The organism is Stenotrophomonas maltophilia complex sp. Om-AH-Sm3 (genome assembly GCF_059337855.1).
In genome coordinates, this window is sequence record NZ_JBYBLQ010000020.1 from 1 (window position 1) to 57,671 (window position 57,671).

General features: G+C 66.3%; 46 protein-coding genes (1 of these 46 running past the window's edge). 23 read left to right on the top strand and 23 right to left on the bottom strand.

Going from position 1 to position 57,671, the window contains the following annotated elements; translation table 11 throughout:
- Positions 1–246: 246 nt before the first annotated feature.
- The 8 genes from AC10QF_RS17965 to ligA all read right to left on the bottom strand — a co-directional run bounded on the left by AC10QF_RS17965 (position 247) and on the right by ligA (position 12,695).
- Positions 247–753 (bottom strand): REP-associated tyrosine transposase, encoded by a 507-nt coding sequence (locus AC10QF_RS17965; protein WP_111176132.1) that lies wholly within the window; start codon positions 751–753, stop codon positions 247–249.
- Positions 754–945: 192 nt separating this feature from the next.
- A complete protein-coding gene (locus AC10QF_RS17970) occupies positions 946–3,474 on the bottom strand; it encodes a membrane-bound PQQ-dependent dehydrogenase, glucose/quinate/shikimate family (protein WP_494542620.1) in 2,529 nt (842 codons plus the stop codon).
- 351 nt (positions 3,475–3,825) lie between these two features.
- A complete protein-coding gene (gene gyrA / locus AC10QF_RS17975; protein ID WP_494542621.1) occupies positions 3,826–6,540 on the bottom strand; it encodes a DNA gyrase subunit A in 2,715 nt (904 codons plus the stop codon).
- A gap of 176 nt (positions 6,541–6,716) precedes the next feature.
- Entirely contained in the window at positions 6,717–7,820 is a 1,104-nt protein-coding gene (gene mtnA, locus AC10QF_RS17980; RefSeq protein ID WP_494542622.1) for an S-methyl-5-thioribose-1-phosphate isomerase, read from the bottom strand.
- A gap of 47 nt (positions 7,821–7,867) precedes the next feature.
- Entirely contained in the window at positions 7,868–8,596 is a 729-nt protein-coding gene (locus AC10QF_RS17985) for a DUF3011 domain-containing protein (protein WP_053497330.1), read from the bottom strand.
- Positions 8,597–8,734: 138 nt separating this feature from the next.
- Positions 8,735–9,691, bottom strand: coding sequence for an EF-P lysine aminoacylase EpmA (epmA, locus tag AC10QF_RS17990; protein ID WP_494542623.1), 957 nt, complete (start codon positions 9,689–9,691; stop codon positions 8,735–8,737).
- Positions 9,688–10,173: a GNAT family N-acetyltransferase gene (locus tag AC10QF_RS17995; RefSeq protein ID WP_069139720.1), complete on the bottom strand. Its 486-nt coding sequence runs from the start codon at positions 10,171–10,173 to the stop codon at positions 9,688–9,690. Before AC10QF_RS17995 ends, epmA begins: the two co-directional genes overlap by 4 nt.
- Positions 10,174–10,223: 50 nt before the next feature.
- Positions 10,224–12,695: an NAD-dependent DNA ligase LigA gene (gene ligA, locus AC10QF_RS18000; protein ID WP_494542634.1), complete on the bottom strand. Its 2,472-nt coding sequence runs from the start codon at positions 12,693–12,695 to the stop codon at positions 10,224–10,226.
- 259 nt (positions 12,696–12,954) lie between these two features.
- Here ligA and AC10QF_RS18005 point away from each other — a divergent pair, with 259 nt between their 5' ends.
- Positions 12,955–14,079, top strand: a complete 1,125-nt coding sequence (locus AC10QF_RS18005; RefSeq protein ID WP_065178621.1) for a pyridoxal phosphate-dependent aminotransferase — start codon at positions 12,955–12,957, stop codon at positions 14,077–14,079.
- Between the two features lie 186 nt (positions 14,080–14,265).
- Here AC10QF_RS18005 and zipA read toward each other — a convergent pair whose 3' ends face one another.
- Both zipA and smc read right to left on the bottom strand, forming a co-directional pair.
- On the bottom strand, positions 14,266–15,006 hold the full coding sequence (zipA, locus tag AC10QF_RS18010; RefSeq protein ID WP_005417392.1) for a cell division protein ZipA: 741 nt from the start codon (positions 15,004–15,006) through the stop codon (positions 14,266–14,268).
- 46 nt (positions 15,007–15,052) lie between these two features.
- The gene (gene smc, locus AC10QF_RS18015; protein WP_375366998.1) at positions 15,053–18,556 is read right to left on the bottom strand and encodes a chromosome segregation protein SMC; all 3,504 of its coding nucleotides are present in this window, start codon (positions 18,554–18,556) and stop codon (positions 15,053–15,055) included.
- Between the two features lie 173 nt (positions 18,557–18,729).
- Here smc and AC10QF_RS18020 point away from each other — a divergent pair, with 173 nt between their 5' ends.
- The 3 genes from AC10QF_RS18020 to AC10QF_RS18030 all read left to right on the top strand — a co-directional run bounded on the left by AC10QF_RS18020 (position 18,730) and on the right by AC10QF_RS18030 (position 20,591).
- Entirely contained in the window at positions 18,730–19,455 is a 726-nt protein-coding gene (locus AC10QF_RS18020) for a DUF1963 domain-containing protein (protein ID WP_494542624.1), read from the top strand.
- Positions 19,456–19,559: 104 nt separating this feature from the next.
- Positions 19,560–20,147 (top strand): DUF1963 domain-containing protein, encoded by a 588-nt coding sequence (locus tag AC10QF_RS18025; RefSeq protein ID WP_494542625.1) that lies wholly within the window; start codon positions 19,560–19,562, stop codon positions 20,145–20,147.
- A gap of 9 nt (positions 20,148–20,156) precedes the next feature.
- Positions 20,157–20,591 (top strand): hypothetical protein, encoded by a 435-nt coding sequence (locus AC10QF_RS18030; protein ID WP_494542626.1) that lies wholly within the window; start codon positions 20,157–20,159, stop codon positions 20,589–20,591.
- Between the two features lie 130 nt (positions 20,592–20,721).
- Here the strand turns inward: AC10QF_RS18030 and rplI are convergent, their stop codons facing one another.
- The 4 genes from rplI to AC10QF_RS18050 all read right to left on the bottom strand — a co-directional run bounded on the left by rplI (position 20,722) and on the right by AC10QF_RS18050 (position 22,538).
- Positions 20,722–21,171, bottom strand: coding sequence for a 50S ribosomal protein L9 (rplI, locus tag AC10QF_RS18035; protein WP_494542627.1), 450 nt, complete (start codon positions 21,169–21,171; stop codon positions 20,722–20,724).
- Positions 21,172–21,276: 105 nt separating this feature from the next.
- Positions 21,277–21,507 carry a 30S ribosomal protein S18 gene (gene rpsR / locus AC10QF_RS18040; RefSeq protein WP_002804494.1) on the bottom strand — a complete coding sequence of 77 codons (231 nt, stop codon included), beginning with the start codon at positions 21,505–21,507 and terminating at the stop codon, positions 21,277–21,279.
- An 11-nt stretch (positions 21,508–21,518) separates the two neighbouring features.
- Positions 21,519–21,956, bottom strand: a complete 438-nt coding sequence (gene rpsF, locus AC10QF_RS18045) for a 30S ribosomal protein S6 (protein WP_006452997.1) — start codon at positions 21,954–21,956, stop codon at positions 21,519–21,521.
- A 243-nt stretch (positions 21,957–22,199) separates the two neighbouring features.
- Positions 22,200–22,538, bottom strand: coding sequence for a HesB/IscA family protein (locus tag AC10QF_RS18050; RefSeq protein WP_005417401.1), 339 nt, complete (start codon positions 22,536–22,538; stop codon positions 22,200–22,202).
- Between the two features lie 128 nt (positions 22,539–22,666).
- Between AC10QF_RS18050 and asnS the strand changes: the two genes are divergently transcribed.
- The 12 genes from asnS to AC10QF_RS18110 all read left to right on the top strand — a co-directional run bounded on the left by asnS (position 22,667) and on the right by AC10QF_RS18110 (position 33,154).
- Positions 22,667–24,061 carry an asparagine--tRNA ligase gene (asnS, locus tag AC10QF_RS18055; RefSeq protein WP_494542628.1) on the top strand — a complete coding sequence of 465 codons (1,395 nt, stop codon included), beginning with the start codon at positions 22,667–22,669 and terminating at the stop codon, positions 24,059–24,061.
- Between the two features lie 30 nt (positions 24,062–24,091).
- On the top strand, positions 24,092–24,391 hold the full coding sequence (locus AC10QF_RS18060; protein ID WP_005417403.1) for a hypothetical protein: 300 nt from the start codon (positions 24,092–24,094) through the stop codon (positions 24,389–24,391).
- Between the two features lie 5 nt (positions 24,392–24,396).
- Positions 24,397–24,711 carry a hypothetical protein gene (locus AC10QF_RS18065; RefSeq protein WP_005417404.1) on the top strand — a complete coding sequence of 105 codons (315 nt, stop codon included), beginning with the start codon at positions 24,397–24,399 and terminating at the stop codon, positions 24,709–24,711.
- A 7-nt stretch (positions 24,712–24,718) separates the two neighbouring features.
- Complete coding sequence (locus tag AC10QF_RS18070) at positions 24,719–25,357, top strand: FMN-binding negative transcriptional regulator (RefSeq protein ID WP_252744954.1); 639 nt, start codon at positions 24,719–24,721, stop codon at positions 25,355–25,357.
- A 72-nt stretch (positions 25,358–25,429) separates the two neighbouring features.
- Positions 25,430–26,092: a carbonate dehydratase gene (can, locus tag AC10QF_RS18075; protein WP_005417406.1), complete on the top strand. Its 663-nt coding sequence runs from the start codon at positions 25,430–25,432 to the stop codon at positions 26,090–26,092.
- 20 nt (positions 26,093–26,112) lie between these two features.
- A complete protein-coding gene (locus AC10QF_RS18080; RefSeq protein ID WP_049439577.1) occupies positions 26,113–26,634 on the top strand; it encodes a 3-hydroxyanthranilate 3,4-dioxygenase in 522 nt (173 codons plus the stop codon).
- Positions 26,635–26,772: 138 nt separating this feature from the next.
- A complete protein-coding gene (gene kynU, locus AC10QF_RS18085) occupies positions 26,773–28,047 on the top strand; it encodes a kynureninase (RefSeq protein ID WP_111176106.1) in 1,275 nt (424 codons plus the stop codon).
- A 31-nt stretch (positions 28,048–28,078) separates the two neighbouring features.
- Positions 28,079–29,446 carry an FAD-dependent oxidoreductase gene (locus tag AC10QF_RS18090; RefSeq protein WP_053500712.1) on the top strand — a complete coding sequence of 456 codons (1,368 nt, stop codon included), beginning with the start codon at positions 28,079–28,081 and terminating at the stop codon, positions 29,444–29,446.
- Positions 29,446–30,885 carry an exodeoxyribonuclease I gene (sbcB, locus tag AC10QF_RS18095; RefSeq protein ID WP_005417410.1) on the top strand — a complete coding sequence of 480 codons (1,440 nt, stop codon included), beginning with the start codon at positions 29,446–29,448 and terminating at the stop codon, positions 30,883–30,885. Before AC10QF_RS18090 ends, sbcB begins: the two co-directional genes overlap by 1 nt.
- Positions 30,882–31,568 carry a DUF2461 domain-containing protein gene (locus AC10QF_RS18100; protein ID WP_053500718.1) on the top strand — a complete coding sequence of 229 codons (687 nt, stop codon included), beginning with the start codon at positions 30,882–30,884 and terminating at the stop codon, positions 31,566–31,568. The genes sbcB and AC10QF_RS18100 overlap by 4 nt, the downstream gene beginning before the upstream one ends.
- Complete coding sequence (locus tag AC10QF_RS18105; protein ID WP_171957309.1) at positions 31,568–32,560, top strand: aldo/keto reductase; 993 nt, start codon at positions 31,568–31,570, stop codon at positions 32,558–32,560. Before AC10QF_RS18100 ends, AC10QF_RS18105 begins: the two co-directional genes overlap by 1 nt.
- Positions 32,561–32,602: 42 nt before the next feature.
- Positions 32,603–33,154, top strand: coding sequence for a DUF2939 domain-containing protein (locus AC10QF_RS18110; RefSeq protein ID WP_171957308.1), 552 nt, complete (start codon positions 32,603–32,605; stop codon positions 33,152–33,154).
- Between the two features lie 60 nt (positions 33,155–33,214).
- On the opposite strand, the gene AC10QF_RS18115 is transcribed toward AC10QF_RS18110, so the two are convergent.
- From AC10QF_RS18115 to AC10QF_RS18125, 3 genes are all read right to left on the bottom strand, one after another.
- A complete protein-coding gene (locus AC10QF_RS18115) occupies positions 33,215–34,159 on the bottom strand; it encodes a 5'-nucleotidase (protein WP_005417414.1) in 945 nt (314 codons plus the stop codon).
- 47 nt (positions 34,160–34,206) lie between these two features.
- Positions 34,207–34,980 carry an NAD kinase gene (locus tag AC10QF_RS18120; RefSeq protein WP_069139728.1) on the bottom strand — a complete coding sequence of 258 codons (774 nt, stop codon included), beginning with the start codon at positions 34,978–34,980 and terminating at the stop codon, positions 34,207–34,209.
- 281 nt (positions 34,981–35,261) lie between these two features.
- Positions 35,262–40,238: an NAD-glutamate dehydrogenase gene (locus AC10QF_RS18125; RefSeq protein ID WP_494542629.1), complete on the bottom strand. Its 4,977-nt coding sequence runs from the start codon at positions 40,236–40,238 to the stop codon at positions 35,262–35,264.
- A 250-nt stretch (positions 40,239–40,488) separates the two neighbouring features.
- Between AC10QF_RS18125 and AC10QF_RS18130 the strand changes: the two genes are divergently transcribed.
- The 3 genes from AC10QF_RS18130 to AC10QF_RS18140 are packed head-to-tail and all read left to right on the top strand — an operon-like array spanning position 40,489 to position 45,602.
- Complete coding sequence (locus AC10QF_RS18130) at positions 40,489–41,145, top strand: TetR/AcrR family transcriptional regulator (RefSeq protein ID WP_005417420.1); 657 nt, start codon at positions 40,489–40,491, stop codon at positions 41,143–41,145.
- Positions 41,145–42,413 carry an efflux RND transporter periplasmic adaptor subunit gene (locus AC10QF_RS18135; protein WP_069139730.1) on the top strand — a complete coding sequence of 423 codons (1,269 nt, stop codon included), beginning with the start codon at positions 41,145–41,147 and terminating at the stop codon, positions 42,411–42,413. The genes AC10QF_RS18130 and AC10QF_RS18135 overlap by 1 nt, the downstream gene beginning before the upstream one ends.
- A 15-nt stretch (positions 42,414–42,428) precedes the next feature.
- Positions 42,429–45,602: a multidrug efflux RND transporter permease subunit gene (locus AC10QF_RS18140; protein ID WP_005417430.1), complete on the top strand. Its 3,174-nt coding sequence runs from the start codon at positions 42,429–42,431 to the stop codon at positions 45,600–45,602.
- A 152-nt stretch (positions 45,603–45,754) separates the two neighbouring features.
- On the opposite strand, the gene AC10QF_RS18145 is transcribed toward AC10QF_RS18140, so the two are convergent.
- Together AC10QF_RS18145 and AC10QF_RS18150 are read right to left on the bottom strand one after the other, a co-directional pair.
- Entirely contained in the window at positions 45,755–46,018 is a 264-nt protein-coding gene (locus tag AC10QF_RS18145) for a hypothetical protein (protein WP_494542635.1), read from the bottom strand.
- A 168-nt stretch (positions 46,019–46,186) separates the two neighbouring features.
- Positions 46,187–47,335 (bottom strand): acyl-CoA dehydrogenase family protein, encoded by a 1,149-nt coding sequence (locus AC10QF_RS18150; protein ID WP_021202719.1) that lies wholly within the window; start codon positions 47,333–47,335, stop codon positions 46,187–46,189.
- Positions 47,336–47,488: 153 nt separating this feature from the next.
- Between AC10QF_RS18150 and AC10QF_RS18155 the strand changes: the two genes are divergently transcribed.
- The 4 genes from AC10QF_RS18155 to AC10QF_RS18170 all read left to right on the top strand — a co-directional run bounded on the left by AC10QF_RS18155 (position 47,489) and on the right by AC10QF_RS18170 (position 53,535).
- The gene (locus AC10QF_RS18155; protein WP_019660391.1) at positions 47,489–48,418 is read left to right on the top strand and encodes an ArsR/SmtB family transcription factor; all 930 of its coding nucleotides are present in this window, start codon (positions 47,489–47,491) and stop codon (positions 48,416–48,418) included.
- Positions 48,419–48,431: 13 nt separating this feature from the next.
- On the top strand, positions 48,432–49,523 hold the full coding sequence (locus tag AC10QF_RS18160) for a homocysteine S-methyltransferase family protein (RefSeq protein WP_494542630.1): 1,092 nt from the start codon (positions 48,432–48,434) through the stop codon (positions 49,521–49,523).
- Positions 49,524–49,580: 57 nt separating this feature from the next.
- On the top strand, positions 49,581–52,265 hold the full coding sequence (metH, locus tag AC10QF_RS18165; RefSeq protein ID WP_494542631.1) for a methionine synthase: 2,685 nt from the start codon (positions 49,581–49,583) through the stop codon (positions 52,263–52,265).
- A gap of 85 nt (positions 52,266–52,350) precedes the next feature.
- On the top strand, positions 52,351–53,535 hold the full coding sequence (locus tag AC10QF_RS18170; RefSeq protein WP_111176092.1) for an MFS transporter: 1,185 nt from the start codon (positions 52,351–52,353) through the stop codon (positions 53,533–53,535).
- A 12-nt stretch (positions 53,536–53,547) separates the two neighbouring features.
- Here the strand turns inward: AC10QF_RS18170 and AC10QF_RS18175 are convergent, their stop codons facing one another.
- The 4 genes in view from AC10QF_RS18175 to AC10QF_RS18190 are tightly spaced (at most 48 nt apart) and all read right to left on the bottom strand, a layout consistent with a single transcriptional unit that may run on beyond the window.
- Positions 53,548–55,620 (bottom strand): acyltransferase family protein, encoded by a 2,073-nt coding sequence (locus tag AC10QF_RS18175; RefSeq protein WP_494542632.1) that lies wholly within the window; start codon positions 55,618–55,620, stop codon positions 53,548–53,550.
- A 48-nt stretch (positions 55,621–55,668) separates the two neighbouring features.
- Positions 55,669–56,349, bottom strand: a complete 681-nt coding sequence (locus AC10QF_RS18180; protein WP_005417446.1) for a DUF2058 domain-containing protein — start codon at positions 56,347–56,349, stop codon at positions 55,669–55,671.
- Between the two features lie 10 nt (positions 56,350–56,359).
- Positions 56,360–56,602: a SlyX family protein gene (locus tag AC10QF_RS18185; RefSeq protein WP_005410256.1), complete on the bottom strand. Its 243-nt coding sequence runs from the start codon at positions 56,600–56,602 to the stop codon at positions 56,360–56,362.
- Positions 56,595–57,671 carry the 3' portion of a UDP-glucose dehydrogenase family protein gene (locus tag AC10QF_RS18190; protein ID WP_053499456.1) on the bottom strand. Its footprint extends 273 nt past the window's final position, so the window shows 1,077 of its 1,350 coding nt (coding positions 274–1,350); its start codon lies beyond the right edge, outside the window; its stop codon occupies positions 56,595–56,597. The genes AC10QF_RS18185 and AC10QF_RS18190 overlap by 8 nt, the downstream gene beginning before the upstream one ends.

Consider the following 57,671-nt stretch of genomic DNA (forward strand, 5'->3'; position numbering starts at 1 on the left):
CTCGACTAAACGGCGTCAAACGGGCATTTTTATGATGGTTCATCCGGGCTCTTTGGGGACTGGATAGGTGTGGTAACCACCATTTTCCAAAGATGCCCCGGATGAACAACCTACCGAGAGATCACAGTTAGTCGACTAACGCGCGCAGCGTGGGCTCTTTGGCTGTGGTTGAGAAAGGCAGTCGACTCTACCCAGTCGACTCTACCCGGTAGACGCCACCCGGTAGACGCCACCCGGCCGGTGCCATCACCATTCGCGCTCGCCTGCCGGCTCAAGCTCGCTCAACGGCCAGCGGCACCATCCATACGGATGGTCACCGATCTGCGCGGCAAGACCGGCTCGAACGGGATTTGCCAGAATGTAGCAAGCGTGCCTGTGCAGCGATGCATCACTGCGGATTGCATGATCGTAGTAGCCTGCCTGCCAGATTGCACCCCGGCTCCCTCGCCGTCGGTTTATTAAAAAGCTGCTGCGTGCCTTGAAACGCTGCACGCAGTAGCCCAGCGGATGACTTCGAAGTTGAGCCAGCCAGTGAATGTGATCCGGCATGATGATCCAGGCAAGTGATGCAGTCAGGCCTTCCCGATCCATCGATCCGAGGAGCTGCATGGCAAGGTGGGCATTGGCAGGGCAATCGAATACGCGATAGCGATTCCGGCACACCATGGTGATGGTGTAGACATTACCGGCGATGGATCGCCGCCCGGAAAGCAGTTGGGGACTTGGCATGAGTTCGAGAATGCCCGCCCGCATGGATTTCCGGCATCGGTTCACTACCAATGCCAGAATCAGGGATCATCCCGATACAGCGTCCGGGGATGTGGAGTGGACTGGGTAGAGTCGACTGTTAATCGACTGCTCTTCTCTCCCACGCTGGAAAGCCCGCGCTTCGCGCGATAGTCGACTAACAGTCGACTCTACCCAGCCGGTTGTACCCTGTCGGCCCTATCTGGGCAGGGCGAAGGCCATCACGTAATCGCCGTTCGGGGTTTCCATGAAATGGTGGCCGCCGGCCATGATCACCACGAACTGGCGTCCGTCCTGTTCATACACCATCGGCGTAGCCTGCCCGCCCGCGGGCAGCGCCGCGTGCCACAGCTCCTTGCCGGTCTTCAGGTCGATGGCGCGCAGCAGGTCATCGGTGGCGGCCGCGATGAAGATCAGCCCGCTGGCGGTCACCACCGAACCGCCGTTGTTCGGCGTGCCGATCTCGATCGGCAGGCCGGAACGGATGCCGAACGGCCCATTGCCGCGCGCACTGCCAAATGGACGATCCCACAACAGCTTGCCGGTGCGCAGGTCGATGGCACGGATGCCGCCGTAGGGAGGCTGCTTGCACAGCAGACCCGTGAACGGCAACCGCCAGCCAGCGTTGACCTGGATGCCATACGGCGTTCCCAACTGCGGATCGCCGGCCCCCTCGCCACCGCCCCTGTCGGCACGGATCTTCTCGCGCGGCAGCCAGCCCAGGCGGTCGGCTTCGGCACGTGGCACCAGCCGGTTGTAGTTGGGCATATCGTTGTAGTTGGCCACGATCACGCCGCGGCGCGTATCGATGGAAACACTGCCCCAGTCCGAACCGCCGTTGTAGCCGGGGTATTCGATGGAATGGCGATCACTGCTCGGCGGCGTGTAGAAGCCTTCGTAATAGGCCTTGCGGAACTGGATGCGGCAGATCAGCTGGTCGATCGGGGTGATGCCCCACATGTCGCGCTCGGTCAGGTCATGCTCGCGGCGCAGCGTGTGGTACAGCGAGAACAGCTGCGTGGGTGAGCGCTGTTCCGGTTCGACACCGCCGACCGTCACCTTGCGCTCTTCGGCAGCGGTCAGCAGCTGGCCGTTGCGGCGGTCGAGGATGTAGAGATCACCCTGCTTGGTCGGCAGCAGGAGTGCCGGCACCTTGCCTGCCGCCGTCGGGTAATCGATCAGGCTGGCCTGCGAACCCAGGTCGTAGTCCCACACGTCCTTGCGCACGGCCTGGAAATGCCAGGCCGGCTTGCCGGTGGCCACATCGATCGCCACCAGCGACGTCGCATAGCGGTTCTGGTTTTCCGTACGCGAGCCACTCCAGTAGTCGCCCGCAGAATTGCCCAGCGGCAGATAGACCAGCCCCAGCGCCTCATCACCGGTCGCGGTGGTCCACATGTTCGGCGTGCCGCGCGTGTAGGTCTGCCCATGCGGCGGCAGGCCGCTGCGCTCGGGCTGGTCCATGTCCCACGCCCAGCGCAGCTTGCCGGTGATCGCGTCGTAGGCCTGGATCACGCCCGATGGCGCGTCGCGGCGCTGACCATCCAGCACCTGGTGGCCGGTGACGATCACGCCGCGCACGATGGCCGGGGGCGAGGTGATCGACACATAGCCGGGTGGCACCTCACCCATGCCGAGGGTGATGTCGACCTGGCCGTTGTTGCCGAAATTCGCGCAGGGACGGCCGCTATCTGCATCCACTGCAATGATGCGCCCGTCCAGCGTGCCTTCGATGATGCGCGCCCAGCACGCCGGACGACTGCCCGGTGCAGCGCTGCGGCTCACGCTGGGCGGCGGTTCGGGCAACGCCAGATCAGCCGCGGCATCGGCCAGGGTGGCATCGGCCAGGATCGGCGTTGCCGGTTGCTCGTAGTAGCTCACACCACGGCAGGCCGCGGTGTACGGGATCGAGGCGTCCTTCACCTTCGGATCGAAGCGCCACACTTCCTTGCCACTGGCGGCGTCGAGCGCTATCAGGCGGTTACGGGCAGTGCACAGGTACAGACGGTCGCCGATCTTCAGCGGCGTGGTTTCCGCACCCCAGCGCTTCTTCGGCAGGTCACCGGTGCGGAACTGCCAGGCCAGCTGCAACGTGGCCACGTTGGCCGGGGTGATCTGCTGCAGCGGCGAATAGCGGGTGGCGGCATTGCTGCGCCCCCACGCCGGCCAGTCCCCCTCGGCAGGCTGGTCGGCCGGTTGCAGGCCGGTGGTATCCCGCGTGGGTTCCAGTCCGGCGCTGGCCGCGCCTTCCGGGAACGGCTGGTGCCCGTCCACTTCACCATGCGGTGCGAACGCCAACCCGAAGGCAGCGACGAACACCAGCATCAGGACGCCCGCCACGCTGCGCGACAGGCGCTTTGAAACCGGTTCGCGAAGGGTCGGCGCGAGCAGCGCCAGCACGATGCCCAGGGCCGTAACCAGGCCCAGGCGCGGCACCCAGCGCCAGTAGTCGCTGCCCGATTCCCACCAGGTCCACAGGAGTGTGCCGACGAACACCAGCGCGTACAGCAGCGCGCCGCTGCGACGGTTGCCGAACAGCAGGATGCCGCTGGCCAGCAGGCCGAATCCTGCGATGGCGTAGTACGCCGACCCCCCAAGGCTGAGCAGCCATGCGCCGAGACCGCCGATGACCAGGCCGAGCACGACCAGCAACAGCGACAGCACAGCCACCAGCGGATGGCGCGGGGTGCGGACAGGAGCAGGATCGGACTGCGGCGTGGCGGACATCGTCGATCTCCGGGGCAGCATGCGCCCTTATCCCACCGCACATGTGAAGCGCGCGCGTATTTTCTGGGTGGACCTGACGGGGTGAGCGTCGGCTGGGTAGAGTCGACTGTTAGTCGACTATCGCGCGCAGCGCGGGCTTTTCATCGCCGTGCGCAGAGCAGTCGACTAACAGTCGACTCTACCGCAGCAATCGGATGGTCCGCAGCAATCGGATGGTCCGCAGCAATCGGATGGTCCGCAGCGATCAGATAGTCCGCAGCGATCAGAGAATCCACCACGACCGGAAGATCCGCAGAAATGACGACGCCGGCACAGGGCCGGCGTCGTCGGGTACGTCTCATCGCGGCGGGATCACTCCTGCGCGGCGTCCTCGCTGCTGGCCGCAGCCGGGGCGCTGTCGGTCGTGGCCGGGGCGGCGACTGCCACCTCGTCCTCGTCCTCGTCGATCGAGGCATCCATGCGCTCCACCGCCTGCAGCTTCTCGTCCTTGGACAGGCGAATCAGGGTCACGCCCTGGGTGTTGCGGCCGACGCGGCTGATTTCCGAGCCACGCGTACGCACCAGCGTACCGCCGTCGGAGATCAGCAGGACTTCGTCGCGGGAGCCCATCAGCACTGCGGCGACCAGCTTGCCATTGCGCTCGGTGGTCTGGATGCCGATCACGCCCTGCGTGCCACGGCCCTTGCGCGGGTAGTCCGGCAGCGGGGTGCGCTTGCCGTAGCCGTTCTCGGTGGCGGTGAGGATGTACTGCACGCTGGCGTCGTCGGCACTATCGATCACCGCATCACCCGTGGCGGCGGCTTCCTCGACACCGTTGTCGTCCTCGTTCTCGTCCTCGATGCCACCGGCACTTTCGGCCACGATCAGGCTGACCACTTCCTCGCCGGCCGGCATCCTGATACCACGCACGCCGGTTGCGGTACGGCCCATCGAGCGGACTTTGTCCTCGCCGAAGCGCACGGTCTTGCCGTTGGAGGCGAACAGCAGGATGTCGCGCTGGCCGTCGGTCAGGCCGACGCCGACCAGCGCATCGCCCTCATCGAGGTTGATCGCGATCTTGCCGCGGGCCAGACGGAAGGCGAACTCGCCCAGCGGGGTCTTCTTGACCGTACCGTTCTTCGTGGCGAAGAACACGAACTGGCCATCGGCGTACTCGCGCACCGGCAGCACGGCCTGCACGCGTTCGCCCGGTTCCAGCGGAATCCAGTTGATGATCGGACGGCCGCGGGCGTTGGAACCCGCTTCCGGCAGCTGGTAGACCGGCAGCCAGAACACCTTGCCCGAGCTGGTGAAGGTCAGCAGCGTGTCGTGCGTGTTGACCAGCCACAGCTGTTCGATGAAATCCTCTTCCTTGGTCGCCGCCGCACTGCGGCCACGCCCACCGCGGCGCTGTGCGCGGTACACGCTCACCGGCTGCCGCTTCACGTAACCGGCATGCGACACGGTGACCACCACGTCTTCCGGTGCGATCAGGTCGAGGATGTCCAGGTCTTCTTCGCTGTGGCGGATTTCGGTGCGACGTTCGTCGCCGAACTCGGCCTTGACGTTGACCAGCTCCTCGCGGATCACCTGCAGCAGGCGGTCGGGATCTTCCAGGATGTGGATCAGCCCGGCGATCACTTCCAGCAGCTGCTTGTACTCGTCGGTCAGGCGGTCCTGCTCCAGCCCGGTCAGGCGGTGCAGGCGCATTTCCAGGATCTGGGTGGCCTGGATCTCGGTCAGCTGGTAGCCGCCCTCGATCAGGCCCACGCCCTTGGGCAGGTCTTCCGGGCGCGAGGCTTCGGCACCGGCGGCACCCAGCATCGCACCGACCAGGCCCGGCTCCCACACGCGCGCCAGCATGCGCTCGCGTGCTTCGTTCGGGTTCGGCGAGGTCTTGATCAGTTCGATCATCTCGTCGATGTTGGCCAGCGCGACGGTCAGGCCTTCCAGCACATGGGCGCGGGCGCGCGCCTTGCGCAGCTCGAACACGGTGCGGCGGGTGACCACTTCGCGACGGTGGCGGACGAACGCCTCCAGCATCTGCTTCAGATTCATCAACTGCGGGCGGCCGTCGACCAGCGCCACCATGTTGATGCCGAACACCGATTCCATCTGCGTCTGCTGGTACAGGTTGTTCAGCACAACCTCGGCAGATTCGCCGCGCTTGATCTCGATGTAGATGCGCATGCCGTCCTTGTCGGACTCATCGCGCAGCTCGCTGATGCCTTCGATCTTCTTTTCCTTGACCAGCTCGGCGATCTTTTCGATCAGACGCGCCTTGTTCACCTGGTAAGGAATTTCAGTGACGATGATCGATTCGCGGCCATTGTCGGCCACTTCGATATCGGCCTTGGCACGGATACGCACGCGGCCACGGCCGGTGCGGTAGCCAGCGACGATGCCGGCGGTGCCGTTGATGATGCCGGCAGTCGGGAAATCAGGGCCCGGGATGTACTCCATCAGGCCGTCGACGTCGATCTCCGGGTTGTCGATCAGCGCAATGCAGGCGTTGATCGATTCACTCAGGTTGTGCGGCGGGATGTTGGTCGCCATGCCCACCGCGATACCGGCCGAGCCGTTGACCAGCAGGTTCGGGAACCGGGTCGGCATGACCGTCGGCTCCAGTTCCTTTTCGTCGTAGTTGGGCTGGAAGTCGACGGTTTCCTTGTCGATGTCGGCCATCAGCTCGTGCGCGAGGCGCGACATGCGCGCTTCGGTGTATCGCATGGCCGCGGCGGAGTCGCCATCGATGGAGCCGAAGTTACCCTGGCCATCGACCAGCATGTAGCGCAGCGAGAACGGCTGCGCCAGGCGCACCAGCGTGTCGTACACCGACTGGTCGCCATGCGGGTGGTACTTACCGATGACGTCACCGACGATACGCGCCGACTTGAAGTAGGGCTTGTTGCTGTGTGCGTTGAGCTCGTTCATCGCATACAGCACGCGGCGATGCACCGGCTTGAGGCCGTCGCGCGCATCCGGCAGCGCGCGGCCCACGATCACGCTCATGGCGTAATCGAGGTAGCTCTTGCGCATCTCGTCTTCCAGGTTGACCTGGATGATTTCCTTGGCGGTTTCTGCCATTCGGGTTCCGTTGTCTGGTAGCGGTCCAGTCCGGCGCAACCCTCTGCGGGAGGGGGTCGTGCCGGAACCTCGATTCAACCTGTGGATACTACCACAACAGGCCGTTTTCCGCCTCCCTTTACGGGGATTTTACCGGCACAAATCAGGAACTTAGGGTTGCCGGCCAGCGGCCGGCACTACCGGGGGCGGCGGTCGCGCCGCCCCTCCCCTGCGCCTGAGCCGCCGAAGGCGGCGCGCATGTTCTCGGCGGTCGGGTTCAGGATCACCCCGCGCTCGGTCACGATGGCGTCGATCAGCTCGCCCGGGGTGACATCGAACACCGGGTTCCAGGCGGCAATGCCCTCGGCGACGGTGCGGGTGCCGCCCACGCCATACAGCTCACCCGGGTCGCGCTGCTCGATCTCGATCTGGCTGCCGTCCACGGTCTCCATGTCCACGGTCGAGGACGGCGCCACCACCATGAACTTCACGCCGTGGTGGCGCGCGGCAATGGCCAGTTGGTAGGTGCCGATCTTGTTGGCGGTATCACCATTGGCGCAGATGCGGTCTGCGCCCACGATCACCCACTGCACGGCACCGGTCTTCATCAGGTGCGAGGCCGCCGAGTCGGCGATCAGGGTGGCATCGATACCGTCCTGCTGCAGCTCCCACACGGTCAGGCGTGCACCCTGCAGCCACGGCCGGGTCTCGCCGGCGAACACGCGCGCGATGCGGTGCTGGGCCATGCCGGCGCGAATGACGCCCAGCGCGGTACCGAAGCCGGCGGTGGCCAGCGAGCCGGTATTGCAGTGGGTCAGCACACCGCTGCCAGCCTCGATCAGGCCAGCGCCCAGTGCGCCCATGTGGCGGTTGGCCGCCAGGTCTTCCTCTGCGATCGCCTGCGCTTCGGACTCCAGCAACGCCTTCCAGTCGGCGCCGGCAGCGTTCAGGCAACGGCGCATCCGTGCCAGCGCCCAGGCCAGATTGACCGCAGTAGGGCGCGATGCGTTCAGGCGCTGCAGTGCTGGCTCCAGCTGCTGCAACGCGTGCGCACCGTCTGCGGCCTGCACCTCGCGCGCGGCCAGCACCACGCCCCAGGCGGCGGCAATGCCGATCGCCGGCGCGCCACGCACGGTCAGTGCGTGGATGGCGCTGGCAACCTCGTCACTGTCATGGCAGACCACGTGCTCGACCACGAACGGCAGCTTGCGCTGGTCCAGCAGTTGCAAGGCATCGCCGGTCCACAGGATCGGGCGGATGTGGTCGTAACGGGCGTAGTCGATGTCGGAGGCAGTGTTCATGGGCCCATTGTAGGGCCACGCCCCGCGTGGTTGGAGCCTGCCCCGGCTCAATTCACCGAGAATTCGGCGCGGCAGCCGCCATCCACCCAGATCCCGTTGCGGTTCCAGCCCCAGGTGCTGCCTTCCTCGCAGGGCGTGCTGGACAGCTGCTCGGAGACCACAGCACCCACCGAGATGCTCGCGCCGCAGAAGCGGCGCTTCTTCGACTTCGATTCGCAGGTCAGGCGGCGCGGCACATCGACGAAGCGGCCATCCTCGTCGGCCACCTCGAAATCGCCCTGGCAGCCACGGCTGGTCCAGACTTCATTGCGCTTGTAGCCCCATCCCTGGCCTTCCCGGCACGGCAGCACCGACAACTGGCGAAGCAGGCGCACCGGCGCGCCATCCAGGCGTACCGGGCAACTCTGCGGACGGCCATTGGATTCGCAGCGCACCACGCGGCGCACCAGGCGCTTGCCTTCCGTTGCCGCAGGTGCCACACCCTGCGCACGGCGCGCCCGGAATTCGGCGCGGCAGCCAAGGGTGACCCACACGCCGCTGCGGTCGGTGCCCCACTCGCTGCCGCGGATGCAGCTGTTGCTCGAGAGCTGGCGCACCAGATCGACGCCGTTGGCCACGTCGATGTCGCAGTGCACCCAGCCCATGTCGCGGGACTCGCAGGTCACCACTTCATCGTCGTAGCCCACCTGCTGGGCCGACGCCGGCGACGGCAGCCAGGCACCCCAGAGCGCAATGGAGTACATCGGTGCAGCGACAACCGCAAACCACTTGACCAAAGCCTTCCCCAGCAGGAATGGATGAACTGCATGCCAGTGTCCGGCATTGGCCGTGATAAGAGCATCATCCTGCTTACCGACGCAAGCGCACAGAGCCCGCGTTTCGTTCAGCCTGCGATGTTCAGCAACACGCGGGCGTCACGCGTGGGCAAAGTCGTAGGCCAGCACATCGGCAATGCGTGGCGTGCGGTTCATCGCCATCAGCAGGCGATCGACACCCACCGCCACGCCGGCACAGGCCGGCAACGCTGGCAACGCCGCCAGCAGCGCCTCATCCAGTGGCGGCTGCACCTGCCCGCGTTCGTGGCGGCGCTGCTGGTCGCGCCGGAAGCGGGCGCGCTGCTCGTCGGCGTCGTTCAGTTCGTGATAGCCGTTGGCCAGCTCCACTGCACCCAGGTAGAGCTCGAAACGCTCGGCCAGCGGCGGCGTGCCGGCGCGGATGCGTGCCAGCGCGGCCTGGCTGGCTGGCCAGTCATGCACCACGGTCATGACCGCGTCATCGAAATGCGGCTGGATACGATGGGTCATCAACAGGTCGAGCCAGTCATCACGGGTCAATCCGACCGGGTCAATGTGCACCTCGCCCAACGCGGCACGCAGCGTGGACTCATCCGCCTCGAACGGATCCACGCCAAGGTGCTGCTGGAACAGCTCGCGGTAACTCAGCACGCGCAGGGTCGCACGTCGTCCGACCAGGGCCAGCGCCTGTCCAATCAGCTCGGCGGTCTCCTGTACCAGCCGATGGTGGTCCCAACCGACCCGATACCATTCCAGCATGGTGAATTCCGGGTTGTGGCGGCCGCCGGCCTCACCGTTGCGGAATACCCGACCCAGCTCGTAGCAGTCGCCCACACCGGCCGCCAGCAGGCGCTTGAGCGGATACTCCGGCGAAGTGCGCAGCCAGCGACGACGGCCACCGGCATCGACATGGCCGGTGAAATCGGTGTGGAAGCTGTCGATGTTCGGCTCGGTGTTGCCTGCCACCGACAGGATCGGCGTTTCCACCTCCAGCACATCGCGCTCGGCGAAGAAGCGGCGCACCAGCGCATTGAGCTCGGCACGCTGCTGCAGCGCGCGCAGCAGGGCCTCGCTCACAGGATGCCCTCCGGGCGCGGATGGTCGAGCGGCAGGGTCAGCAGATCGCGCGTATCGTCGATGTAGCCGCTGGCCAGGTACAGGCGGCGCGCCAGTTCGTTGTGGCGGTTCACTTCCAGGCGAAGGCGACTGACGCCACGACCGCGCGCGCGCTGTTCGCAGATGGCCAGCGCCTGCTTGCCGCGGCCACGACCGCGCGCACGATGGCTCAGGTACAGCTCGTCCAGCAGCATGAAGTGGCCGCCCTGCTCCAGGCTGAAGCCCATCGCGATCACCGCGTAGCCGACTACCTCGCCCGCCTCGTCCATCCACAACAGCACTTCGCCATTGCGCGGATCGGCCAGCAGCGCGTCCACGCCGCGACGCACGCGCGCGTCATCGAAGTCGATCCTGTCTTCGGCGTAGAACTCGCGCATCAGCGCGATCAACAGCTCCTCGTCGGCACGGGTGGCCAGGCGGAAATCCAGCGGGGCGGTCTGCATCGGTGTTCCTTTGTGTTTCATGCCGGGCGCGGGGACACCCGGCGGGATCGTCACTCGTGTTCGGCCAGATAGGCCAGCAGGCGGTCTTCGTCCCACACCGGCACGCCCAGCGACTGCGCCTTGTCCAGCTTGGAACCCGCTTCGGTACCGGCGACCACGAAGCTGGTCTTCTTCGAGACGCTGCCGGAGACCTTTGCACCGAGGGCCTCCAGGCGCTCCTTGGCGGCATCGCGGGTGAGCTGGGCCAGGGTGCCGGTCAGCACCACGGTCTGCCCATCCAGCGGGCCGGCCACGATCTCGGCCAGCGCCGGTGCCTTGGCCAGGATCTGCTGCATCGCCTTCTCGGCTGCCAGCAGCATCGCGCCATGGCCCTCGCTGTCCAGCCACTGGGCCAGGCCACGCGCGGTGTCGTCCGGCAATCCTGCGTTGACGAACTGCCCATGCTCGGCGTCGAGCACCGCCTGGGCACCGGGCAACGCGGCCACCAGTTTCTCCGCGCGCAGGCGGGTGATGCCGGGAATCTCTGATTCGACCAACAGCTGCGCCAGGTCCAGCCCCTCGCGCAGCCTGGCGCTGGGCGCGTGCACATCGCTGATGCGGACCTGGCCGACCTGCAGCAGGTCATCGATGGCCTGCTGGTTGCCCTGCTGTTCGAAGAAGTGGCCGAGCGACCGCGCCACTTCGCCACCGATGTCCGGCACGCGCTTGAACAATGGCCACGGCAGGTGGCGGATCAGTTCCAGGTCACCGAACCACTGCGCCAGCGCCTTGGCCGTGCTTTCGCCCACGTGCTCGATGCCCAGCGCGAACAGCAGCCGTTCCAGCGTGGCGGCACGACTGGCGTCGATGGCCGCGATCAGGTTGTCGGCCCACTTGGTCGCGATCTTCTTCGTGTTCCATTCGAAGCGGGCCGGCTGCGCCAGCGCCTGCGCGCGCCAGCCCGGATCGTTGCCGTCCAGCCTGAGCACCGCATTGAGCACCGCGCCACTGCCTTCAGCCGGCAGGTGCAGCTTCATTGCGGCGGCCAGCGCCGAGGGATCTTCAGCGTCCAGCACCAGCTTCAGGTGCAGCAGCTGGTCACGACTGAGCCGGTACAGGTCGGCCACGCTCTTGACGATGCCAGCGTCGACCAGGGTTTCAATGTACTTGTCGCCCAGGCCGTCGATGTCCATCGCGCGGCGCGAAGCGAAATGGGCAATGGCTTCCTTGCGCTGCGCCGGGCAGGACAGTTCACCCGAACAGCGCCATGCGGCGGCACCTTCCTCGCGCACGATTTCCGAGCCGCACACGGGGCAGCGCGTCGGCATCTGCCAGGGCGAGGTGTCCTGCGGGCGTCGGTCGAGGATGACGCTGACCACTTCCGGGATCACGTCGCCGGCACGGCGCACGATCACGCTGTCACCGACACGCACATCGAGACGCGCGATCTGATCGGCATTGTGCAAGGTGGCATTGGATACGATCACGCCGGCCACAGCCACCGGCGCCAGCCGCGCGACCGGCGTCGCGGCACCGGTGCGGCCGATCTGGATCTCGATCGCCTCCACCGTGGTGCTCTGTTCCTGTGCCGGGAACTTGTGCGCGATGGCCCAGCGCGGCGCGCGCGAAACGAACCCCATCGCCTGCTGGCCGGCACGGTCATCCAGCTTGTAGACCACGCCATCGATGTCGAACGGCAGGCTGTCGCGACGCTCGCCGATGTCACGGTAGTAGCCGAGCAGGCCGTCGGTGCCTTCCACCACCTTGCACAACTCGCTGACCGGAAAGCCCCAGGCACCGAGCTGCGCCAGCGTGCCCGAATGGGTATCGGGCAGCTCGCCGCCCTGCACTTCACCGGTACCGTAGGCAAAGAAGCTCAACCTGCGCTGCGCACTGATCTTCGGGTCGAGCTGGCGCAGCGACCCGGCCGCCGCATTGCGCGGGTTGGCCAGCACCTTGCCGCCGTGCAGGCGCGCACGTTCGTTGTATGCCTCGAAATCGGCACGCGCCATGTAGACTTCGCCGCGCACCTCCAGCACGTCCGGCCAGTCCTTGCCGTGCAGCCGCTTGGGAACATCGCCGATCTCGCGCAGGTTGGCGGTCACGTCCTCGCCGGTGCTGCCATCGCCGCGGGTCGCGCCGAGCACGAAATGACCATCCTCATAGCGCAGGCTGATCGCCAGGCCGTCCATCTTCGGCTCGGCCGAAAACTGCAGGCTGCGGCGGCCCAGGCGTTCATCGATGCGGCGCACGAAATCCGCCACTTCCTCATCGCTGAAGGCGTTGGACAGCGACAACATCGGCACCGCATGGCGGACTTCGGGGAAACGGCCGGAGGGACGCGCGCCGACCTGCTGGGTCGGACTGTCGGCCCGGGCCAGTTCCGGATGTTCGCGCTCCAGTGCTTCCAGCTCGCGCACCATCCGGTCGTAGTCGATGTCGGGGATCTCCGGGGCGTCCAGCTCATGGTAGGCGCGGTTGGCCTGGGCGATCTGCCGGCGGAGATCTTCGGCGCGTTCGGCGGGGCTGGAGCTCATCGGAATCCGGTGGTTCTGGGATGGCCGGGGATTCTACCGCGCCCGGCCGTCAGGCCCTGTAATGCCCCCCCTTCGCAGCGCCGAGCCATGCTCGACGGGCGCCCCCCCCTGCCCTGGTGGATGCCAACCATCTCCCCGCCCCGGCAGGTGCCCAACCTTGGTTGGCACACCTGCAGCCGACCATGGCTCGGCACTACAAAAAGCGGGCTTGCCGCCCACCGCAACCAGCGCTAGCGTGCGAAGGCTACTCCTCGGAATCCCACCCGTGACCCTGCCTGCTTCCCGTAGACGCTTCCTGCAATTGGCCGGTGCCGGCCTCGCCGTCGCTGGCAGCGGACTGCCGCGGCTTGGCCAGGCCCAACCTGCGGCCGCCGTCGCCCCGGCCCCTGCCGAAGGCGTGGTACTGCTGAACTTCAACGAGTGCCCCTACGGCCCCTCGCCGGCGGCCCAGCAGGCCGCGCGCGACAGTATCGCCAGTTGCGGCCGCTACCGCTTCGCCCTGGCCGCACAGGTGCGCGATGCCTTCATCGAGCAGGCACGTATTCCGGCCGACCACGTGCGCCTCTATCCCGGCTCAAGCGAGCCGTTGAACCGCGCCGCCACGGTGTGGACCGGGCCGCAGGCGGGATTGGTGGTGGCCGACCCGACCTTCGAGACCCTGGGCGAGGTCGCCGCTGCTCGCGGCGCCCATGTGCAGAAGGTGCCGCTGCGCGACGACGGCGCGCATGACCTGCGTGCGATGGTCGCCGCCGCGCAAGCGCGCCCGACCGGGCTGGTGTATGTGTGCAATCCGAACAACCCGACCGGTTCGATCAGCCCACCGGATGAGCTCGCCTGGCTGCTGGCCCACAAGCCCGCATCGACCCGCGTGCTGGTCGACGAGGCCTACCTGCAGTACAGCGAGCAGCCGAGCCTGATCGCGCAGGTAGCGCAGCGTGATGACCTGATCGTGCTGCGCACGTTCTCCAAGCTGTACGGCATGGCCGGCCTGCGCCTGGGCGTGGCGGCCGCACATCCCGACCGCCTGCGCGAACTGGCCAGCCTGGGCGACAACCCACTGCCCGTGCCAGCACTGGCCGCAGCACTGGCCAGCCTGCAGGATCCCCAGTTGATCGCGCAGCGGCGCCTGCAGAATGCCCAGGTGCGGCAGGCCACCATTGCGTGGCTGGGCAAGCGTGGTTTCAGCTGCGTCCCGTCGGAAGCGAACTGCTTCGTGGTGGATGTGCAGCGCGACGGTGCCGCCTTTGCCAAGGCGATGGCAGACAACGGCGTGATCATTGGCCGCAGCTGGCCGATCTGGCCACAGCGCGTGCGCGTGACCGTCGGCACCGAAGACGAGATGGCCGCATTCCGCCGTGCGTTCGCCAAGGTGGCCGGCGTACCGGCCTGACCCTGTTGGTGGGGGCGAACTTGGTTCGCCCCATCCACGCATGGAGTGGATCTGCTGTTGTGGATGCCGACCATTGGTCGGGGTGGGTGCCGACCGTTGGTCGGGGTGGATGCCGACCGTTGGTCGGGGTGGGTGCCGACCGTTGGTCGGGGTGGGTGCCGACCGTTGGTCGGCACGCCATGGCGCTCACCAGCGCGGGGTCTTGGTCAGCGGCGGTGCCTGGTGCTGGCGGTCGTAGGCACGCAGCTCGTCGCGGATGTGCGCGATGCGCTGGCGGCCCAGGGCATTGCGGCTGTCATCCAGCACCACGCCATCGAGCAGCTCGGCCATGCGCTGCACGGTCGGCAGCATCTTCTCCCAGGCATCAAGCGCGGTCAGCGGCGCCGGCAGGGTCAGGAAGAAGGCGATGGCCGGGGTTTCCATGGCACGGATGTTGGCCATGTCGAAGCTGCCCGGCTTCATGATGCTGGCCATCGAGAAGATCGGGCCGCGCTCGGGGTGGCCTTCCACCAGGCGGTGGAACACGTTCATGTGGCCGAATACCAAGCCAGTCTTCTCCGCCGCCACCACGATGTCTTCGCCGCGCAGCTGCTCGCCGGCACGGGCGGCCACGAACAGCGAGACGATCTTGTCGAAATCCTGGGTGGTGCGCTTGCCGAGGTCGTTGGCCGCGCCCGGATCGGTGTCGGCCAGGCCAAGTTCGGCCTGCTCGCCTTCGCCGCGCATGCCCGGTTCGACGCGGCCCTCGGCCACCACGACGCCGTCCTCGCCCAGGACCGGTTCGCGGCGCTCGCCACTGGCCGGTTCCGCGTTCTCCACGCGACGGCCCTGGGGCTTCTTCTTCGGACGGCCAAACAGGAAGATCGCGGCGATCAACAGCAGGCCGGCGGCCAGGATGCCGATGCGCAACAGTGCCGTGTCGGACATTCGATAGGTTCTCCGGCTAATTCATTCAGGTAACTAGGATGGCACGTCAGGCCGCGCCCGCCAATCGCGCCGCTTCTTCCAGGTCCACACTGACCAGGCGGCTGACGCCCGGCTCACGCATGGTCACGCCCGACAGCTGGTGCGCGGCCTCCATCGTCGCCTTGTTGTGGCTGACGAACAGGAACTGCACCTTCTCGCTCATTTCCTTGACCATGTTGGCCAGGCGGCCGACGTTGGCTTCGTCCAGCGGCGCGTCCACCTCGTCCAGCAGGCAGAACGGGGCGGGATTCAACTGGAAGATGGCGAACACCAGCGCCACCGCGGTCATCGCTTTCTCGCCGCCGGACAGCAGCGAGATGCTGGACACGCGCTTGCCCGGCGGGCGCGCCATGATGGTCACGCCCGTGTCGAGCAGGTCTTCACCGGTCAGTTCCAGGTAGGCGTGGCCGCCACCGAACAGGCGCGGATACAGGGCCTGGACGCCGGCGTTGACGCGGTCGAAGGTGTCCTTGAAGCGCCCGCGGGTCTCGCGATCGATCTTGCGGATGGCATCCTCAAGTGTTTCCAGCGCCGTGGTCAGGTCGGCGTGCTGCGAATCCAGGTAGTCCGAACGCTGCGAAGCCTCGCCGTACTCGTGGATGGCGGCCAGGTTGACCGGCTCCAGCCGGCGCATGCGTGCGTCGATCTGGTGCACGGCCTGCTCCCAGTCGCCCAGGCGGGCGTCCTCGGGTAGTGCATTGAGCACGTCCTGCAGCACGAAGCCGGCCTTTTCCACCGCCGCCTGCAGGGTGTCGGCGCTGAGCACCAAGGCCTGCTGGTCGAGCTTGCGCTGCGAAATGCGCTCGCGCTGGGCCAACGCCTGCTCGTCGCGCTGGTGGCGGGTCTGCTCGTAGTTGCGCAGCTCGGCGTCGATGCCGTCCAGCAGCGTTCGCGCCTCGGTCAGCACACGGTCGGCCCGCACGCGCTCTTCCAGCGCGTTCTGGTGTTCGGCCTGCAGCGATTCGACCGGCGAATCCCCTTCGTCCAGCTGCGAGTGCAGCTCGCCCAGCCGCGCGTCCAGCTGCCCGCGCTGGGTGCCCATGCGTTCCAGCGCCTGGCTCAACGAGTCCAGCTGCGCGCGCTGCGATTCCAGGGTCAAGGCCAGCGAATGCGCGCGCTCGCGTACCGCGCGGGCGGCATCGCGGGCCAGGTCACGGGCCTCGGTCAACTGCCGACGTTCGCCCTCCAGCCGCTGCCGGGTCGATTCCAGGTCGCCCATGCTGCTGACCGCACTCTCCAGCCGCGAGCGCGCTTCACGCGCCTGCTCGTTGTTGGCTTCCAGCGTTTCCTGCAACTGCTTCAGCTCGCCCTCGATGCGGTCGATGCGGGTGCGTGCCGCTTCCACCTTGCCCTGCTGGCCCTGCAGCTGGCCGGCCAGCTCGGACACCGCGCGGTGGGCCTGGTAGAGCGCGCGCTGCGCGTCCTCGCGCTGCTGCTCGGCTGCCTGCAGCTGCTCACGGAAACCGCTCAGCTGCTCTTCCAGCTCGGCCTCGCGGTCCTGCAGCTGCTCGATCTGCTCACGCAGTTCGTTGATCTCACGCTCGCGCAGCAGCGCACCCTGCTCGGCGGCACCGGAGCGCGACACGCGCAGCCAGCCCTGGCCCAGCCGCTCGCCGCCCTGGGTGATGATCGAATCGCCTTCCGGCAGGCTGGCCTGCAGGGCCTTCGCCTCGGACAGGTCCTTCGCACCATGCAGGTGCGCCAGTAGCCGACGGATCGCCGCCGGGCCGCGCACGCGTGCCGCCAGCGAGGTCGGCGCCACCTTCAGTTCAGCAGCATCGTCGGCGACCAGCGCAATGTGGCCTTCGCCAAGTTCGCCCAGCGCGCCGACCAGGCTGGCCGGGTCATCGACCAGCACGCCTTCGATCAGCTGGCCCAGCGCACTTTCCACCGCGTTCTCCCAGCCGGCATCCACGTCCAGGCGTTCGCCGACGCGCGCCGCCGAATCCAGCCCGCGCGCCTTCAGCCAGGCCACGGCTGCACCCTGCTCCTGGCCCAGCGCGGCCTGCTGCAGGGTTTCCAGCGAGGCCAGGCGACCGCGCAGGCCGTTGGCCTGCTTGCGCAGTTCAGCCAGTTCGTTCTGGCCATTGCGCTGCTGTTCCTGCACTGCCGTCACGCCCTGCTTGCGCAGCTCGACGTCTTCACTCAATTCATCCAGTGCGGCCTTCTGCGTGTCGTGCTGCAGGTGCAGCTGCTCGAAGGCTTCTTCCAGCGCGTCCACGTCCAGGCCTGCGCGTTCGGCGGCCAGGGCCTCGCGACGCCGGTCGGCGTCGAGGATCTGCTTGTCCAGGTAGTCCACGCGCGTGCGCTCGACATCGCCGGCGCGCGAGGCTTCCGAACTCTGCGAGGTGTGCTGTTCCCAGCGCTGCTGCCAGCTGGCCAGCCGCTCTTCAGCCTCACGCAGGCTTTCCTGCTTGATCTCGTTTTCTTCCTGCAGTGCTTCCAGCTGCGGAGTGGCGGCCTCCACCGCCTCGCGCAGCACCCTCAGTTTGGCCTCGTCGCCGCTGATGTGCTGGCCCAGTTCAGCCAGCGCCTGCTGGGTTTCATCGCGCGCCTTGTGCAGGCGCTGCGACAGCTCGCGCTGGTGCTGGATCTGCTGTTCCAGGCGCGCCAGCGTACTGCCGACCTGGTAGACCGCAGCCTGCGCGGTGTTCAGCGCGTCGGCGGCCTCTTCGCGCCGCGCGCGCGAGGTCTCGATGCGCGCCTCGGCATCACGCTGGTCGGCGATCAGCTGCTGCAGCCTCGTCTCTTCCTGCGACAGGCCTTCGCGCAGCTTCGACAGGCGCCCGTCGAGGCCGCGGAATTCCAGCGCCTTCCACTCGGCATCCTTGACCCGGCGCTCTTCCTGCAGGGCCTGGTACTGCTCGGCCTGCTTGGCCTGGCGCTTGAGGTGCTCCAGCTGCTTGCTGATCTCGTCGCGCAGGTCGCCCAGCCGGTCCAGGTTCTCGCGGGTGTGGCGGATGCGGGTCTCGGTCTCCTTGCGGCGCTCCTTGTACTTGGAGATGCCGGCTGCCTCTTCCAGGTACACACGCAGGTCTTCCGGGCGCGCCTCGATGATCTGGCTGATCATGCCCTGCTCGATGATCGAGTAGCTGCGCGGGCCCAGGCCGGTGCCGAGGAACAGGTCGGTGATGTCGCGGCGGCGGCACTTGGTGCCGTTGAGGTAGTAGTTGCTGGTACCGTCGCGGCTGACCGTGCGCTTGACCGAGATTTCGTTGAACGCGGCGTACTCGCCGGAGATCGTGTGGTCGGAGTTGTCGAAGATCAGCTCGACCGTGGCCTGCGACACCGGCTTGCGGGCGTTGGAACCGGAGAAGATCACGTCGGTCAGCGAGTCGCCGCGCAGGCGGCTGGCCGAACTCTCGCCCATGACCCAGCGCACGGCGTCGATGATGTTCGACTTGCCGCAGCCATTGGGGCCCACCACGCCGGTCATGTTGGTCGGCAGGTGCAGGGTGGTCGGATCGACGAACGACTTGAAGCCGGACAGCTTGATCGTGGAAAGACGCATGGCGTGATTGGGTTCCAACAGGCGCCCAGAGGGCGTCCGTATTGTGGATGTCAGGTCAGCCAGCACCTCAAGCCATTGATTTCAAAAGAATTCAATGAAGCCAAGGGTGACACAATGGAATGAGTATAACGGCGCGAATGTTCCACGGGCGGGATGACCGGCTCGGAGCGCGCTTGAAATGGGTCCAGATGTCGCTTTGCGCCTGGGGCGACGGATTTCCAAGCCACCGATCAAATCGCAAGTCATTGATATTTATTGATTTTTGGACCGATTCACAGCCCTGCACATCAGAAGCCGTGCAGGATGGGGGGATGCATCGACCGCTTTTATTTACCCCCGCCGACGACGCGATGACCGCTCCCGTGCTCGGCGGGACCGCTTGGCTGGATGCCCTTACCCCTTGGCCAACCAGCATCCATGGACACGCACTGCTTCACCTGGCCAGTTTTCCAGCCGCATTCATTCGAAGCCACGTCGCCGGACTGTACATCGCGCCTGGGCTGAGCATTTCGGTCTTCACGCCTTACGTCACCTCGGGCGAGGATAGATTCGAAGAAGCCATGAGCCATGGTGGCCGCGTAATTGCTCACTGGCCCTGGCATGAACCGACGGTCTCCCCCTGTGTGCCAATTGGACCACGCCGCATTTGCGCCGGGACGGCAATGGATGAGCGCGGAGCACTTCAGGGAACTTCGCAAATTGGAGGACGGCCTTGCTGGCAGCAGGATGACGAATCAGAGGGCCAGGCATTCATCCTTCAGTTCGATGAATTCGATCTTGATAGGGCAGCACCGACGCATCGAGGAATCCTGGTCGGCGGAATGGGCTATCTGTTGCTTGATCGCAACATTCCTTCACCTTCGATGGACTGCGGTCGATTCGTCGTCCAAACCACTTGAGAGACAGGCCAAGTCAGCTACCCAACCTCGGCAGGCTATGACTCATCAGGCTGAAGTAGATCAGGTAATCACTGGCTCGACCCTCAATACCGTAGGACTCATCCATGTATGGAGAACTTGTATTCGAAAGCTATGGCCAAGCTCTGGGCTGCGCTTTCCTGGGAGGTGCTCCGTACCTGCCTGCCGATACCCCCTGGCCGCGCGACGCAAATGGAAAGCCAATGCTCCATCTTGCGAGCCTGCCTGCCGCTTTCATTCAAACGCATGCCCCGAAGGTCGCCATCAAAACGCATCTCTGCGTGTCGATCTTCACGCCTTATGACGTTCTTGATGATGCCTACATCGAAACCGCTCTACTGACCGGCGGACGTGTCATCGCTTACGCGCCCCACGAACCCGGCGCAGACAGCGCAGCGCCCCCTTTTGACCCACGCCTGATCACCACTGCCACAGCCTCCATCCCGGATGACGTTGAGAACGGAATCGCCAAGATTGGCGGAATTCCCGCTTGGCTTCAGGACGATTGCACTGATGGACGGGAATTCATCCTCCAGATCAACGCTTCCCGATTGAACCGGGCAGCACCGACGCATCGAGGAATCCTGGTCGGCGGAATGGGTTATCTGTTGCTTGATCGCAACATTCCCTCACCTTCGATGGACTGCGGTCGATTCGTCATCCAGACCACTTGAGAGCTGCCCATGCAGATACAGATCAGCGGCCAGTATGGCGATCCGCCGTCAGGCGCCCTTTTTGCCCCGCTCCAGAGACAACTGAACATCTGCTTCGAGCGTCATATGAAGGGGAACTATCTTCGATCCATCACCAAATTCGGAATCGTTCTTCGGGTCTCCGGGACGATCTGGACATTCGAACCAGATGGACCAGACCGCTTGATGCTGTTTCTCAAAAGGCAGCTGCTGACCATGGATATGGTCTACGCCTGCCAGCCTTGGAAAACCATCGACAGGAACGCCCTCGTACCTGTTGTATCAGCAGACATGGCGACCTGTATCGACATGATGATCGAACGCGCACGTCGTGCAGGAGAACTTCTGCAAGCCGATCAACTACGGATGGACGTTGCCAATGCGCTTGCAGATTTCGAGCGCTACTTCCTGGGTGAGGCTGTCTAGCAAGCAGTGGTGCAGCACGGAGGGCAAGTCGAGCATGGCTCGACTCTACATACCCGGCGATCGCCCAAAACAAAACGGGCACCCTTGCGGGCGCCCGTTCTGCGGTGATGTCAGGCCTTGCGGCGTGGGATCAGGCTTCGGCGACGACGACGACCTTGACGGTGGTCTCGACGTCGGCGTGCAGGTGGATCAGCACGTCGTATTCGCCGATGTTGCGGAAGGCGCCTTCACCCAGGATGACTTCGCTCTTCTCCAGCGGCAGGCCGGCGGCAGTGAAGGCTTCGGCGATGTCGCGCGGGCCGACCGAGCCGTACAGCTTGCCTTCGGTCGAAGCGTTGGCGGCGATGGTCACGCTCGCGCCTTCCAGCTTGGCCTTGCGGGCTTCAGCTTCTGCGTGGATGGCCTGGGCCTTGGCTTCGTACTCGGCGCGCTTGGCTTCGAACTCGGCCTTGTTGCTCTCGGTGGCCGGCACGGCCTTGCCCTGCGGCACGAGGAAGTTGCGGCCGTAGCCCGGCTTCACGTCGACCAGGTCGCCCAGGTTGCCGAGGTTGGTGACTTTCTGCAGGAGGATCAGCTGCATGGTATTGCTCCAGATGAGTTATTCGTTAGCGAGGCGATGCCCCGCAACAAAGGCTGTCCGAATAGCTGGCACAGCGGGGGCGGCACCGGGCCGCCCCGCCGGGCATCAGACGTCGTGGTTGTCGGTGTACGGGATCAGGGCCAGGAAGCGAGCGCGCTTGACGGCGGTCGCCAGCTGGCGCTGGTACTTCGACTTGGTACCGGTGACGCGGCTCGGCACGATCTTGCCGTTCTCGGTCAGGTACTGGCGCAGGGTGTTGAGATCCTTGTAGTCGATCTCCTTCACACCTTCAGCCGTGAACTTGCAGAACTTGCGGCGACGGAAGAACTTGGACATGGGAAGGCTCCTTAGGCGGCGGAAGCGGCGTCGTCGCCGGCTTCGTTGTCAGCGGTGGTGGTGGACTCGCCTTCTTCGTCGTCACGACGACGGCGCTCACCGCGCTCCGGCTTGTCACCCTTCTCGTCCTTGCTCTTCATGATCAGCGACTGCTCGGTGTCAGCCTCGTCACGCTTGATGACCAGGTTGCGCAGCACGGCGTCGTTGAAGCGGAAGCTCTCGGTCAGTTCGTTCAGAACGGCCTGGTCGGCTTCGATGTTCATCAGCACGTAGTGGGCCTTCACCAGGTTCTGGATCGGGTACGCCAGCTGGCGGCGGCCCCAGTCTTCCAGGCGGTGGATGGTGCCGTTGCCGTTCTCGACCAGCGACTTGTAGCGCTCGATCATGGCCGGGACCTGCTCGCTCTGGTCCGGGTGGACCATGAACACGATTTCGTAATGACGACTCATGTTTTTTTCTACCTTTCGGATGTGGCCTTGCGGCCGGACAGCCCCCCGCCGTTGAGACCGCGGTGGGGCAAGGATTCCCGCCAGGAAGGCAGGAAGCCGCGCATTATGGCGCAGATGGGGATGACGGGCAACCGGGGGCACCCGACCTTCTGAACCGGGGTGCCCTGCCCCGGTGCCGATCAAGGTCGGCACCCACCAGGCGGGTAGCGCCGGGCCATGTCCGGCGGGCGCCAAAGCCGCGCGTCAGGCCTTGTCGGCGTCGGTGGTGAAGCTCTCGCCGCAGCCGCACTCGGCGGTGGCGTTCGGGTTGCTGAACGTGAAGGTCTCGCTCAGGCCATGCTTGCCGAAGTCGATCACGGTGCCGTCCACCAGCGCCAGGCTCTTGGCGTCGACATAGATCTTCACGCCGTCCTGGTCGAACACGGTATCGCCCTCGCGCTCGTCGCGGGCCAGGTCGGTCACGTGGCCCCAACCGGAGCAGCCGGTCCTGGTCACGCCGAAACGCAGGCCCAGCGCGCCGGGGGTCTGGGCGACAAAGCGCTGCACGCGCTCGAAGGCAATGGGGGTCAGGCTGACGGCCATGGGGCTACTCCAGAGGTACGGGGACATTATAAGGAGCCGTTGCCGCGAAAAATGCCTCGCAAGCAGAACGCTGCAACCGGTAAACTCCCGTGTTCACAGATCGAGTCGATCAGCAGAGGATTCAAGTCATGACGGTGGTCAGCGTTGAACATGCGCTTGCCGGGAAGATCCCGGAAGGCGGCGAAGTCACGGTACGCGGATGGGTGCGCACGGTGCGCGGTTCAGCGAATCTGGCCTTCGTGAATGTGAGCGACGGCTCCTGCTTCGCCCCGATCCAGATCGTGGCCAACGACACCCTGGGCAACTTCGACGAGATCAAGCGCCTGACCAGCGGCTGCTCGGTCATCGCCACCGGCACCCTGGTGAAGTCGCAGGGCAAGGGCCAGTCGTTCGAGATCCAGGCCAGCACGCTGGACGTGGTCGGCTGGGTCGAAGACCCGCTCACCTACCCGATCCAGCCCAAGCCGATGTCGCCGGAGTTCCTGCGCGAAGTGGCACACCTGCGCCCGCGCACCAACCTGTTCGGCGCAGTCACCCGCATCCGCAACTGCTTGGCCCAGGCCGTGCACCGCTTCTTCCACGAGAACGGCTTCAACTGGATCAGCACCCCGATCATCACCACCTCCGATGCCGAAGGCGCCGGCCAGATGTTCCGCGTGTCCACCCTGGACATGGTGAACCTGCCGCGTGACGAGAAGGGCGCGATCGACTTCAGCCGCGACTTCTTCGGCAAGGAAACGTTCCTGACCGTGTCCGGCCAGCTGAACGTCGAGGCGTACTGCCTGGCGCTGAGCAAGGTCTACACCTTCGGCCCGACCTTCCGCGCCGAGAACAGCCACACCACCCGCCATCTGGCGGAGTTCTGGATGATCGAGCCGGAAATCGCCTTCGCCGACCTGGCCGAAGACGCACGCCTGGCCGAAGAGTTCCTGAAGTACCTGTTCCGCGCCGTGCTGAACGAGCGCAGCGACGATCTGGCCTTCATCGCCGAGCGCGTGGACAAGAACGCGATCACCAAGCTGGAAGATTTCATCAACGCACCGTTCGAGCGCATCGACTACACCGATGCGGTCAGCCTGCTGCAGAAGTCCGGCAGGAAGTTCGACTTCCCGGTGGAATGGGGCCTGGACCTGCAGACCGAGCACGAGCGCTGGCTGACCGAGGAGCATGTCGGCCGTCCGGTGGTGGTGACCAACTATCCGGAGCACATCAAGGCCTTCTACATGCGCCTGAACGACGACGGCAAGACCGTTGCCGCGATGGACGTGCTGGCCCCGGGCATCGGCGAGATCATCGGTGGCAGCCAGCGTGAGGAGCGCCTCGACGTGCTGGACGCGCGCATGGCCCAGTTCGGCCTGGATCGTGAGCACTACAGCTGGTACCGCGACTTCCGCCGCTATGGCTCGGTGCCTCACGCGGGCTTCGGCCTGGGCTTCGAACGCCTGGTGGTGTACGTCTGCGGGCTGTCCAACATCCGCGATGCGATCCCCTACCCGCGCGCCCCGGGCAGCGCGGACTTCTAAGCCCCACACGTCCACGGAGGTACGGCTCCCATGACCCTGTTCTTCGCCCTGTGTTTCGTCGGCGTTGCAGTGGCCGGGTTCAGTGCCTTCGTGATCTTCTGGCCGCTGACCCTGGTGCACGTTCGCGACCGCCATCCGGCGCTCGCCGAGCGCTTCGGCAGCGGCGCCTTCCTCAAGCCCGATGCCCTGGCCTGGCTGTTGCGCCGCGACTATCGCCAGCAGCCGGACCGCTCGCTGTCCGGGCTGGCGACGCCGGCCTGGGTATCGCTGCTGACCCTGCTGGCCGGACTGGGCATGGCCGCCCTGCTCTGGCTGGCCTCGCTCTGGTAACCCCCATGAATGACATTTCTGCCTCGCGCGACAGCTGGTGGCTGGCCAGCCTCGGCAACACCCTGATCTGGGCGCGCCTGCGCGTTCGCCCGGCCGGCACCGCCGAAGTGCTCGACAGCGATGGCAACACGCTGAGCTACGACAGCGAAGACACCGCCCGTTCGCAGTTGTTCGACGCCGAATTCGTCGAGTATGACGGCCTGGACGAGGAAGACGCGCTGGTGCGCGGCTTCAGCCTGCACGAAGTGCAGCCGCCGCAGGCCGACAACGACGAGGGCCTGCGCGGCCGCATGATCCAGTCGCTGGGCGCGCGCGCCTGATCCAGGCATGTTCACTCCACGCGCCTTCGCCGAGACCGACCTGCTCTGGCTGGACCGCCTGCTGGCGCGCGATCCGTTCGTCACCGTGCTCACCCCCGGCAGCGATGGCCTGCCGGAGCTGACCCGGATGCCGGTGCTGTACCGGCGCGAGGGCGAGCGCATCGAGCTGCGCGGGCACTGGGCCCGCGCCAACCCGCAGTCGCGCCACAGCGGTGCGGCCAAGGTGCTGGTCGACGGACCACACGGCTACGTCTCGGCCAGCTGGTACCCGGACAAGGAGCCTGCCGCACGGGTGCCGACCTGGAACTACGCCGCCGCCGAGCTGCATGGCCAGTTGCACACCTTCGACGACACCGATGCGCTGGCCGAACTGGTCGGCGCGATCAGCGATCACTTCGAAGCCAGTGTCGGCCAGGCCTGGCAGTTCGATGCCACGCGCGCCGAACATGGCCCGGAACTGCGTGCCATCGTCGGCTTCCGTTTCCAGGTCGAACACGTGCAGCTGAAGCTGAAGCTGAGCCAGAACCATCCCGACGCCAACCAGCGCGCCGTGATCGCCGAACTGGAACAGCTGGGCACCCCTTCCTCCACCGAGTTGGCGCAGTGGATGCGCTGGCACCGCGAACAGGCCGCCCGCAGCGGCTGAACACCCCCGATTCCCGCGACGTCGCAGCTGGATGGCTGCGGTGCGCCCCCACCCGACGCCAGGGACCCGAACATGAAAGACATCCACAAGCTGCTGCAGAACAACCGCGACTGGGCCGACCGCATCGAGAAGGAGGACCCCGACTTCTTCCACCAGCTGGCCAAGCAGCAGCATCCCGAGTACCTGTGGATCGGCTGCTCCGATTCGCGCGTGCCGGCCAACCAGATCATCGGCATGGCGCCGGGCGAAGTGTTCGTGCACCGCAACGTCGCCAACGTGGTCGCCCACACCGACCTTAACTGCCTGAGCGTGGTGCAGTACGCGGTGGACCAGCTGAAGGTCAAGCACATCCTGATCGTCGGCCACTACGGCTGCGGCGGCGTGCATGCCTGCCTGCACAACACCCGCGTCGGCCTGGCCGACAACTGGCTGCGCCATGTCGGTGACGTGGTGCAGAAGCACCAGGGCATCCTCGACGCCATCGAAGACGACGAACTCAAGCACGCCCGGCTGTGCGAGCTGAACGTGATCGAGCAGGTCGCCAACCTCTGCCGCTCGACCATCGTGCTGGATGCCTGGGCCCGCGGCCAGAAGCTGATGGTGCACGGCTGGGTCTACAGCCTGAAGGACGGCCGCGTGCGTGAAATGGGCATCGACGTCGGTTCGCTGGAAGAGCTGCAGCCAGCGTATGAAAAAGCGCTGTCCTTCGTGCCGCGCAAGGGCCGTCGCGACTGATCCCCACACGGATGACCACCATGCTCGCCCCACCGATCAACCTGCACGCCTGGATCGAAGAGAACCGCCACCTGCTGAAGCCGCCGGTGGGCAACAAGATGATCGACAACGGCGATTTCATCGTGATGGTGGTCGGCGGGCCGAACTCGCGTACCGACTACCACTACGACGAAGGCCCCGAGTGGTTCTACCAGCTCGAAGGCGAGATGGTGCTGAAGGTGCAGGAGGACGGCGCGGTGCGCGACATTCCGATCCGCGCCGGCGAGATCTTCCTGTTGCCGGCGAAGGTGCCGCACTCGCCGCGGCGCCCGCCCGGGGGCATCGGCCTGGTGGTCGAGCGCAAGCGGCTGCCGCATGAGATGGACGGCGTGATCTGGCACTGCGAGCGCTGCAACCACAAGCTGCACGAAGAGTATTTCCCGCTGCAGAACATCGAAACCGACCTGCCCAAGGTGTTTGCGCGCTACCACGCCAGCCTGGAACTGCGTACCTGCAGCCAGTGCGGGCACGTGGATCCGCTGCCGGTGCCGGCGGCGGGCTGAGCACCTGCCCCTGTAGAGCCGAGCCCATGCTCGGCTTCGTGGCCCGGCAGCCGAGCATGGGCTCGGCGCTACAGGTTCGGCGGCAGGCACGCCGCCAGGCGCTACACTGGCGGTCCCGTTGCAGCCTGTTGCCCGACCATGTCCGACCTGCTCAGCCGCACCCACGCCATCGCCCTGGACGCCGCCGATCCGCTGCGCCCGCTGCGTGGCGAATTCCTGATTCCGCGCCATGGAGGCGGCGAGCAGACCTACTTCGTCGGCAACTCGCTGGGCCTGCAGCCGCGCGGTGCGCAGGCAGCGGTGCAGGAAGTGATGAAACAATGGGGCGAACTGGCGGTGGAAGGCCACTTCACCGGCCCGACGCAGTGGCTGTCCTACCACCGCCTGGTGAGCGCGCAGCTGGCCCGCGTGGTCGGCGCACTGCCCAGCGAGGTGGTAGCGATGAACACGCTGAGCGTGAACCTGCACCTGATGATGGTCAGCTTCTACCGGCCGACCACGCAGCGCCCGGTGATCCTGATGGAAGCCGGCGCATTCCCGACCGACCGCCACGCGGTGGAAGCTCAGATCCGCTTCCATGGTTTCGACCCGGCCGAGTGTCTGGTGGAAGTGCAGCCGGACGAAGCCAACGGCACGATTTCGCTGGCCGCGATCGAACGCGCCATCGCCGAGCACGGCCCGCGCCTGGCACTGGTGCTGTGGCCCGGCGTGCAGTACCGCACCGGCCAGGCCTTCGACCTCGATGCGATCACGCGCGCCGCACGCCTGCAGGGCGCACGCATCGGCTTCGACCTGGCGCACTCGGTTGGCAACCTGCCGCTGCGCCTGCATGAGGTGGCGCCCGATTTCGCCGTGTGGTGCCACTACAAATACCTCAACAGCGGCCCGGGCGCGGTGGCCGGCGCGTTCGTGCACGAGCGCCACCATCGCGACACCACCCTGCCGCGCTTTGCCGGCTGGTGGGGCCATGAGGAATCGACCCGCTTCCAGATGGCGCCCCAGTTCACCCCCGCCATCGGTGCCGAAGGCTGGCAGTTGAGCAATCCGCCGATCCTCGGCCTGGCACCACTGCGTGCCTCGCTGGACCTGTTCGAGCGTGCCGGCATGGAGGCGCTGCGCAGCAAATCGCTGGCGCTGACCGGCCTGCTCGAAGCACTGGTCCGCGCACGCCTGCCGCAGGTGCTGGACATCATTACCCCGGCCGATCCGCAGCGCCGCGGCTGCCAGTTGTCGCTGCGCGTGGTCGGTGGCCGCGAGCGTGGCCGTGCACTGTTCGAGCACCTGCGCGGCATCGGCGTGCTCGGCGACTGGCGCGAGCCTGACGTGATCCGCATCTCGCCCACCCCGCTCTACAACCGCTACCTGGACGTGCACCATTTCGTCGAGGAAGTGGAAGCCTGGGCCGGCCTGTAAGCCGACCCCTCCCCTGCTGCTGGACAGTTCGTTGATCGCACACGCCTCCCGCTCGTTGAGCATTATCGGTGCCGGCCTTGCCGGGTCCCTGCTGGCCATCCTGCTGTCACGGCAAGGCTGGCGCATCACCCTGTACGAACGCCGTGGCGATCCCCGCATTGCCGACTACGAGAGCGGTCGTTCGATCAACCTGGCGTTGGCCGAGCGCGGGCGCAATGCACTGCGCCAGGCCGGCGTGGAAGACGAGGTGATGGCGCGCGCGGTGATGATGCGCGGGCGCATGGTGCATCCACGCGACGGCGAACCGCAGCTGCAGCGCTATGGCCGCGACGACAGCGAGGTGATCTGGTCGATCCATCGCAGCGATCTGAACACCACGCTGCTGGAACTGGCCGAACAGGCCGGTGCCACCGTGCACTTCCATCGCCGCCTGCATACCGTGGATTTCGATGCGGGCTACGCGCGTTTCATCGATGACCGTGACGACAGCCCGCACGACATCCGCTTTGACACCCTGATCGGTGCCGACGGCGCGGGCTCGGCACTGCGCGCGGCGATGAACCGTCGTGCGCCGCTGGGCGAGGACATCGCCTTCCTTGACCATTCGTACAAGGAACTGGAGATCCCGCCGGCCGCCGACGGCGGCTTCCGCATCGAGCGCAATGCGCTGCACATCTGGCCGCGCGGCCACTACATGTGCATCGCGTTGCCCAACCACGAAGGCACTTTCACGGTCACCCTGTTCCTGCCCAACCAGGGCGATCCCAGCTTTGCCACGGTCAACACCGGCGCGCAGGCCGAGGCGCTGTTCGCGCGCGAGTTCGCCGACACCCTGCCGCTGATTCCCAACCTGCGCAAGGACTGGGAACAACACCCGCCGGGCCTGCTCGGCACGCTCACCCTGGAACGCTGGCATCAGCAGGGCCGCGCCGTACTGATCGGTGACGCCGCGCATGCGATGGTGCCGTTCCACGGCCAGGGCATGAACTGCGCATTCGAGGACTGTGTTGCACTGGCCCGCCAGCTGATGGAGGCCGATGACCTGGAAAGCGCGTTCGCCGCGTTCGAAGCCGAGCGCAAACCGAATGCACGTGCCATCCAGCAGATGGCACTTGAGAACTACCTGGAGATGCGCGACCGCGTAGCCGACCCTGCATTCCTGCTGCAACGCGAGCTGGAGCAGGAACTGCAGCGGCGCTGGCCGACCCGCTTCGTGCCGCATTACACGATGGTCACCTTCCTGCACACGCCCTACGCCGAGGCGCTGCGCCGCACCGAACTGCAGCGCGACCTGCTGGTTGCAGCCACCGCCGGTCACGATTCACTGGACAACATCGACTGGGCCGCACTGGAAGCGCAGGTCCACGCGCAGTTGCCGGTCCTGGAGGGCGCGCACTGATGGCAGACAGCTTCCTGTTCTACGACCTGGAAACCTTCGGCCAGGACCCGCGGCGCACGCGCATCTCGCAGTTCGCCGCGATCCGCACCGATGCCGACCTCAACGAGATCGACACGCCGGTCAGCTTCTTCGTGCGCCCGGCAGACGACCTGCTGCCCTCGCCGATGGCCACCCTGGTCACCGGCATCACCCCGCAGCAGGCCCTGGCCGAGGGCATCAGCGAGGCCGAAGCCTTCGACCGCATCAACGAGCAGCTGTCGCGCCCCGGCACCTGCGCACTTGGCTACAACACCCTGCGCTTCGACGATGAGTTCGTCCGCTACGGGTTGTTCCGCAACTTCCACGATCCCTACGAGCGCGAGTGGCGCAACGGCAACTCGCGCTGGGACCTGCTGGACATGCTGCGGCTGATGCGCGCGATGCGCCCGGACGGCATCCGGTGGCCGCTGCGCGAAGACGGCGCCACCTCGTTCAAGCTCGAGCACCTGGCCGAGGCCAACAACGTGCGCGAAGGCGATGCGCACGAAGCGCTGTCAGACGTGCGCGCCACCATCGGCATGGCTCGGCTGTTCAAGCAGTCGCAGCCGCGCCTGTGGGAGTACGCACTGAAGCTGCGCGACAAGCGCTTCGTCGGCGGCCTGCTGGACGTGGCCGCGATGAAGCCGGTCCTGCACATTTCCATGCGCTACCCTGCCAGCCGCCTTTGCGCCGCACCGGTTCTGCCCTTGGCCGTACACCCGACCATCAACAACCGGGTGATCGTGTTCGACCTGGAAGGCGAGATCGACGACCTGCTGGAGCTGCCGGCCGAGGTGATCGCACAGCGCCTGTACATGCGGGCCAGCGAGCTGCCCGAAGGCGTGACACGCGTGCCGCTGAAGGAAGTACACCTGAACAAGGTGCCGGCACTGATCGCATGGAACCACCTGCGCGCCGACGATCATGCGCGCCTCGGCCTGGACGTGGCCGCGATCGAGGCCAAGGTGGAACGGCTGCGCGCGTTCGCTCCACAGCTGGCCGAGAAGGCACGCCAGGTCTACAACCAGCCCCGCGTCGCGACCGTGGCCGATGTCGATGCCTCGCTGTACGACGGATTCCTCGGCAACGGCGACAAGCCGCTGCTGGCGCTGGCACGCACCACCGCGCCGGAGCAGCTGGCCGCGCTGGAAGGCCGCTTCCGCGACCCGCGCCTGCCAGAGCTGCTGTTCCGCTACCGCGCACGCAACCATCCCGGCAGCCTCGCGCCGGCCGAACACCAGCGTTGGCAGGATTACCGCCGCCAGCGCCTGCTCGGCGACGGCGGCCTGGGCGAACTCAACCTGCCCCAGTACCAGCAACAGCTTGATGCACTGGCCGCCGAAGCGCCCGGCGACGCGCGGCGCCAGGCCCTGCTGCAATCGTTGCGCGACTGGGGCCAGCACCTGCAGGAGACGCTGTGAGCACCTATTTCTCGGACGCCAGTTTCAAGTTCCTGCGCAGCCTGGCGCGGCACAACGACAAGACCTGGTTCAACGACCACCGCCAGCAGTATGAAGACCACGTTCGGCAGCCGTTCCTGCGCCTGCTGGGCGACCTGCAGCCGGCATTGGCCGAGGTCAGCGAGCACTTCCGCGCCGATACCCGCGGCGTCGGCGGCTCCCTGTTCCGCATCCACCGTGACGCGCGCTTTTCCAACGACAAGTCACCGTACAAGACCTGGCAGGGTGCGCGCCTGTTCCACGAGCGGCGCCGCGAGGTGGCCGCGCCGTCCTTCTATGTGCACCTGCAACCCGGCGAGAGCTTCGTCGGCGCCGGCCTGTGGCATCCAGAACCGGAAACCCAGCGCCGCGTGCGCCACTTCATCCTCGACAACCCGGGCAGCTGGAAGGCCGCCGCGCATGCGCCGGCCCTGCGCAAGCGCTTCGATTTCGAGGAGAGCGAGAAGCTGGTGCGCCCCCCTCGTGGCTTCCCGGCCGACTTCGAGTTCATCGACGACCTCAAGCACCGCAACTGGGTGATGTGGCGCTCGCTGGACGACGCCACGATGACCGGCCCACGCCTGCTGTCCACGCTGGGCAAGGACCTGGCCGCGCTCGGCCCGTTCGTCGACTACCTGTGCGCTGCGCTGGACCTGGAATTCTGATGTCGCAGAATCTTCCGCTGGCCCGCCAGCGGCGCGTGCTCGGCCGCACCGGCCTGGCCGTTTCACCGATCGGATTGGGCTGCTCCGGCTTCTGGGGTCATCGCCGCTTCCCCGAGCATGAGGCGGCTGCTGTGGTCGAACATGCGCTTGCCCACGGGGTGAACCTGCTCGACACCGGTCACAACTATTCCGGCTTCCATGCCGAGCCGCGCCTGGGCCGCATCCTGCGCCCGTTGCTGAAGCAGTACCCGCGCGATTCACTGGTGATCTCAAGCAAGGGCGGCACGCTGACCGGCCAGGCTGGCATCAGCGGCGCCGAGCAACGCAACTTCTCGCCCGCGGCCATCACCGCCAGCTGCGAGGCGTCGCTGCGCAACCTCGGCCTGGACCATCTTGATGTCTACCAGCTGCATGGCGCCAGCGAACACGACATCAGTGACGACCTGCTGGCGGCACTGCAGCGCCTGCGCGAACGTGGGTTGATCCGGTACACCGGCATCAACACCCACTCGGCCTCGACCCTGCGCTGGATGATCGCCCATCCGGACGCCTTCGATGTGGTACTGCTGGACTACAACGCCCTGCAGCAGGACCGAGAACCGCTTATCGATCGGCTGCAGGCAGTGGGCATCGGCGTGCTGGCCGGCACCGTGCTGGCGCAAGGACACCTGCTGCCGGCGCGTGCGCGCCTGCCACGGCTGGCCGATGGCTGGTATCTGGCGCGCGCGTGGCTGAAGCCCAGCAGCCGCCAGCTGATGCGCAGTGCCCGCCAGATGCGGCGCGCGGTGGCCACGATCCACAGCCAGCGCCCGGCCCAGACCGCCTTCGCCTATGCGCTGGGCCATCCCGGCGTTGCCAGCGGCATCCTCGGCACCACCCGCACCCGCAGCCTGGACGAAGTGCTGGCGACGCGGCTGGAGGCGCTGACTCCGGCGGAACGCCAACGGCTGGTCGATGCCTTCGGTGATGGCCGTGGTTCGCCCAGTCAGTGAGTCTTCACCCGGCACTGCCGCCGTTGCGGCAGTCTGTCCGGCATGAAGAAGCTCACCGCACTGCTTGTGCTGCTGGTCCTGGCCTTGGCGGCCTGGTGGTTCGGCGGCCCGTACCTGACCGTCAATGGCCTGTCCAAGGCCATCGAGCAGCGCGACACTGCGCGCCTGGAGCGCTACGTCGATTTCCCGCGCGTGCGCAGCAGCCTGCGCGCGCAGCTCAATGACTACCTGGTGCGCCAGGCCGGCCCAGACGTGGCGGCCAGCCCGTTCGGTGCCCTCCTCTACGGCCTCGGCGACCAGCTCGGGGGGGCCGCGGTGGAAACCATGGTGACCCCGACCGGGATCGGCGCGATGCTGCAGGGCCACGTGCTGTGGAAGCGTGGCCGCAATGAACTGCAGGGTGGCGACGCCTTCGGCGCAACTGAACCGGCGCGGCCGTTGAAGAATGCCGAACATCATTTCGAAGCGCTGGACCGCTTCGTGATCGATGTGGATCGCGGCCCCGGCCAGCCACCGATGAAGGTGGTGCTGGAGCCGCAGGGCCTGCGCTGGAAAGTGGTGGACCTGCAGCTGGGGATGTCGGGCAGCCCCTGATCGGACCCGTGGCCTGACGGCAGCGCCAACCAAGGTGGGCACCTACCGGTCGAATCCGCCCTATCCCTCGTTGGCGACGCCGTGCGGTACGTGGCCGGCAGCCACATGCTCGCGGGCACTGTCGATGTTGTGCTGCGAATCATCGAAGAAGATGTCGGCACCGAAGGCCTGCAGGAACGGCCCCTTGTGCCGGCCGCCGAGGAACAGTGCTTCGTCCAGGCGCACGCCCCACTCCCGCAGGGTACGGATCACCCGCTCGTGCGCCGGGGCCGACCGCGCGGTCACCAGTGCGGTACGGATCGGCGCGCTGTCGCCAGCCGGGAACACTTCCTGCAGCGTGTGCAGGGCCGACAGGAAGCCGCGGAAGGGGCCGCCACTGAGTGGCTCGCGGGCGCGTTCGCGTTCGTGGCGGCCAAAGGCTTCCACGCCCTGCTCGCGCGAAATGCGCTCACTCTCGTCACCGAAGATCACTGCGTCACCGTCGAAGGCAATGCGCAGCTGGCCGGCCGGGCGACCGGTATCGATCTGGTCGGCCGCTGCCGCAGCGGTCTCACCCGGTGGCTTGGGCAGGATGGTCGCCGCCGCGATGCCATGGCGCAGCGCGCTGCGCACCGATTCCGGGTTGGCCGACAGGAACAGGTCGGTACCGAACGGCTTCACATACGGCCAGGTCGGCTCGCCAGCGGTGAACGTCGCACGGATGATGCCCAGGCCGTAATGCTGGATCGAGTTGAAGATGCGCAGGCCGGTATCGGCCGAATTGCGCGACAGCAGGATCACCTCGACCCGCGGGTTCTCCGGGCTGGCGCCCTGGTTCAGTGCCAGCAGCTTGCGCACTACGGGAAAGGCCACGCCGGGACCGAGGATGTCGTCCTCATGTTGGCGCTGGAACTCGGCATACGCCGCCACGCCATCGCTCTCGAACAGCGCGTGGCTTTCCTCGAGGTCGAACAGCGCGCGCGAGGTGACCGCGACGGTCAGCAAACGGGGGGAGTTGTCGCCCATCGGTGGGGGTCCTTCAAGCGGTCGGCGGGGCCGGCCGCCCATTGTCCTCAAAAAACGAACTGTTCGCTCAGGATCCGGTCTTCCAGGTTGTGCTCCGGGTCGAACAGCAGGGTCACACGACGGTCCCTCGACTCGCGGATGGTCACCTCGACCACATCGCGGGTCTCGTGCGAATCAGCGGTGACGCTGACCGGACGCTTGTAGGGATCGAGCACGCGGAAGCGCACTTCGGTGTCGGCCTTGAGGATCGCCCCGCGCCAGCGTCGCGGCCGATACGGAGCCAGCGGCGTCAGCGCGATGGTATGCGACCCCAGCGGCAACACCGGGCCGTGCGCGGAATAATTGTAGGCGGTACTACCGGCCGGGGTGGCCACCAGCACGCCGTCACCGATCAGCTCGGCCACCCGCTCCTGGCCGTTGAGGTCGATGCCGATATGGGCCGCCTGCCGGGTCTGGCGAAGGAGCGAGACATCGTTGTACGCCAGCGAACCGGTACTGGTGCCCGACTCGGTCAGCGCCACCATTTCCAGCGGGCGCAGGTTGGCCGGTTCAGCACGGGCAATGCGGGCCTGCACGTCATCGTCACCGCGGTACTGGTTCATCAGGAAGCCAACGGTGCCCAGCTTCATGCCGAACACCGGCTTGCCCAGGTGCCCGTGCCGGTGCAGGGTCTGCAGCATGAAACCGTCGCCACCCAGCGGGCACAGCACGTCGGCCTGCTCGGGCGCGTGATCGCCATAACGCGAGATCATCGCCGCGCGGGCCATCTGTGCAGGTTCGGTGCTGCTGGCCAGGAAAGCGATGCGGGGGGTGTCGCTCATCGGTGGATCCGGGTGGGTGTGCCAGCAAGAGCATACCCGGTCGTGCCGGCCGCTGGCCGGCTGCTGCACCCGGTTGCGATTCATGAGGTTGCCGGCCAGCGGCCGGCACTACCAGACAATGCAGAACGGCCCCGCTTTCGCGGGGCCGTTCCTCCAACTGCTGCAGATCAGGAGCCCCCCTGAGTCAGGGGGGCGCGCCAACGGCGCGGGGGTCTGGGAGCATGGTTGGCATGGGGCGCACGGTTTGCAGAGCAATCCGTGGGGCGTCAGCGCGAATGCGCTTACGCACCATGCGCGGCCAGCTGGCCCAGGCGCTGCACCGCGACCGAGACGGTCGGGTAGTCCAGGGTCTTCTGCTCGGCCAGTTCGGCCAGCATCGCCAGGGTGAAGCGCAGGCTGTTGTCGTCGCGGCCCATCCAGGCAGCGACCTTGGCCTCGGCACTGCTGCCCTTGGTGCCCAGCACCTGCCCGGCCAGGTTGCGGTGGTTGGCTGCCAGCTCGTCACGCAGCACGCCACGCGCCACCGCGTGCCAACGACCGTTGACCTCCAACGCGTCGACCTGCTCGAACAGCCACGGCAGCTGCAAGGCATCGCCCAGGCGGAAGTGGACCTTGGACACGTCCACCGGCTTCAGCTTGCGGGTGCGGGCCAGTTCGATGATGTCGAACGCCGGCTCCAGGAAGTGCAGTTCGGCCAGCTGCTGTGCCAGTGCAGACGGCAGGCCCTTTTCCTTCCACTCGGCCACCAGGGCTTCGTAGGTCGGACGCTGCGAATCCGGCAGCACGCCCGAAGCAACGCGAATGTCGTTGAACGGGCCCTGGTAGCGGTTGACCGCCTCGGTGATGCCCGGCATCGCGCCCGGGCGCGACAGCAGCCAGCGCACGAACGAACGCTGCAGCTTCCATATCACTTCCAGTGCGTCGATCTGCACCGACTCCGGCACCTTGCCGTCGAGCGCGTCGATCTGCGCCCACAGTGCGCGTGCATCCAGCGTTTCACGGCTGATGGTGTAGGCCTTGGCGACCTCGGCGATGGAACGACCGGTGTCTTCCTGCATGCGCATCAGGAAGGTGGCGCCCATGCGGTTGATGGTCTGGTTGGTCACGGCCGTGGCGATGATTTCGCGCTTCAGGCGGTGACGCTCCATCGCGTCGGCGTACTTCTTCTGCAGCGGGGTCGGGAAGTAGCGCTGCAGCTCCTTGGACAGGTACGGATCTTCCGGAATGTCCGAATCCAGCAGCTGGTTGAACGCCACCAGCTTGGAATAGGACAGCAGCACCGACAGCTCCGGACGGGTCAGGCCCTGGCCGCGTGCCTTGCGCTGCGAGAGCTCGGCATCGGACGGCAGGAACTCGATCTGGCGATCGAGCAGGCCCTGCTGTTCCAAGGTGCGGATGAAGTGCTGCTTGGACCCCAGGCGCTTGACTGCCATCCGCTCCATCAGGCTCAGTGCCTGGTTCTGGCGATAGTTGTCGTTGAGCACCAGCTCGGCGACCTCATCGGTCATCGACGCAAGCAGCTTGTTGCGCTGCTCGACGGTCAGCTTCTTGGCCCGCACCACATCGTTGAGCAGGATCTTGATGTTGACTTCGTGGTCGGAGGTATCGACGCCGGCCGAGTTGTCGATGAAGTCGGTGTTGAGCAGCACGCCGGCCTGCGCGGCTTCGATGCGGCCCAGCTGGGTCATGCCCAGGTTGCCGCCCTCGCCCACCACCTTGCAGCGCAGCTCGCCACCGTTCACGCGCAGCGCGTTGTTGGCGCGGTCGCCGACATCGCTGTGCTGCTCGCTGGCGGCCTTGACGTAGGTACCGATGCCGCCGTTCCACAGCAGGTCGACCGGTGCCTTCAGGATCGCGCTCATCAGATCGTTCGGCGACAGCGCCTTGACGTTCTCGTCCAGGCCCAGCGCCTCACGCACCTGCGGGGTGATCTCGATCGACTTCAGGCTGCGCGGGTACACGCCGCCGCCCTTGCTGATCAGCTTGGTGTCGTAGTCCGCCCAGCTCGAACGCGGCAGGGTGAACAGGCGCTCACGCTCGATGAACGACGTGGCCGCATCCGGATTCGGGTCCAGGAAGATGTGGCGGTGGTCGAACGCAGCGACCAGGCGGATGTGGCGCGACAGCAGCATGCCGTTGCCGAACACGTCGCCGGACATATCGCCGACGCCAACCGCAGTGAAGTCCTGGCTCTGGCTGTCGCGGCCCAGCGCACGGAAGTGGCGCTTGACCGATTCCCACGCGCCGCGCGCGGTGATGCCCATGCCCTTGTGGTCGTAGCCGACCGAACCACCGGAGGCGAATGCATCGCCCATCCAGAAGCCGTGCGCGATGGCCAGGCCGTTGGCGATGTCGGAGAAGGTCGCAGTGCCCTTGTCTGCGGCCACCACCAGGTACGGATCGTCCATGTCGTGGCGCACGACATCCACCGGCGGCACGATCTTGTTGTTGACGATGTTGTCGGTGATGTCCAGCAGGCCCTGGATGAACAGCTTGTAGCAGGCCACGCCGTTGGCGAAGATCGCATCGCGGTCGCCGTTCACCGGCGGGGTCTTGGCGAAGAAGCCGCCCTTCGCGCCGACCGGCACGATGACAGTGTTCTTGACCATCTGCGCCTTGACCAGGCCCAGCACTTCGGTACGGAAGTCTTCGCGGCGATCCGACCAGCGCAGGCCGCCACGCGCAACCGCGCCGAAGCGCAGGTGGGTACCTTCCACGCGCGGGCCGTACACGAAGATCTCGCGGTACGGGCGCGGCTTCGGCAGGTCCGGCACCAGCGCCGAATCGAACTTGAAGCTGATGACATGGCCGTGCTGGCCGTTGGCATCGGTCTGGTAGTAGCTGGTACGCAGGGTCGCGTCGATCACGCCCATGAACGAGCGCAGGATGCGGTCCTCGTCCAGGCTGGACACGCGATCCATCAGCTTCAGCAGTGCATCGCGCGCGGCCTGCATCTGCGCGTCGCGGTCCCCCTTGCGGGCATCGACCACGCTCTTGAGCACCTTCAGGGTGGCATCGTCGCCAGCGGCCAGCACATCGAAGTGGGCCTTCAGCTGGGCCTGACCGGCCGCGATGTCGTCCTTGCTCTCATGGCCGGTAGCCGGATCGAAGCGGGCCTCGAACAGTTCGACCAGCAGGCGGGCCAGCAGCGGGTAACGCGCGAAGGTGCCTTCCACGTAGGCCTGCGAGAACGGCACGCCGGTCTGCAGCAGGTACTTGCAGTAGCCACGCAGCATGGCGACCTGGCGCCAGTGCAGGCCAGCAGCCAGCACCAGGCGGTTGAAGCCGTCGTTCTCGGCGTCGCCGTGCCAGACGCGGGCGAAGGTCTCGCCGAAGGCTTCATCGACACTGGCGGCATCGATCGCGCCAGCGGTCGACTCGACCTCGAAGTCCTGCACGTACACCGGCGCGTTGTCGACCGACAGCCGGTACGGACGCTCGGCGATCACGCGCAGGCCCATGTTTTCCATCATCGGCAGCGCGTCCGACAGCGGGATGTCATCCAGCTGGCGATACAGCTTCAGGCGCAGGCCATCGCCGCCCTCGCGCGGCACGGCCTGCAGGCTCAGGCGCAGGTCGTCCGGGCCGGTCAGCGCGTCGAGCTGGCTGACATCATTGGCGGCAACGGCGGTGCTGTTGTCTTCGATGTAACCGGCCGGCAGCGCCTTGCCGATGCGGGCGGCAATGCGCAGGCCTTCGGTCTCGCCATGGCGGGCCACCAGCGCCTCGCGCAGGTCGTCCTGCCAGTTGCGCAGCACCTGGGCCAGCTTCTGCTCCAGTTCGGCGGTATCGACGTCGAGCATTTCACCCGGCTTCGGGCGCACGATCAGGTGCACCTGGGCCAGCGGCGATTCGCCCAGCACCACCGAGCTGTCGACGTACTCGCCGTGCAGCGCGTCCTTGAGCATCGCTTCGATGCGCAGGCGCACGTCGGTGTTGAAGCGCTCGCGCGGCAGGTAGACCAGCGCGGAGATGAAACGGCTGTACTTGTCACGGCGCAGGAACAGGCGGCTGCGCACGCGTTCCTGCAGGCCTAGCACGCCCATCGCGGTGCGGAACAGTTCGTCCTCGCTGGACTGGAACAGTTCTTCGCGCGGCAGGGTTTCCAGGATATGGCGCAGGGCCTTGCCACTGTGGCTGGCCGGGGCCAGCCCGGACTGCTTCATCACATGCTCGTGGCGCTGGCGCACCAGCGGGATTTCCCACGGGCGACGGTTGTAGGCGCTGGAGGTGAACAGGCCGAGGAAACGCTGCTCGCCGATGATCTTGCCCTTGGCGTCGAACTCCAGCACGCCGATGTAGTCCATGTAGCCGGCGCGGTGCACGCGCGAACGGGCATTGGTCTTGGTCAGGATCAGCGCATCCTTCAAACCGGACGTGGTATTCAGGCCCTGCGCGGCCAGCGTCTTGACCGGACGGGCGGCGGACTTGTCCTTGCCGCGCATCAGGCCCAGGCCGGTGTCGTTCAGCGGCGCCAGCACCTCTTCCTTGCCCTGCTTCTCGACGCGGTACTCGCGATAGCCGAAGAAGGTGAAGTGGTTGTCAGCGGCCCAGCGCAGGAACTCCTGTGCTTCCTTGCGCGACGCGTCGTCGACGGGCAGCTGGCGGCTGCCCAGGTCGTCGGCCAGTGCCAGCGCCTTGTCCTTCATCGGCTGCCAGTCGCGCACGATTGCACGCACTTCATCCAGCGCCTTGTTGATGGCCTGCTCGATGGCGGCCATCGCATCGGCCGGCTGGCGGTCGATTTCCAGCAGCATCACCGACTCGGCATCACCTTCGCCGACCTTGACCAGCTTGCCGGCCTTGTCGCGGGTGAAACGCAGTACCGGGTGGCCCAGCACGTGGACGCCCACGCCCTGCTCGGCCAGCGACATGGTGACGGTATCGACCAGGAACGGCATGTCGTCGTTGACGATCTGCAGCACGGTATGCGGCGATTCCCAACCGTTGGCCTTCGCGGTCGGATTGAACACGCGGACGTTGGCCTTGCCAGCCTTGCGGGCCCGGGCGAATTCCAGCGTCTCAGCCGCGAGAGCGGCCCACTCTTCAGCGCTGTGGTGCGGGAACTCGTCCGACTCCATGCGCTTGTAGAAGTCAGTGGCGAAGGCCACTGCTTCGGCCTGTGCGGCCGCGGGGTAGCGCTTGCGCAAGGCCGTGTACACCGGCTCCAGGGAGAAACCAGCGGTCACTGCGACCTCCGACTCTGCTGGTTTCGTCTTGTTTTTCACGGTCTTGGCTGCGGTTTTTTGCGGTTTCATGGCAGAGCGATGCGCTTGCTCAGTTGGGAAAATGAAATTGTAGCCCTACCGCACGAAAAGGCCTTGCTGCAGGACGGAATAAGCAGATTCGGGTTTGCTGCGGTTTAGACGCCTATTCAGTTCGCTCCGGTATGGAGCTGGCGCCGGCTTCAGCACTGCCGACAGGATCGGCAAAGCGTGTTACCGGAAGACACACGCGGCGACGCCGATTCGATTCCACAATCCTGAACTGGACGGTATAGTCCACCGCGTGAACCCGGCCTACCTCCCCGTTGCCCTCGACGCACGCGATGAGCGCGTGTTCGATGCCGTGCGCGAACTGCTGGCCCAGCAGGGCATCCAGATGAGCATGGACGCGGTGGCCCAGCATGCCGGCTGTTCCAAGCAGACCCTCTACTCGCGCTATGGCAGCAAGCAGCAACTGCTGCGCCGGGTAATGCAGCGCCACGTCGGCCACGCCACCGGGGCCATGGTTCGTGCACTCCGCAGTGACGACCTGCGTGCCAGCCTGCTCCAGTTCGCCACCGACTTCCTGGAGCATTTCAACCAACCGCACGTAGGGCAGGCCTGCCGGCTGATCGCGGCCGAGGCGGCCCAGTTTCCCGAAGAGGCGCGTACGCTGTACCGGCATGGTGCCGGCGCGTTGTCGCTTCATCTTGCTGAATGGATTGAAACCGTTTGCATGCAGGGCCAGCTCCGGCATGACGACCCGCACTTCATGGCCGAACTGCTGCTGAGCATGATCGCCGGTCAGGATTTCGACAAACAGCGCTTCCATACCCCCCACCGTGATGACGCGCTCTTGCGTCGGCGCTGGGCAGAGTTCTCCGTCGACAGCTTCCTGCGCGCCTTCGCGCCTCAGCCGTCGCCGGCCCCGTCTACAAACCAACCCCGGAGTTCCTCCTGATGACCGCCCCACTCCGCACCCTTGCCTTGACGTGCGCCGTTGCTGTCGCGCTGGCTGCCTGCAAGAAGCCGGAACAGCAGACGCCCCCGCCGCCGGAGGTGGGCGTGATCGACGCCAAGCCGCAGACCCTGCCGCTGCAGCGCGAACTGGTCGGCCGCCTGTCGCCGTTCCGCAGCGCCGACGTCCGCGCACGCGTGCCCGGCGTGCTGCTCAAGCGCGTCTACCAGGAAGGCTCGCAGGTCAAGCAGGGCCAGACCCTGTTCCTGATCGACCCGGCGCCGCTGCGTGCCTCGCTCAACGCCTCCGAGGCCCAGCTGGCCTCGGCCCGCGCGACCTACGCCAACGCCAAGGTCGCCGCCGACCGCGCACGCTCGCTGGCCCCGCAGCAGTTCGTCTCCAAGTCCGACCTGGACAACGCCGAATCGGCCGAGCGCACCGCGCTGGCCGCGGTCAAACAGGCCGAAGCGGCAGTGACCTCCTCGCGGATCAACCTGGGCTATGCCGAAGTGACCGCGCCGATCAGTGGCGTGGCCAACAAGCAGCAGGTCACCGAGGGCGCGCTGGTGGGCCAGGGCGATGTGACCCTGCTGACCACCGTCGACCAGCTCGACCCGCTGTACGTCAACTTCTCGTTGAGCGTGGACGAGCTGACCCAGCTGCGCGCGCAGCAGGCCAAGGGCGCGCTGGCGCTGTCCGGCGACGGCAAGGCCACGGTCAACGTCAAGCTCGCCGACGGCACCACCTATGGTGAGCCGGGCACGCTGGACTTCTCCTCGACCACGGTCGACCCGGCCACCGGCGCCGTGTCGTTGCGCGCGCTGCTGCCGAACCCGCAGCAGATCCTGCTGCCGGGCGCCTTCGTCAGCTTCCAGGCCAACCTGGGCGAGCGCAACAACGCCTTCCTGGTGCCGCAGCAGGCCCTGCTGCGCGATACCACCGGCGGCTACGTGATGGTGGTCGGCGCCGACGGCAAGGTCGTGCGCAAGAACGTGAAGACCGATGGCGCGCAGAACGGCAACTGGCTGGTCAGCGACGGCCTGGCCGCCGGTGACAAGGTGATCGTGGCCGGCGTGCAGAAGGTCAAGGAAGGTGCACCGGCGGTGGCCAAGCCGTGGACCCCTGGCCAGGACGCCAACGGCAAGCCGGCCGCAGGCGGCGCCGCCCCGGCGGGCGCTGCACCGGCTGCAGGCAAGGCACCGGCCGACGCGGCCAAGCCCGAGCAGGCCGATGCGGCCAAGCCGGCCGCCACCGATTCGAACAAGCAGTAACGGGAACCTTCCGTCATGCCTAAATTTTTCATCGAACATCCAGTCTTCGCCTGGGTGGTTGCGATCCTGATCTCGCTCAGCGGCGTGATCGCGATCCTCAACCTGGGCGTGGAGTCCTATCCCAACATCGCCCCGCCGCAGGTCACCGTCTCGGCGACCTATCCGGGCGCCAGCGCCGATACCACGGAAAAGTCGGTCACCCAGGTGATCGAGCAGCAGCTGACCGGCATCGATCACCTGCTGTACTTCAGCTCCTCGTCCGCCTCCAACGGCCGTGCACAGATCACCCTGACCTTCGAGACCGGTACCGATCCGGACATCGCCCAGGTGCAGGTGCAGAACAAGGTCTCGCTGGCCACGCCACGCCTGCCTTCGGAAGTCACCCAGCAGGGCGTGGTGGTGGCCAAGGCCAACGCCGGCTTCCTGATGGTGGTGGCGCTGCAGTCCGATACCCCGACCATCAACCGTGACGCGCTGAACGACATCGTGGGCTCGCGCGTGCTCGACCAGGTCTCGCGCATCCCCGGCGTCGGCAGCACCCAGCAGTTCGGTTCCGAGTACGCCATGAACATCTGGCTGAACCCGGAAAAGATGCAGGGCTACGGCCTGTCGGCCAGCCAGGTACTGGCCGCGGTGCGTGCGCAGAACGTGCAGTTCGCCGCCGGCGCGCTGGGTTCGGATCCGTCGCCGGAAGGCCAGCACTTCACCGCCACGGTCTCGGCCGAAGGCCGCTTCAGCTCGCCGCAGGAGTTCGAGAACATCATCCTGCGCGCCAATGCTGACGGTTCGCGCGTGCTGCTGAAGGACATCGCCCGCGTTGCCTTCGGTGCCAACAACTACGGTTTCGACACCCAGTACAACGGCAAGCCGACCGGTGCCTTCGCCATCCAGCTGCTGCCGGGCGCCAACGCCCTGAACGTGGCCGAAGCGGTGCGCGCCAAGATGGACGAGCTGCAGCCCAGCTTCCCGGCAGGGGTCACCTGGTTCTCGCCGTACGACAGCACCACCTTCGTCAAGATCTCGATCCAGGAAGTGGTCAAGACCCTGTTTGAAGCGGTCTTGCTGGTGTTCCTGGTGATGCTGATCTTCCTGCAGAACTTCCGCGCCACCCTGATCCCGACCCTGGTCATCCCGGTCGCCCTGCTCGGTACCTTCCTGGGCATGTGGATGATCGGCTTCACGATCAACCAGCTGACGCTGTTCGCGATGGTGCTGGCGATCGGCATCGTGGTCGACGACGCGATCGTGGTGATCGAGAACGTCGAACGCATCATGACCGAGGAGGGCCTGGCGCCGAAGCCGGCCACGCAGAAGGCGATGACCCAGATCACCGGTGCGGTGGTGGCGATCACCGTCGTGCTGGCCGCGGTGTTCATCCCCTCCGCCCTGCAGGGCGGTGCCGCCGGTGAGATCTACAAGCAGTTCGCGCTGACCATCGCCATCTCGATGGCATTCTCGGCGTTCCTGGCGCTGGGCTTCACCCCGGCGCTGTGCGCGACCTTCCTCAAGCCGACGCACAACGACAACCCGAACATCGTCTACCGCACCTTCAACAAGTACTACGACAAGATCAGCCACACCTACGTGGGGCACATCACCTCGGCGGTGCGCCATGCGCCGCGCTGGATGATCCTGTTCGTGGTGCTGACCGCGCTGTGCGGCTTCCTGTTCACCCGCATGCCGGGCAGCTTCCTGCCGGAAGAAGACCAGGGCTATGCGCTGGCGATCGTGCAGCTGCCGCCGGGCTCGACCAAGGGCCAGACCAACGAAGTGTTCGCGCAGATGCGTGGCATCCTGGAAAAGCAGGATGGCTATGAAGGCATGCTGCAGGTGGCCGGCTTCAGCTTCGTCGGTTCCGGCGAGAACGTGGGCATGGGCTTCATCCGCCTGAAGCCGTGGGAGGAACGCAAGTTCACCGCGCCCGAGTTCATCCAGAACATGAACGGCGCGTTCTACGGCATCAAGGAAGCGCAGATCTTCGTGGTCAACCTGCCCACCGTGCAGGGCCTCGGCCAGTTCGGTGGCTTTGACATGTGGCTGCAGGACCGTAGCGGTGCCGGCTACGAACAGTTGACCCAGGCCCGCAACATCCTGCTCGGCCAGGCCGCGCAGAAGCCGGACCACCTGGTCGGCGTGCGCCCCAACGGCCTGGAAAACGCGCCGCAGCTGCAGCTGCACGTGGACCGCGTGCAGGCGCAGTCGATGGGCATGTCGGTGTCGGACGTGTACAGCACCATCCAGCTGATGCTGGCCCCGGTGTACGTCAACGACTTCTTCTACGAAGGCCGCATCAAGCGCGTGACCATGCAGGCCGATGGTCCGTACCGCACTGGCCAGGAATCGCTGAAGAGCTTCTACAGCCCGTCCAGCCTGACCCAGAACGCCGATGGCACCAACGCGATGATTCCGTTGAACACGGTGGTCAAGTCCGAATGGGTGTCGGCGCCACCGTCGCTGAGCCGCTACAACGGCTACTCGGCGATCAACATCGTCGGTTCGCAGGCACCGGGCACCAGCTCGGGTGAGGCGATGCAGACCATGGAAGGCATCGTCAACGACGACCTGCCGGCCGGCTTCGGCTACGACTGGTCGGGCATGTCCTACCAGGAAATCCTGGCCGGCAACGCTGCGACCCTGCTGCTGGTGCTGTCCATCGTGGTGGTGTTCCTGTGCCTTGCCGCCCTGTATGAAAGCTGGTCGATCCCGGTGGCGGTGCTGCTGGTGGTGCCGCTGGGCGTGCTGGGTGCCCTCGGCCTGTCGATGCTGCGCGGCCTGCCCAACGATCTGTTCTTCAAGATCGGCCTGATCACCGTGATCGGCCTGGCGGCGAAGAACGCGATCCTGATCGTGGAGTTCGCGGTGGAGCAGCGCGCAGCAGGCAAGAACCTGCGTGATGCCACCATCGAAGCGGCGCGCCTGCGTTTCCGCCCGATCCTGATGACCTCGTTCGCGTTCATCATGGGCGTGATCCCGATGGCGATCTCCACCGGTGCCGGCGCCAACTCCCGCCACGCCATCGGTACCGGCGTGATCGGCGGCATGCTGTTCGCCACCCTGCTCGGCCTGCTGATGATCCCGGTGTTCTTCGTGGTCGTGCGCCGCATGCTGGGCGACAAGCTGGACGAACCGTCCAAGGAGTTCATGGAACGCCAGCGCGATGCGGATGCCGCACATCGTCCGGATCGTTGATCCGGTGCTGCGCTGAGAACGAGAAGGCCCCGGAGCGATCCGGGGCCTTTTTATTGCCACAGTTGAATTCATGCCAACCCAGGTTGGCATCTACCGGAACAACGGCATGGCCGGTAGCCGCCAACCTGGGTTGGCGCTGTTCGGGCAACGCCTCAGCGCATCACCGCGACCACGGCGCACACCGCCACCAGAATCAGCGAGGCCCACTGCATGGGTAAGAAGAAGAAATGGTGGGGCGCGGCCTCCCCCTTCTGCCGCGGCGCACGGTTGAGCCACAGGCCCAGAACCACGTTCACCGCTGCGCCGAGGCCTGCGCCCAACAGAACCTGTGACAGCGGAGTATTGCCCTTGGGGCCGTCATGCGGAAAGAAGTACGCCAGCAGCAGGATCGCTGCAATCGGCGTCACCAGCGTCATGATTCCCCAACCGCGATAGATCACGTCGTCATCCTCGAAGAAACGGACTGCATTAGAGCAGCATGCGTCTCTGCAGGCCAACGGCAATGACGTCATCTGGATGACCATCATCCACGCGTGGCGTGGACCTACCGCCGCGCCGCCATTGCGGCGGCGCGGCCATGCGACTCAGCGCAGCCCGGTTTCGTTGCGGGCGATCACCAGGCGCTGGATCTCCGAAGTACCTTCGTAGATCTCGGTGATCTTGGCATCACGGAAGTAGCGCTCCAGCGGCATTTCCTTGGAATACCCCATGCCGCCGTGGATCTGCACCGCCTGGTGGGTAATCCACATCGCCGCCTCAGAGGCGGTCAGCTTGGCAATGGCAGCCTCATTGCTGAAGCGCTTGCCCTGGCCCTTCACCCACGCCGCGCGCAGGGTCAGCAGCAGCGCTGCGTCCAGCTTGCACTTCATGTCGGCGATCTTGGCCTGGGTCATCTGGAAGGTGCCGATGGCCGCGCCGAACGCCTTGCGCTCCTTCACGTATTCCAGAGTCGCTTCATAGGCGGCACGGGCGATGCCGATGGCCTGCGAAGCGATGCCGATGCGGCCGGCATCGAGCACGCTCATGGCGATCTTGAAGCCCTCGCCTTCCTGGCCCAGCACGTCTTCGGCCCGCGCCACGTAATCGTTGAACTCGATCTCGCAGGTAGCCGAGGCGCGGATGCCCAGCTTCGGCTCGGTCTTGCCGCGGCCGAAGCCGGCCTTGTCGGTGTCGATGAGGAAGGCGGTGATGCCGCGTGCGCCCTTGTCCGGCTCGCTCATCGCGAACAGCACGATGTACTTTGCCACCGGGCCGGAGGTGATCCAGCTCTTCTTGCCATTGATGACAAAGGTGCCGTCTGCCTGCTTCACCGCGCGGCAGCGCATGGCCGTGGCGTCGGAGCCGGACTGCGGCTCGGTCAGCGCAAACGCGCCGATAGCCTCGCCCTCGGCGATGGCACGCACGTACTTCTGCTTCTGCTGCTCGGAACCGTGAGTGAGGATGCCGTTGCAGAACAGCGAGTTGTTGACGGACATGATCGTCGAATGGGCTGCGTCGGCGGCGGCGACCTCCACCATCGCCAGCACGTACGCGATCGGGTCCATGCCCGCGCCGCCGTATTCGGTCGGCACTTCGATGCCCATCAGGCCGTTCTCGCCCAACAGGCGAATGTTGTCCAGCGGGAACTCGCCGGTACGGTCATGATGCTCCGCGCTCGGGGCGATCTTCTCCTGCGCGATACGCCGCGCCACGTCCTGCAGCATCAACTGCTCTTCGGTAAAGCTGAAATCCACAACACCCTCCCGGGTACATGAAGTTATGGGCCGCATACGGCGCGCCCAGGTGCCTCGATTGTACCGGGGGCCGGCTGCTTCCGTACGCTGCCGACTTGACCGCGACAGGCCCTCTCGGCCAATATATCTCTATATCGCGATAGGTAGATGTTTATGGATCTGGAAGACTGGTCGACCCGCCTGAAGGTGTTCGCCGATGCCACTCGCGTCCGCCTGCTGGCGCTGCTGGAGCAGGAGGAACTGACCGTGGCCGAACTGTCGGCGATCACCCGGCTGGCGCAGCCGCGCGTGTCCACCCACCTGGCACGCCTGAAGGAAGCCGGCCTGGTCCGCGACCGCCGTGCTGGCGTGTCGGCGTACTACCGCTTCGACGAGGCCCAGCTGGACCCGGCGCAGCGTGCATTGTGGCATGCCTTGAGCAACGGAAGCGATGACCCGCTGCTGCGCCAGGATGCCGAACGCGTCGCCGCCGTGCTGGCGCACCGCGCCTCGGACCAGAACTGGGCCGACAGCGTGGCCGGCGACATGGAACGCCACTACTCACCTGGCCGCACCTGGGAGGCACTGGCGCGTACCGCGCTGCCGCTGCTGGAGACCGGCGACGTGCTGGATATCGCCTCCGGTGACGGCGTGCTGGCCGAACTGGTAGCCCCACATGCCAAGCGCTACATCTGCATCGACACCAGCGCGCGCGTGGTCGCCGCCGCCAGCGAACGCCTGCGCCGCCTGCCGAACGTGGAAGTGCGCGAGGGCGACATGCATGCACTGCCGTTCAAGGATGCCAGCTTCGATCTGGTCGTGCTGATGCACGCGCTGACCTACGCCAGCAAGCCGGCGCAGGCGGTGACCGAAGCCGCGCGCGTGCTGCGGCCCGGTGGCCGGCTGCTGCTGTGCAGCCTGGCGCGCCACGAGCACAAGGCCGCCGTGGAGGCCTATGGCCATGTCAACCTCGGCTTCAGCGACAAGGAGCTGCGCAGGTTCGTCGACAAGGCCGGCCTGCAGGTGTCCAGCCTGGAGACGGTCACCCGCGAGAAACGCCCGCCGCACTTTGAAGTGATTTCGCTGATCGCCAACAAGCCCTGAGCCCGAGACCGCCATGCCTGCCCTGCCTTGGTTGCATCCCGATCGTGCCAACGCGCTGCTCGACGCCCTGCGCGAGCGGATCCTGATCATCGACGGCGCGATGGGCACGATGATCCAGCGCCATGGCCTGCAGGAAGGCGATTACCGTGGCGAGCGCTTCGCCGGTGGCTACGACCATGCGCATGGCCCCGGCTGTGACCACGGCGTGCCCGAAGGCCATGATCTGAAGGGCAACAACGATCTGCTGCTGCTGACCCGGCCGCAGATCGTCGCCGACATCCATACCGCCTACCTGGAGGCAGGCGCGGATCTGGTCGAGACCAACACCTTCAATGCCACCTCGGTCAGCCAAGCTGACTACCACCTCGAGCACCTGGTGTACGAACTGAACAAGGCCGGTGCGGCCGTCGCGCGCGCCTGCTGTGACGTGGCGGAAGCGACCACGCCCGGCAAGCCGCGCTTCGTGATCGGGGTGATCGGCCCGACCAGCCGCACCGCCTCGATCAGTCCCGACGTGAACGATCCGGGCTTCCGCAACACCAGCTTCGACGAGCTTCGCGACACCTATCGCGAAGCCATCGAAGGCCTGATCGACGGCGGCGCCGATACCCTGATGGTCGAGACCATCTTCGACACGCTCAACGCCAAGGCCGCGCTGTATGCGCTGGAGGAAGCGTTCGATGCGCGCGGCGCGCGGCTGCCGGTGATGATCTCCGGCACCATCACCGACGCTTCCGGTCGCACCCTGTCCGGGCAGACCGCCGAGGCCTTCCACGCATCGCTCGCCCACGCCCGACCGTTGTCAATCGGCTTGAACTGCGCGCTGGGCGCCGATGCGATGCGCCCGCATGTGGAAACCCTCTCGCAGGTCGCCGACTGCTATGTCAGCGCCCACCCCAACGCCGGCCTGCCCAACGCGTTCGGCGAGTACGACGAAACCCCTGAAGAGATGGCCACCACCCTGCGGGGCTTCGCCGAGGATGGCCTGTTGAACCTGGTCGGCGGCTGCTGTGGCTCCACCCCCGAGCATATCCGTGCGATTGCCAATGCCGTGGCCGGACTGCCGCCGCGCGCACTGCCCGGCACCCGGGAGCAGGCCGCATGAACGTTGCCGCCACCGTCCCGCACTTCCCGCCCTACTGCTGTTGAGCCACCGCCTGCCATGACACCCGCCCGCCCCACCCGCCTGTCCGGCCTGGAACCTCTGGTCATTACGCCCGACCTGCTGTTCATCAACGTCGGCGAACGCACCAACGTCACCGGCAGCGCGCAGTTCCGCAAGCTGATCAAGGAAGGCCGCTACGAGGAGGCGGTGGACGTGGCCCGCCAGCAGGTGGCCAGCGGCGCGCAGATCCTCGACGTCAACATGGACGAGGGCCTGATCGATTCGGAAGCGGCGATGACGCGCTACCTCAACCTGATCATGTCCGAGCCGGACATCGCGCGCATCCCGGTGATGGTCGACTCCTCCAAGTGGAGCGTGATCGAGGCCGGCCTGAAATGCCTGCAGGGCAAGAGCGTGGTCAACTCGATCTCGCTGAAGGAAGGCGAAGCGCTGTTCCGCGAGCACGCGCGCAAGGTGCTGCGCTATGGTGCCGCGGCAGTGGTGATGGCGTTTGACGAGGCCGGGCAGGCAGACACCTGTGCGCGCAAGGTCGAGATCTGCACACGCGCCTACCGCATCCTGGTCGACGAGATCGGCTTCCCGCCGCAGGACATCATCTTCGACCCGAACATCTTCGCCGTCGCCACCGGCATTGAAGAGCACGACAACTACGCGGTGGACTTCATCGAAGCCACCCGCATCATCAAGCAGACCCTTCCGCACTGCCATGTCTCCGGCGGCGTCTCCAACGTCTCGTTCTCGTTCCGAGGCAACGAAACCGTGCGCCAGGCCATCCATTCGGTGTTCCTGTACCACGCGATCGCCGCCGGCATGGACATGGGCATCGTCAACGCCGGCGCGATGCCGATCTACGACGAACTGGAGCCGGACCTGCGCGAGCGTGTCGAGGACGTGATCCTCAACCGCCGAAGCGATGCCACCGAGCGCCTGCTGGAGATCGCCGAGCGCTACAAGGGCAAGAAAGGCGCGGCGAAGTCCGAAGATCTGGCCTGGCGCGACAAGCCGGTGGCACAGCGCTTGGCACATGCCCTGGTACACGGCCTGGATGCCTTCGTCGAGGAAGACACCGAACTGGCCCGGCAGGCCTCCAGCCGCCCGCTGGACGTGATCGAAGGACCGCTTATGGACGGCATGAACATCGTCGGCGACCTGTTCGGCGCCGGCAAGATGTTCCTGCCACAGGTGGTGAAATCCGCGCGCGTGATGAAGAAGGCCGTGGCTTACCTGCTGCCTTACATCGAAGCGGAAAAGGCGCGCAGCGGTGACACCGCCAAGAGCAACGGCAAGATCATCATGGCCACGGTGAAGGGCGATGTGCATGACATCGGCAAGAACATCGTCGGCGTCGTACTGGCCTGCAACAACTTCGACGTGGTCGACCTCGGCGTGATGGTGCCGGCGCAGAAGATCCTCGATGCTGCCCGCGAGCACAACGCCGACCTGATCGGCCTGTCCGGGCTGATCACCCCGTCCCTGGAGGAGATGAGCCACGTCGCCCGCGAGATGGAGCGCCAGGGCTTCGACCTGCCGCTGCTGATCGGGGGCGCGACCACTTCGCGTGCGCATACCGCGCTGAAGATCGACCCGCACTACAAGGCGCCGACGGTGTGGGTGAAGGATGCGTCGCGCGCGGTTGGCGTGGCGCAGTCGCTGATCTCGCGTGATCTGCGCGAGGCCTTCGTTGCCGCCAACGAAGCCGACTATGCCGAAATCCGCGCACGCCACCGCAACCGGGGCGACGCCAAGCGCCTGGTCACACTGGAACATGCGCGCGCGCAGAAATTCCAGGGCGGCTGGGACAGTTACACGCCACCGGCACCGAATCAACCCGGCCTGCACGTGGTCGACGACTATCCCCTGGCCGAACTGGTCGACTACATCGACTGGACGCCGTTCTTCCAGGCCTGGGAGCTGGCCGGCAAGTTCCCGGCGATCCTCACCGACGGGATCGTCGGTACCCAGGCCAGCGAGCTGTACAAGGATGCCCGTGCGATGCTCGAGCGCATCGTCGGCGAGAAGTGGCTGACGGCCAAGGCCGTGTTCGGCCTGTGGCCGGCCAACAGCATCGGCGACGACGTCCGCGTGCAGCACGCACAGGGCGAAACCACCCTGCACTTCCTTCGCCAGCAGGTGGACAAGCCAGCCGAACGCCCGGATTTCTGCCTGGCCGATTTCATTGCGCCGGCCGACAGCGGAAAGCAGGACTGGATCGGCGCCTTCGCCGTCACTGCCGGCATCGGCATCGACGCCCACGTCGCGCGCTTCGAAGCCGAGCACGACGATTACAACGCGATCCTGCTGAAAGCACTGGCCGACCGCTTCGCCGAGGCGCTGGCCGAGCGCCTGCACCAGCGCGTGCGTACCGAATTCTGGGGCTACGACCGCGCCGAGACGCTGGACAACGAGGCCCTGATCGACGAGCAGTACCGCGGCATCCGTCCGGCCCCGGGCTACCCGGCCTGCCCCGAGCACAGCGAGAAACGCCGCCTGTTCGACCTGCTGCAGGCTGAGAAGAACGCGGGCATGGAACTGACCGAGAGCTTCGCGATGCTGCCCACGGCCGCTGTCTCGGGCTACTACTTCAGCCATCCGCAGAGCCAGTACTTCGTGGTCGGGCGGCTCAGCCGCGAACAGGTCACCGACTATGCCCGGCGCAAGGGCGTGGACCGCGCCCAAGCCGAACGCTGGCTGGCCTCCAACCTCGACTATGACCCCGAATGACACAAAAGGGGACGGAGGGGATTAAGTCGTTTGTGCATTAGCGACTTAATCCCCTCCGTCCCCTTTTTTGCTTCATCATTCGGCGATGACCGTTCCCGTTGCCCGCCTCTCAAGTTTCTACCTGTTCTACTACGCGGCGCTCGGCGCGTTCACGCCGTACTGGAGCCTGTTCCTGACCGCGCGCGGCATGAGCGTGACCGCGATCAGCGTGATGATGGGCCTGTGGTACGCCACCCGCGTGATCGCACCCAGTACCTGGACCTCGCTGGCGGCCGCATCACCGCGGCCGATCCGCCTGCTGCGCGTCGGCTGCGTGCTGACCCTGCTCAGCTTCGCTGCCTTCCTGCTGCCACTGCCGCAGGCATGGATGTACCCGGCGATGATCGTGTTCTGCTTCTTCTACAACGCGGTGATGCCGCAGTTCGAGTCGATCACCCTCACCCACCTGGGCAACGACAGCCATCGTTACGGGTTGATCCGGGTCTGGGGTTCGCTCGGCTTCATCGCCGTGGTCACCTTGTTCGGCTGGCTGATCGAAGACGATGGCGCCGGCAACCACGCCGGATTGTTGCCGTGGATGATGCTGCCCCTGTTCGTGCTGCTGGTTGCCTCGGCCTTCAGCAACCACTACGCGCGCGGCATCGGCAAGACTGCGGGTGACACCAGCGGCTTCTGGCAGATCGTGCGCCGACCACCGGTGCTGGCGTTCTTCCTGGCCGCCTTCATGGAACAGCTGTCGTTCGGCCCGTACTACACGTTCTTTTCGGTCTACATGGACCATCACGGCTACCGTACCTCCACCCTTGGCCTGCTGTGGACCATCGGCGTGGTCTTCGAAGTGGGCGTGTTCTTCACCATCGGCCGCTTCTTCCGCCGCTACGACGCCAGCTGGATGCTGCTGATCGCGCTGGTCAGTTCCTGCCTGCGCTGGGCCGTGACCGCACTGTTCCCGGAGAACCTGCCGGTGATGCTGCTGGCGCAGACCGCGCACGCGCTGGGCTTTGCCGCGTTCTTCGCTGCAGCGATGCAGATGCTGGCGACCTACTTCCCCGGTCGTCTCAACGGCCACGGCCAAGGACTGCTGTACGGCTTTTCGTCCGGTGTCGGCGGTGTGCTGGGCGCGCTCATTGCCGGCCAACTGTGGAAGATCGACGACGGCCGCACCGCGTTCCTGGCCGGCAGCGGCTTCGCCCTGATTGGCGCCCTGCTCTGCTTCTTCGCGCTGAGCCTGCCGCTGATACGCGCGCGCCGGACCCACGGCGCACACTGACAACGCTCCGATTCAGCGCTGCAGCAACACCTGCTGCAGCGATGGCAGCAGCACGCGGTTGCCATGCGCGCTGAGATGATCGCCATCGAAGAACAGCGGGCGGCCATCGCGCTGCGCGGGACATAGCGCGTCGTCGCACAGCACCGGCATCGGGTCCCACAGCACGCCACCCGGCAGTCCATCAACCACCTGCCGCAGGCTGCCCAGCATCGGCGCACGCAGCGCTTCCATCGCCTCGCGCGTGCTGTCCAGGCCATTGCGGCAGACTTCGTTGCGCGAATTGAATCGGTCCGAGCAGCGATAGGGCGGCGCCGGCAGCACCGGCTTGGGCGCCTCCAGCACGATGCGCACACCGCGCTCGGCCAGTGGCTTCCACTGCTTGATCGCCTCGACCGCTTCGGCCTCACGCCCTGCCGTGGCCTCCGCTGTCAGTTCGCCCGCCAGCTGCGCCCGCGCATCGAACAGCACGAACTGATCGGACAGGCGCGGCATCCGCAGCGACACCAGCACCACGGCATCGCCCGGCTGCGCGCGCCGCGCGATATCGGCGAACACCGCGGCATCGAAATCAGCGCAACCGGCACCCGCCCCACGCCACTTCTGCAGGCTCACCTGCGGGCATCCGCCGCGGCCATAGAGGGAGACCTCCGAGCCGGTTTCCAGCGCCAGCCGCTGCAGCAGCTCGATGTAAGCCATCGCATGCGAATCACCGGCAACAAACACCCGCTTCGGCGCGCCGGCCGGCGTCGGGCGGTCGCAGTTTCCACGGGCAAAGGTCCGCGCACTGCCGCCTTCGAAACGATGCTTGGCAGCCAGCAGAGCGCAATTGGGATAATCGCCAGCCACGCTCTTGCCATTGGGGTACCAATCGGCCGGATGCCGGCTGACGGTACTCAGCGACAGTCGTGGCGCCTGCTGATAGAGCAATGCCTGGATACCGGCGGCACACAGCAGTACGACCGCGCCGGCCAGCACCCAACGCCCGGGGCGCAGGCGCTGTGCCAACGTGCCGCGGAACGGCTGTTCCACCCAGCGCCACGACGCCCATGACAGCACCAGTACCAGCACCATCGCAGCGGTCATCTGCCAGGGTGTCTGCAGGCCCACGGTCCAGCGCATCAGCACGAACACCGGCCAGTGCCACAGATACAGCGAGTACGAAAGCAGACCGATGCGGCGCATCGGAGCGCTGGCCAACAGGCGCGCCACCCATGCCTGCGGATGGTGATGCAGCGCCCAGAGCAGGCCCGCGGTGGCGAAGGCCGGCAGCAGGCCGTCAGGCCACGGCGAGCGCCCGGCACGCGAGGACCATAGCGCCCACCCCAGCAGGGCCAGCGCCATCATGGCCAGCAGGGAAAACACCGGCGCAGCGCGCTTCAGTGCCTGACTGGTTGCCGGGTCCAGCGATTGCCGCACGTGCAGCAGCTGGAACAGCAGCACGCCCAGCCCCATTTGCCAGAGACGGGTGCTGGTGGCGTAGAACGCCCACGATGGCGGCGCCTCGCGCAGACCCAGCACCGCAGCGTGCAGCAGCGATGCCATGCTGACCAGTGCGAACAGGCCCAGGCTGATCCAACGCCCGCGCGCGCCACGTGCCCAGGCCAGGAACAGCAACGGGAACAGCAGGTAGAACTGCTCTTCCACACCCAGCGACCAGGTATGGGTATAGGGATTGAATTCGGCCTTGGGCGCGAAGTAATCGTTGCCGATCGCCGCCAGCACCCAGTTGCTGAAGCCGAACAACGCCATCAGCCCCGTCTTGTCGCTGGCTTCGCTGAGCCACGACTCGGGAATGAACAGCACGCTCGCCACAGCGGTCAGCAACACGCACGCCAGCAGCGCTGGTGCGATGCGACGGATGCGACGCGCATAGAAGCGCAGCATCGACTGCCCCAGCGACAGCGGCGGCAGCCGGTGTACTGATGCGCTGACCACGAAACCGGAGATGACGAAGAACACATCCACGCCAGTGAACCCGCCTGGCAACCAGGCCGGGTCCAGGTGGAACACGATGACGGCCAGCACCGCGATCGCGCGCAGGCCGTCAATGTGCGGCACGTAGCCGCGGCTTGGATCAGCGGTCATCCCTTCCCCCACGGCCGCGACGGCAGCGCGCCCGCGGCGGTCACGCGCTTACCAGACCAGGTCGTCCGGCACCTGGTATTGCGGGTCCGCGTACGGATCCTCCTCGGCCGGCGCATTCGGATCGACCTTCAGCGCCACCGACGCGGCGAACACCGCCTCGGACTGCGCCAGCACCTCGGCGGTCACCAGCAGGTAGCGGCCATTGAGCTGGACCACCCCAAGCTCGCCGGCATTGAGCGCGGTCAGCTGTTCGGCGGTCACATAGATGCGCTTGATCTTGCCGCCATATGGGAAGTGGCGGGCGATATCGGCCGCTTCCGAGTTCAGGCTCTTGTCCTTCAGCAGTTCTTCCAGCTTGGCCTTGGCCTCGCGGCGCACACGCGCCTCTTCCTGCTTCAGGCGCTCGGTCTCGATGCGCTCTTCCTTTTCCTTCTGCGCGCGGATGGCGTAGGCCTTGGCCAGGTCCATCTCTTCGGCGCTGCGCGGCTTGCGCGGGCCCTGCTGGCCTGGGCCACGTGACTGGCCGGGCTTGCCCGGGCCGCCGTGGCCATGCCCACGACGCTCGCCGGGCTTGTGCTCGCCCTTGCCAGCGCCCTGCGGCTTTCCATTGCCGTTGCCACCCTTGCCCTGCGGGCGACCATCACGGCGGGGGCCATCATTCTTGCGCTCGGGCTTGGGCGCAGGCTTGAAGCCCAGGCCCATCAGCTGGTCGCGGAGGGTATCGCTCATAGGATTCGGATCAGTAGTGCGGCGGCGGCGGTTCGCTCGCCGGATCGGAAGAATTCAGCGCGTTGCGGACCTTGCCCAGGTCTTCCAGCAGCACGCGCAGCACGTCGGCGTTGCGCATGCCCTGCATGCGGGCATCGGCCAGCGCATCGCTCAGTTCGGCCAGCGCCTGTTCCTGGAAGGACACGCGCATTTCCAGTTCGACCAGGCGCGCTTCCAGCGCCTGCTCGCGTTCGGTTGGCAGCAGATCAGACATGCAGCGAGCGCCCCCGGCCAATGCCGTAGTACGCCAGGCCCGCCGCTTCCACATCCGCCGGCTCGTACAGGTTGCGGCCGTCGAACACCACCGCGTCCTTCAACTGCTCGCGCAGCATCTGGAAATCGGGGCTGCGGAACTGCTTCCACTCGGTCACCACGACCAGTGCATCGGCCCCCTGCAGCGCCTCGTCGGCACTGCTGCAGAACACCAGATCATCGCGCTCGCCGAAGATGCGCTGCGACTCGTGCATCGCTTCCGGATCGTAGGCACGCACCGTCGCCCCGCCTTCCCACAGCTGCGCCAGCAGGCGACGGCTGGAGGCTTCGCGCATGTCATCGGTGTTCGGCTTGAACGCCAGGCCCCACACGGCAAAGGTCTTGCCACGCACACCTTCGTCTTCACCCTTGTCGTAATGACGCTGGATGAGAGCGAACAGATGGCCCTTCTGCGCGTCGTTGACCGCTTCCACGGCGTTCAGCAACTTCGGCTCCAGGCCGGCCTGCTGCGCGGTGCGGGCCAGCGCCTGCACATCCTTGGGGAAGCACGAGCCGCCGTAACCGGCGCCCGGGTAGATGAAATGCCAGCCGATGCGCGGATCCGAGCCAATGCCCTGGCGGACCTGCTCGACATCGGCGCCGACACGTTCGGCGATGTTGGCGATTTCGTTCATGAACGAGATCTTGGTCGCCAGCATCGCGTTGGCGGCGTACTTGGTCAGCTCCGCCGAACGCACGTCCATTTCCACCACGCGGTCGTGGTTGCGGTTGAACGGTGCGTACAGGCGCCGCATCACCGCCACCGACTCGGCGCTGGTCGCGCCGATGATGATGCGATCCGGGCGCATGCAGTCGGCGACAGCGTCGCCTTCCTTCAGGAATTCCGGGTTGGACACCACATCGAAGGCGATGTCCGCGCCACGTGCCGCCAACTCTGCGGCAATGGCAGCACGCACCTTGTCGGCGGTGCCCACCGGCACCGTCGACTTGTTGACCACCACGGTCGGCACGCTCATGTGCCGCCCGATGGTGCGGGCCACAGCCAGCACGTACTGCAGATCGGCACTGCC

Coding starts and splice junctions, on each gene's coding strand:
- AC10QF_RS17965 (WP_111176132.1), bottom strand. CDS start 753: ATGCGGGCGGGCATTCTCGAACTCATGCCAAGTCCCCAACTGCTTTCC.
- AC10QF_RS17970 (WP_494542620.1), bottom strand. CDS start 3,474: ATGTCCGCCACGCCGCAGTCCGATCCTGCTCCTGTCCGCACCCCGCGC.
- gyrA (WP_494542621.1), bottom strand. CDS start 6,540: ATGGCAGAAACCGCCAAGGAAATCATCCAGGTCAACCTGGAAGACGAG.
- mtnA (WP_494542622.1), bottom strand. CDS start 7,820: ATGAACACTGCCTCCGACATCGACTACGCCCGTTACGACCACATCCGC.
- AC10QF_RS17995 (WP_069139720.1), bottom strand. CDS start 10,173: ATGCAGACCGCCCCGCTGGATTTCCGCCTGGCCACCCGTGCCGACGAG.
- zipA (WP_005417392.1), bottom strand. CDS start 15,006: ATGTCCGACACGGCACTGTTGCGCATCGGCATCCTGGCCGCCGGCCTG.
- smc (WP_375366998.1), bottom strand. CDS start 18,556: ATGCGTCTTTCCACGATCAAGCTGTCCGGCTTCAAGTCGTTCGTCGAT.
- AC10QF_RS18025 (WP_494542625.1), top strand. CDS start 19,560: ATGTATGGAGAACTTGTATTCGAAAGCTATGGCCAAGCTCTGGGCTGC.
- AC10QF_RS18030 (WP_494542626.1), top strand. CDS start 20,157: ATGCAGATACAGATCAGCGGCCAGTATGGCGATCCGCCGTCAGGCGCC.
- rplI (WP_494542627.1), bottom strand. CDS start 21,171: ATGCAGCTGATCCTCCTGCAGAAAGTCACCAACCTCGGCAACCTGGGC.
- rpsR (WP_002804494.1), bottom strand. CDS start 21,507: ATGTCCAAGTTCTTCCGTCGCCGCAAGTTCTGCAAGTTCACGGCTGAA.
- rpsF (WP_006452997.1), bottom strand. CDS start 21,956: ATGAGTCGTCATTACGAAATCGTGTTCATGGTCCACCCGGACCAGAGC.
- AC10QF_RS18050 (WP_005417401.1), bottom strand. CDS start 22,538: ATGGCCGTCAGCCTGACCCCCATTGCCTTCGAGCGCGTGCAGCGCTTT.
- asnS (WP_494542628.1), top strand. CDS start 22,667: ATGACGGTGGTCAGCGTTGAACATGCGCTTGCCGGGAAGATCCCGGAA.
- AC10QF_RS18060 (WP_005417403.1), top strand. CDS start 24,092: ATGACCCTGTTCTTCGCCCTGTGTTTCGTCGGCGTTGCAGTGGCCGGG.
- AC10QF_RS18065 (WP_005417404.1), top strand. CDS start 24,397: ATGAATGACATTTCTGCCTCGCGCGACAGCTGGTGGCTGGCCAGCCTC.
- AC10QF_RS18070 (WP_252744954.1), top strand. CDS start 24,719: ATGTTCACTCCACGCGCCTTCGCCGAGACCGACCTGCTCTGGCTGGAC.
- can (WP_005417406.1), top strand. CDS start 25,430: ATGAAAGACATCCACAAGCTGCTGCAGAACAACCGCGACTGGGCCGAC.
- AC10QF_RS18080 (WP_049439577.1), top strand. CDS start 26,113: ATGCTCGCCCCACCGATCAACCTGCACGCCTGGATCGAAGAGAACCGC.
- kynU (WP_111176106.1), top strand. CDS start 26,773: ATGTCCGACCTGCTCAGCCGCACCCACGCCATCGCCCTGGACGCCGCC.
- sbcB (WP_005417410.1), top strand. CDS start 29,446: ATGGCAGACAGCTTCCTGTTCTACGACCTGGAAACCTTCGGCCAGGAC.
- AC10QF_RS18105 (WP_171957309.1), top strand. CDS start 31,568: ATGTCGCAGAATCTTCCGCTGGCCCGCCAGCGGCGCGTGCTCGGCCGC.
- AC10QF_RS18110 (WP_171957308.1), top strand. CDS start 32,603: ATGAAGAAGCTCACCGCACTGCTTGTGCTGCTGGTCCTGGCCTTGGCG.
- AC10QF_RS18115 (WP_005417414.1), bottom strand. CDS start 34,159: ATGGGCGACAACTCCCCCCGTTTGCTGACCGTCGCGGTCACCTCGCGC.
- AC10QF_RS18120 (WP_069139728.1), bottom strand. CDS start 34,980: ATGAGCGACACCCCCCGCATCGCTTTCCTGGCCAGCAGCACCGAACCT.
- AC10QF_RS18125 (WP_494542629.1), bottom strand. CDS start 40,238: ATGAAACCGCAAAAAACCGCAGCCAAGACCGTGAAAAACAAGACGAAA.
- AC10QF_RS18135 (WP_069139730.1), top strand. CDS start 41,145: ATGACCGCCCCACTCCGCACCCTTGCCTTGACGTGCGCCGTTGCTGTC.
- AC10QF_RS18140 (WP_005417430.1), top strand. CDS start 42,429: ATGCCTAAATTTTTCATCGAACATCCAGTCTTCGCCTGGGTGGTTGCG.
- AC10QF_RS18145 (WP_494542635.1), bottom strand. CDS start 46,018: ATGACGCTGGTGACGCCGATTGCAGCGATCCTGCTGCTGGCGTACTTC.
- AC10QF_RS18155 (WP_019660391.1), top strand. CDS start 47,489: ATGGATCTGGAAGACTGGTCGACCCGCCTGAAGGTGTTCGCCGATGCC.
- AC10QF_RS18160 (WP_494542630.1), top strand. CDS start 48,432: ATGCCTGCCCTGCCTTGGTTGCATCCCGATCGTGCCAACGCGCTGCTC.
- metH (WP_494542631.1), top strand. CDS start 49,581: ATGACACCCGCCCGCCCCACCCGCCTGTCCGGCCTGGAACCTCTGGTC.
- AC10QF_RS18170 (WP_111176092.1), top strand. CDS start 52,351: ATGACCGTTCCCGTTGCCCGCCTCTCAAGTTTCTACCTGTTCTACTAC.
- AC10QF_RS18175 (WP_494542632.1), bottom strand. CDS start 55,620: ATGACCGCTGATCCAAGCCGCGGCTACGTGCCGCACATTGACGGCCTG.
- AC10QF_RS18180 (WP_005417446.1), bottom strand. CDS start 56,349: ATGAGCGATACCCTCCGCGACCAGCTGATGGGCCTGGGCTTCAAGCCT.
- AC10QF_RS18185 (WP_005410256.1), bottom strand. CDS start 56,602: ATGTCTGATCTGCTGCCAACCGAACGCGAGCAGGCGCTGGAAGCGCGC.